Origin of the sequence: Cetobacterium sp. (genome assembly GCF_051658645.1) — a bacterium.
GTDB lineage: Bacteria > Fusobacteriota > Fusobacteriia > Fusobacteriales > Fusobacteriaceae > Cetobacterium_A.
Map to the genome: position 1 here is coordinate 1 of NZ_JBOFMZ010000063.1, position 57,671 is coordinate 57,671.

The 57,671-nt window shown below is 26.7% G+C and carries 59 protein-coding genes, 5 tRNA genes and 1 riboswitch (1 of these 65 running past the window's edge); of the genes, 33 read left to right on the forward strand and 31 right to left on the reverse strand.

From position 1 onward, the window contains the following. Positions 1-518 precede the first annotated feature (518 nt). From ACRCZX_RS07345 to ACRCZX_RS07480, 28 genes are all read right to left on the reverse strand, one after another. A complete protein-coding gene (locus tag ACRCZX_RS07345; RefSeq protein WP_438582278.1) occupies positions 519-959 on the reverse strand; it encodes a DUF1576 domain-containing protein in 441 nt (146 codons plus the stop codon). A 153-nt stretch (positions 960-1,112) separates the two neighbouring features. Next, positions 1,113-1,187: transfer RNA gene (locus ACRCZX_RS07350), tRNA-Gln, on the reverse strand. Positions 1,188-1,235: 48 nt separating this feature from the next. After that, positions 1,236-1,544, reverse strand: a complete 309-nt coding sequence (gene spoVG / locus ACRCZX_RS07355) for a septation regulator SpoVG (protein WP_438582279.1) — start codon at positions 1,542-1,544, stop codon at positions 1,236-1,238. A gap of 32 nt (positions 1,545-1,576) precedes the next feature. Next, a complete protein-coding gene (gene ispE / locus ACRCZX_RS07360) occupies positions 1,577-2,437 on the reverse strand; it encodes a 4-(cytidine 5'-diphospho)-2-C-methyl-D-erythritol kinase (protein ID WP_438582280.1) in 861 nt (286 codons plus the stop codon). Beyond that, a complete protein-coding gene (locus tag ACRCZX_RS07365) occupies positions 2,437-2,727 on the reverse strand; it encodes an RNA-binding S4 domain-containing protein (protein ID WP_438582281.1) in 291 nt (96 codons plus the stop codon). Before ACRCZX_RS07365 ends, ispE begins: the two co-directional genes overlap by 1 nt. A 63-nt stretch (positions 2,728-2,790) precedes the next feature. Then, positions 2,791-3,552 carry a nucleoside triphosphate pyrophosphohydrolase gene (gene mazG / locus ACRCZX_RS07370; RefSeq protein ID WP_438582282.1) on the reverse strand — a complete coding sequence of 254 codons (762 nt, stop codon included), beginning with the start codon at positions 3,550-3,552 and terminating at the stop codon, positions 2,791-2,793. Further along, positions 3,539-6,307 carry a DEAD/DEAH box helicase gene (locus ACRCZX_RS07375; protein ID WP_438582283.1) on the reverse strand — a complete coding sequence of 923 codons (2,769 nt, stop codon included), beginning with the start codon at positions 6,305-6,307 and terminating at the stop codon, positions 3,539-3,541. The genes mazG and ACRCZX_RS07375 overlap by 14 nt, the downstream gene beginning before the upstream one ends. A gap of 105 nt (positions 6,308-6,412) precedes the next feature. Next, positions 6,413-7,765 carry a 2-hydroxycarboxylate transporter family protein gene (locus tag ACRCZX_RS07380; RefSeq protein ID WP_438582284.1) on the reverse strand — a complete coding sequence of 451 codons (1,353 nt, stop codon included), beginning with the start codon at positions 7,763-7,765 and terminating at the stop codon, positions 6,413-6,415. Between the two features lie 18 nt (positions 7,766-7,783). Further along, positions 7,784-9,334 (reverse strand): citrate lyase subunit alpha, encoded by a 1,551-nt coding sequence (citF, locus tag ACRCZX_RS07385; protein WP_438582285.1) that lies wholly within the window; start codon positions 9,332-9,334, stop codon positions 7,784-7,786. Position 9,335: 1 nt separating this feature from the next. After that, a complete protein-coding gene (locus tag ACRCZX_RS07390; RefSeq protein ID WP_438582286.1) occupies positions 9,336-10,235 on the reverse strand; it encodes an aldolase/citrate lyase family protein in 900 nt (299 codons plus the stop codon). 9 nt (positions 10,236-10,244) lie between these two features. Beyond that, positions 10,245-10,526: a citrate lyase acyl carrier protein gene (gene citD / locus ACRCZX_RS07395; protein WP_438582287.1), complete on the reverse strand. Its 282-nt coding sequence runs from the start codon at positions 10,524-10,526 to the stop codon at positions 10,245-10,247. 21 nt (positions 10,527-10,547) lie between these two features. Next, the gene (locus ACRCZX_RS07400; protein ID WP_438582288.1) at positions 10,548-11,666 is read right to left on the reverse strand and encodes a sodium ion-translocating decarboxylase subunit beta; all 1,119 of its coding nucleotides are present in this window, start codon (positions 11,664-11,666) and stop codon (positions 10,548-10,550) included. A gap of 34 nt (positions 11,667-11,700) precedes the next feature. Continuing rightward, positions 11,701-12,036, reverse strand: a complete 336-nt coding sequence (locus ACRCZX_RS07405) for a biotin/lipoyl-containing protein (protein WP_438582289.1) — start codon at positions 12,034-12,036, stop codon at positions 11,701-11,703. A gap of 17 nt (positions 12,037-12,053) precedes the next feature. Further along, positions 12,054-12,365, reverse strand: coding sequence for an OadG family protein (locus ACRCZX_RS07410; RefSeq protein WP_438582290.1), 312 nt, complete (start codon positions 12,363-12,365; stop codon positions 12,054-12,056). Positions 12,366-12,389: 24 nt separating this feature from the next. Continuing rightward, the gene (locus tag ACRCZX_RS07415; protein WP_438582291.1) at positions 12,390-13,775 is read right to left on the reverse strand and encodes an oxaloacetate decarboxylase subunit alpha; all 1,386 of its coding nucleotides are present in this window, start codon (positions 13,773-13,775) and stop codon (positions 12,390-12,392) included. 175 nt (positions 13,776-13,950) lie between these two features. Beyond that, the gene (locus ACRCZX_RS07420) at positions 13,951-14,604 is read right to left on the reverse strand and encodes a GntR family transcriptional regulator (RefSeq protein WP_438582292.1); all 654 of its coding nucleotides are present in this window, start codon (positions 14,602-14,604) and stop codon (positions 13,951-13,953) included. Between the two features lie 109 nt (positions 14,605-14,713). Then, the gene (locus ACRCZX_RS07425) at positions 14,714-15,922 is read right to left on the reverse strand and encodes an RNA polymerase factor sigma-54 (protein WP_438582293.1); all 1,209 of its coding nucleotides are present in this window, start codon (positions 15,920-15,922) and stop codon (positions 14,714-14,716) included. 82 nt (positions 15,923-16,004) lie between these two features. After that, on the reverse strand, positions 16,005-17,081 hold the full coding sequence (locus ACRCZX_RS07430) for a peptidoglycan DD-metalloendopeptidase family protein (RefSeq protein WP_438582294.1): 1,077 nt from the start codon (positions 17,079-17,081) through the stop codon (positions 16,005-16,007). A gap of 113 nt (positions 17,082-17,194) precedes the next feature. Then, positions 17,195-18,037 carry a sirohydrochlorin cobaltochelatase gene (locus ACRCZX_RS07435; RefSeq protein WP_438582295.1) on the reverse strand — a complete coding sequence of 281 codons (843 nt, stop codon included), beginning with the start codon at positions 18,035-18,037 and terminating at the stop codon, positions 17,195-17,197. Positions 18,038-18,510: 473 nt separating this feature from the next. After that, positions 18,511-19,941 (reverse strand): cation:dicarboxylate symporter family transporter, encoded by a 1,431-nt coding sequence (locus ACRCZX_RS07440; protein WP_438582296.1) that lies wholly within the window; start codon positions 19,939-19,941, stop codon positions 18,511-18,513. 42 nt (positions 19,942-19,983) lie between these two features. Beyond that, the gene (locus ACRCZX_RS07445; protein WP_438582297.1) at positions 19,984-21,327 is read right to left on the reverse strand and encodes a CoA-disulfide reductase; all 1,344 of its coding nucleotides are present in this window, start codon (positions 21,325-21,327) and stop codon (positions 19,984-19,986) included. A 19-nt stretch (positions 21,328-21,346) separates the two neighbouring features. Further along, positions 21,347-22,645, reverse strand: coding sequence for an L-cysteine desulfidase family protein (locus ACRCZX_RS07450; RefSeq protein ID WP_438582335.1), 1,299 nt, complete (start codon positions 22,643-22,645; stop codon positions 21,347-21,349). A 184-nt stretch (positions 22,646-22,829) separates the two neighbouring features. Beyond that, on the reverse strand, positions 22,830-24,581 hold the full coding sequence (locus ACRCZX_RS07455; protein WP_438582298.1) for a sigma-54 interaction domain-containing protein: 1,752 nt from the start codon (positions 24,579-24,581) through the stop codon (positions 22,830-22,832). A 274-nt stretch (positions 24,582-24,855) separates the two neighbouring features. Next, entirely contained in the window at positions 24,856-25,440 is a 585-nt protein-coding gene (locus tag ACRCZX_RS07460; protein WP_438582299.1) for a methionine ABC transporter permease, read from the reverse strand. A gap of 283 nt (positions 25,441-25,723) precedes the next feature. Continuing rightward, positions 25,724-25,828, reverse strand: a riboswitch (SAM riboswitch). Between the two features lie 70 nt (positions 25,829-25,898). Further along, entirely contained in the window at positions 25,899-26,948 is a 1,050-nt protein-coding gene (gene alr, locus ACRCZX_RS07465; RefSeq protein ID WP_438582300.1) for an alanine racemase, read from the reverse strand. 82 nt (positions 26,949-27,030) lie between these two features. Beyond that, positions 27,031-28,773: a phosphoenolpyruvate--protein phosphotransferase gene (gene ptsP, locus ACRCZX_RS07470; RefSeq protein ID WP_438582301.1), complete on the reverse strand. Its 1,743-nt coding sequence runs from the start codon at positions 28,771-28,773 to the stop codon at positions 27,031-27,033. Positions 28,774-28,864: 91 nt separating this feature from the next. Beyond that, positions 28,865-29,128: an HPr family phosphocarrier protein gene (locus tag ACRCZX_RS07475; protein ID WP_438582302.1), complete on the reverse strand. Its 264-nt coding sequence runs from the start codon at positions 29,126-29,128 to the stop codon at positions 28,865-28,867. 213 nt (positions 29,129-29,341) lie between these two features. Beyond that, a complete protein-coding gene (locus tag ACRCZX_RS07480) occupies positions 29,342-31,162 on the reverse strand; it encodes a replication initiator protein A (RefSeq protein WP_438582303.1) in 1,821 nt (606 codons plus the stop codon). A 745-nt stretch (positions 31,163-31,907) separates the two neighbouring features. Between ACRCZX_RS07480 and rpmH the strand changes: the two genes are divergently transcribed. From rpmH to ACRCZX_RS07620, 28 genes are all read left to right on the forward strand, one after another. Beyond that, positions 31,908-32,042, forward strand: coding sequence for a 50S ribosomal protein L34 (gene rpmH, locus ACRCZX_RS07485; protein ID WP_438582304.1), 135 nt, complete (start codon positions 31,908-31,910; stop codon positions 32,040-32,042). 64 nt (positions 32,043-32,106) lie between these two features. Continuing rightward, positions 32,107-32,448 (forward strand): ribonuclease P protein component, encoded by a 342-nt coding sequence (gene rnpA, locus ACRCZX_RS07490; protein ID WP_438582305.1) that lies wholly within the window; start codon positions 32,107-32,109, stop codon positions 32,446-32,448. A 10-nt stretch (positions 32,449-32,458) separates the two neighbouring features. After that, positions 32,459-32,698, forward strand: coding sequence for a membrane protein insertion efficiency factor YidD (gene yidD / locus ACRCZX_RS07495; RefSeq protein ID WP_438582336.1), 240 nt, complete (start codon positions 32,459-32,461; stop codon positions 32,696-32,698). Next, positions 32,699-33,307, forward strand: coding sequence for a YidC/Oxa1 family membrane protein insertase (locus tag ACRCZX_RS07500; protein WP_438582306.1), 609 nt, complete (start codon positions 32,699-32,701; stop codon positions 33,305-33,307). A gap of 10 nt (positions 33,308-33,317) precedes the next feature. After that, on the forward strand, positions 33,318-34,022 hold the full coding sequence (gene jag, locus ACRCZX_RS07505; RefSeq protein WP_438582307.1) for an RNA-binding cell elongation regulator Jag/EloR: 705 nt from the start codon (positions 33,318-33,320) through the stop codon (positions 34,020-34,022). Positions 34,023-34,033: 11 nt separating this feature from the next. Further along, positions 34,034-35,401 (forward strand): tRNA uridine-5-carboxymethylaminomethyl(34) synthesis GTPase MnmE, encoded by a 1,368-nt coding sequence (gene mnmE / locus ACRCZX_RS07510; RefSeq protein WP_438582308.1) that lies wholly within the window; start codon positions 34,034-34,036, stop codon positions 35,399-35,401. 89 nt (positions 35,402-35,490) lie between these two features. After that, the gene (gene mnmG, locus ACRCZX_RS07515; protein WP_438582309.1) at positions 35,491-37,344 is read left to right on the forward strand and encodes a tRNA uridine-5-carboxymethylaminomethyl(34) synthesis enzyme MnmG; all 1,854 of its coding nucleotides are present in this window, start codon (positions 35,491-35,493) and stop codon (positions 37,342-37,344) included. Positions 37,345-37,446: 102 nt separating this feature from the next. Continuing rightward, positions 37,447-38,262, forward strand: coding sequence for a histidinol-phosphatase HisJ family protein (locus ACRCZX_RS07520; protein ID WP_438582310.1), 816 nt, complete (start codon positions 37,447-37,449; stop codon positions 38,260-38,262). 22 nt (positions 38,263-38,284) lie between these two features. Further along, positions 38,285-38,854 (forward strand): hypothetical protein, encoded by a 570-nt coding sequence (locus ACRCZX_RS07525; protein ID WP_438582311.1) that lies wholly within the window; start codon positions 38,285-38,287, stop codon positions 38,852-38,854. Beyond that, positions 38,851-38,997, forward strand: coding sequence for a hypothetical protein (locus tag ACRCZX_RS07530; protein WP_438582312.1), 147 nt, complete (start codon positions 38,851-38,853; stop codon positions 38,995-38,997). Before ACRCZX_RS07525 ends, ACRCZX_RS07530 begins: the two co-directional genes overlap by 4 nt. A 3-nt stretch (positions 38,998-39,000) precedes the next feature. Further along, a complete protein-coding gene (locus ACRCZX_RS07535; protein WP_438582313.1) occupies positions 39,001-40,146 on the forward strand; it encodes a GspE/PulE family protein in 1,146 nt (381 codons plus the stop codon). Further along, on the forward strand, positions 40,143-41,165 hold the full coding sequence (locus ACRCZX_RS07540) for a type II secretion system F family protein (protein ID WP_438582314.1): 1,023 nt from the start codon (positions 40,143-40,145) through the stop codon (positions 41,163-41,165). Before ACRCZX_RS07535 ends, ACRCZX_RS07540 begins: the two co-directional genes overlap by 4 nt. 8 nt (positions 41,166-41,173) lie before the next feature. Beyond that, positions 41,174-41,620, forward strand: a complete 447-nt coding sequence (locus ACRCZX_RS07545) for a type II secretion system protein (protein ID WP_438582315.1) — start codon at positions 41,174-41,176, stop codon at positions 41,618-41,620. Beyond that, positions 41,605-42,066 carry a prepilin peptidase gene (locus ACRCZX_RS07550; protein WP_438582316.1) on the forward strand — a complete coding sequence of 154 codons (462 nt, stop codon included), beginning with the start codon at positions 41,605-41,607 and terminating at the stop codon, positions 42,064-42,066. Before ACRCZX_RS07545 ends, ACRCZX_RS07550 begins: the two co-directional genes overlap by 16 nt. Then, positions 42,053-42,382, forward strand: coding sequence for a hypothetical protein (locus ACRCZX_RS07555; protein ID WP_438582317.1), 330 nt, complete (start codon positions 42,053-42,055; stop codon positions 42,380-42,382). Before ACRCZX_RS07550 ends, ACRCZX_RS07555 begins: the two co-directional genes overlap by 14 nt. Further along, positions 42,363-42,887 (forward strand): prepilin-type N-terminal cleavage/methylation domain-containing protein, encoded by a 525-nt coding sequence (locus ACRCZX_RS07560; protein WP_438582318.1) that lies wholly within the window; start codon positions 42,363-42,365, stop codon positions 42,885-42,887. Before ACRCZX_RS07555 ends, ACRCZX_RS07560 begins: the two co-directional genes overlap by 20 nt. Further along, positions 42,856-43,410 carry a hypothetical protein gene (locus ACRCZX_RS07565; protein WP_438582319.1) on the forward strand — a complete coding sequence of 185 codons (555 nt, stop codon included), beginning with the start codon at positions 42,856-42,858 and terminating at the stop codon, positions 43,408-43,410. Before ACRCZX_RS07560 ends, ACRCZX_RS07565 begins: the two co-directional genes overlap by 32 nt. Continuing rightward, a complete protein-coding gene (locus ACRCZX_RS07570; RefSeq protein ID WP_438582320.1) occupies positions 43,391-44,083 on the forward strand; it encodes a hypothetical protein in 693 nt (230 codons plus the stop codon). Before ACRCZX_RS07565 ends, ACRCZX_RS07570 begins: the two co-directional genes overlap by 20 nt. 74 nt (positions 44,084-44,157) lie before the next feature. Further along, positions 44,158-44,700, forward strand: a complete 543-nt coding sequence (locus ACRCZX_RS07575) for a hypothetical protein (RefSeq protein ID WP_438582321.1) — start codon at positions 44,158-44,160, stop codon at positions 44,698-44,700. Further along, complete coding sequence (locus ACRCZX_RS07580) at positions 44,701-46,257, forward strand: type II secretion system protein GspD (RefSeq protein WP_438582322.1); 1,557 nt, start codon at positions 44,701-44,703, stop codon at positions 46,255-46,257. Between the two features lies 1 nt (position 46,258). Beyond that, positions 46,259-47,245, forward strand: coding sequence for a D-glycero-beta-D-manno-heptose-7-phosphate kinase (gene rfaE1 / locus ACRCZX_RS07585; RefSeq protein ID WP_438582323.1), 987 nt, complete (start codon positions 46,259-46,261; stop codon positions 47,243-47,245). A gap of 9 nt (positions 47,246-47,254) precedes the next feature. Further along, positions 47,255-47,731, forward strand: coding sequence for a 2-C-methyl-D-erythritol 2,4-cyclodiphosphate synthase (gene ispF, locus ACRCZX_RS07590; protein ID WP_438582324.1), 477 nt, complete (start codon positions 47,255-47,257; stop codon positions 47,729-47,731). Between the two features lie 51 nt (positions 47,732-47,782). Then, positions 47,783-47,858 (forward strand) — tRNA-Val (locus ACRCZX_RS07595). Between the two features lie 4 nt (positions 47,859-47,862). Then, positions 47,863-47,939: transfer RNA gene (locus ACRCZX_RS07600), tRNA-Asp, on the forward strand. Positions 47,940-47,944: 5 nt separating this feature from the next. Further along, positions 47,945-48,020, forward strand: a tRNA-Phe gene (locus ACRCZX_RS07605). Positions 48,021-48,034: 14 nt separating this feature from the next. Further along, a tRNA-Cys gene (locus ACRCZX_RS07610) sits at positions 48,035-48,109 on the forward strand. Between the two features lie 86 nt (positions 48,110-48,195). Continuing rightward, positions 48,196-48,648, forward strand: a complete 453-nt coding sequence (locus tag ACRCZX_RS07615) for an S-layer homology domain-containing protein (protein WP_438582325.1) — start codon at positions 48,196-48,198, stop codon at positions 48,646-48,648. Between the two features lie 20 nt (positions 48,649-48,668). Beyond that, the gene (locus tag ACRCZX_RS07620) at positions 48,669-50,018 is read left to right on the forward strand and encodes a glucose-6-phosphate isomerase (protein ID WP_438582326.1); all 1,350 of its coding nucleotides are present in this window, start codon (positions 48,669-48,671) and stop codon (positions 50,016-50,018) included. Between the two features lie 40 nt (positions 50,019-50,058). On the opposite strand, the gene ACRCZX_RS07625 is transcribed toward ACRCZX_RS07620, so the two are convergent. Further along, positions 50,059-50,874 (reverse strand): carboxypeptidase-like regulatory domain-containing protein, encoded by an 816-nt coding sequence (locus tag ACRCZX_RS07625; RefSeq protein WP_438582327.1) that lies wholly within the window; start codon positions 50,872-50,874, stop codon positions 50,059-50,061. A gap of 104 nt (positions 50,875-50,978) precedes the next feature. On the opposite strand from ACRCZX_RS07625, the gene ACRCZX_RS07630 reads away from it, so the two are divergent. From ACRCZX_RS07630 to leuS, 4 genes are all read left to right on the forward strand, one after another. Then, a complete protein-coding gene (locus ACRCZX_RS07630; RefSeq protein ID WP_438582328.1) occupies positions 50,979-51,542 on the forward strand; it encodes a DUF1694 domain-containing protein in 564 nt (187 codons plus the stop codon). A 4-nt stretch (positions 51,543-51,546) separates the two neighbouring features. Next, a complete protein-coding gene (murA, locus tag ACRCZX_RS07635; RefSeq protein WP_438582329.1) occupies positions 51,547-52,818 on the forward strand; it encodes a UDP-N-acetylglucosamine 1-carboxyvinyltransferase in 1,272 nt (423 codons plus the stop codon). 15 nt (positions 52,819-52,833) lie between these two features. After that, complete coding sequence (gene rlmB, locus ACRCZX_RS07640) at positions 52,834-53,544, forward strand: 23S rRNA (guanosine(2251)-2'-O)-methyltransferase RlmB (RefSeq protein ID WP_438582330.1); 711 nt, start codon at positions 52,834-52,836, stop codon at positions 53,542-53,544. 74 nt (positions 53,545-53,618) lie between these two features. Next, a complete protein-coding gene (gene leuS, locus ACRCZX_RS07645; RefSeq protein WP_438582331.1) occupies positions 53,619-56,231 on the forward strand; it encodes a leucine--tRNA ligase in 2,613 nt (870 codons plus the stop codon). Positions 56,232-56,269: 38 nt separating this feature from the next. On the opposite strand, the gene ACRCZX_RS07650 is transcribed toward leuS, so the two are convergent. Together ACRCZX_RS07650 and aroE are read right to left on the reverse strand one after the other, a co-directional pair. Further along, positions 56,270-56,623, reverse strand: coding sequence for a zf-TFIIB domain-containing protein (locus tag ACRCZX_RS07650; protein ID WP_438582332.1), 354 nt, complete (start codon positions 56,621-56,623; stop codon positions 56,270-56,272). Between the two features lie 17 nt (positions 56,624-56,640). Next, positions 56,641-57,444 (reverse strand): shikimate dehydrogenase, encoded by an 804-nt coding sequence (gene aroE, locus ACRCZX_RS07655; RefSeq protein ID WP_438582333.1) that lies wholly within the window; start codon positions 57,442-57,444, stop codon positions 56,641-56,643. A gap of 89 nt (positions 57,445-57,533) precedes the next feature. Here aroE and ACRCZX_RS07660 point away from each other — a divergent pair, with 89 nt between their 5' ends. Further along, positions 57,534-57,671, forward strand: partial view of a Crp/Fnr family transcriptional regulator gene (locus tag ACRCZX_RS07660; protein WP_438582334.1) — the 5' end (the start) only. Its footprint extends 507 nt past the window's final position; 138 of the gene's 645 nt are visible here — the first part of the coding sequence; the start codon lies at positions 57,534-57,536; the stop codon falls past the right edge of the window.

The window sequence follows — 57,671 nt, forward strand, 5'->3', positions numbered from 1 at the left end:
CTCTCACAAGACTAGAGAAATTTCGTTAAATCTTTAACTTATATTCACCAACCCTCTAACTAGGTTTTTTGTTGTGTCTTGCTTTCCACGTTCCATATTTTCTATCATTAAATCTACTTAGGTAGTTTCTATAGCCCTGTAAGCTGGATACTGCCTTTAACAGTATAGCGAGTTTCATATCAAAGATTTTTACTAATCGCCACTTACCCCACAATTTTGCGGTTACAACATTTCTGTTGTATTGATTTTTAGAGCCGTACATTCGAAACTTTGTCAGCACCTTCGTGCATTCTTACCATATGAATTTGACTCCCGACCTATCATTATCTCGACCACCTCTGGTTCGCATTTCCTCATCATTACACGTTAGGGATAACTCTCAACCGACTTCACCGAGCTTTACACGGTTAGATTTAGTTAGAACCTAATCGCATATCGGAGTATCAGAGGAAGCATTTCAGGGCGTTACTCCTTCATTCTACTTCTCGAAAATATAGTTCTCTGTTATTTCGCTTCTACTAAGCTACTTTTAACATGTCATAACTTTTCATTATGAAACGTGTCGCACCTTTAAAATCAATATGCTCATACTTAGAATAAAGAATGCCACCTACATAAAACGGAAGAATATTTAATATATTTTTTCCAAAAAAAGAAAATCCAAATACCGTAAAAAAAGATGCTATTGCTAATCCATTGAGCGGTGTTCCTAAAAGTCTCATTAAAGTATAATTAAAAATAAAAATTAGAAATGCATTTAAAAAAGTAGCTCCCATTCCTCCAATAACTAAAAAATCTGTTATCAAAACTGTTGGGGATGTTAATATTTTTACAAAACCTGTTAAAATATTTACTTTCTCTTTTAAAATAAAATAAACAAATATACTAAAAACGACTAATGCTATAATTTCTGTAAGCAACCAAATCTTTTCATTTCTCTTACCTTTAAAGTTATCCAAAACATCACCTCTTTAAAATATAGTTACTACTTAAAATTTTAATATTTTTTCCAACAAAAATCAATTTTTTTATATTAACTTATATTCGACTAGTAATAATCCAAAAAATAAAAAAAGGGAACATATTTAGTTCCCTATAAATATTATATTAAATGGCTGGGGTAGCTGGATTCGAACCAACGCATGACAGAGTCAAAGTCTGTTGCCTTACCGCTTGGCGACACCCCAACATCTTTAAAAGAATATCATTTTTTTTTAATTTTGTCAAATTTTTTTTTAATTTTCTACAATTTCAATTTCTGCTGATGCAATTGTTGGTTCTTCTAACATAACCTCTTTGTACTTAGCTATAACAGAATCTGTTATATCTTTTCTAAGTTCTGGTGTTATTGGATGAGCAATGTCTTTATATTCTCCATCTGGCATTTTTCTTGAAGGCATAGCTACAAACATTCCTTTTTGTCCATCAATTACTTTTAATCCATGAATAACAAAGCACTCTTCAAAAGTAACATCTGCGTAAGCTTTTAATTTAAGTTCATTATCATTTTTTACTGTTCTTAATCTTACATCTGTAATTCTCATTCTAAATGCACCTTCCTTACGTTTTAGTAGTTTTATTTAAAATTGCAAATTTTAATTTCACAATCATTAAATCTGTATTTTAAATTACTGATTTGTTTATCAATATCCTTTTTTAAAAATGCATAATATGCACTTCCACTTCCCGACATAAAAAACTTTATATTTTCTACTTCTTGTAATCTATGTTTAAATTTTTTTAAATTTCGATCGGATTTTAAAAGTGCTTCTTCTAAATTATTTTCAATTGAACTTTGAATTTGAATTAAATCATTATTCTTTAATCCATCTATAATTAATTCTATATTTGCCATCTTTGGTTTTATAATATTTTCAACTTGTTTATAGGCTAATTCTGTAGAAACTCCAAAAGGAGGTTTTATAACAACTAAAGAAACTTCTAAATTATTTTCAATTTCTAAAAGTTTTTCTCCTATTCCATTCACTCTACAAGGTTTATTAATTAAAAAAAATGGAATATCTGCTCCTATACTTTTCCCTAAATCAATTAATTCTTGAAGACATAGTAAATCTCCATGATATTTATTCAAAAAAATTAAAAATATTGCGCCGTTTGAACTTCCACCACCAAGTCCTGCTTGATGCGGAATATTTTTTTCTAAATAAACTTGCATACTTAAAGGTTGTTTGTTTATTTTAGTATAGAATTTTTTATATATTTTATAAAGAATATTACTAGTATCTGTAGGAATATCCTTTTTATTTGTTTTTATTTCTAAATCTCCAACTTCATCAACTACTTTAATAGTTAAATTATCAACTAAAGTAATTGGTAACATAGTCATATCTAATAGATGATATCCATTTTCCAAAACATCAACTATATTTAAACCTATATTTATTTTAGCATTTGATTGAAGTATATATTCTTTCATTAAAATATATCCTCCTCACCATCTAGATCTATTATAATACCTTTACTATCTATTAATTCAACTAATTCAGATGTTTTACTTTTAGATACATTTCCTTCTGGAACCTCTATTATTCTAAATTTAAAATATCTGCTATAGTATTCAAGTTCAAGTTCCATGCCAACTTTCACTTCCGCACTTGCTTTTACAACTTTTCCATTTAGCTTAGCTTTTCCTCCATCTACAACTATTTTCGCTACAGTTCTTCTCTTGATTATTCTACTAACTTTCAAATATTTATCTAATCTCATTTTCTCCACCCTTTTATGTAGTATTATATATACCTTATTTTTTCAATATGTCAATAGTTTAAATTATTCTTCATTTTTTTTAACTTCTTCCCAAATTCTATTCATCTCTTCCAAATTAGAATTTTCTAAATCACATTTCATCTCAACACTTCTAAATCTTTTTTCGAATTTGTTTGAAGCGTTATTTAAACAAACTTCAGGATTCACTCCCATATGCCTAGATAAATTTACTAATGCAAAAAATAAATCTCCTAATTCTTCTTCAGCTTTATTTTTTTTTATTGCGATTATTTCAACTTTTAACTCTTGAATTTCTTCTAATACTTTATCTATTACTCCATTTATATTAGACCAATCAAATCCTACTTTAGAAGCTTTTTTTTGAATTTTCTCTGCTCTTAATAATGCTGGCATACCTTTTGGAATTCCATCTAAATTAGATTTTCTATCTTTATGTTCTTTTTCGTTCTTTTTTATCTCTTCCCACTTAATTAAAACTTCTTCAGAAGATTTTAATTCTCCTATTTTTTCAAACACATGAGGATGTCTTCTAATCATTTTTTGTGAAATACTATCAATTACATCTTCAATTGAAAACTCTCCTTTTTCTTCTGAAATATTAGCTTGAAAAACAATTTGAAGAAGCAAATCTCCAAGTTCTCCTTTCAATTCATTTCCACCAATATCCATGGCCTCTAAAACTTCATAAGTTTCTTCTAACAAATGAGGTTTTAAAGTATCTAATGTCTGTTCTCTATCCCAAGGACATCCCTCAGGAGATCTTAATTTTTTTATAATTTTAATTAATTCATCAAATTCTTTCATCTGAAACTCCTTTTCCTTTATACCAATATAAAAAATCTAACACATCTTTTTCTGAATAAAGACCTCCATCTTTCTGTGAATATCTCGCTTCTTTTATATCTATAAGTTCTACTAATTTTTTAAAATTTACATAATCATTATCAAACTTATAAAAATATTCTTCTCCTTTTTTTTCTATTTCTTTTATTTTTAACTCTTTAGATAATAATTTTACTTTTAAAGACTTAAATAAACTGAATACTTCTTTTGGTAAAATTCCAAATCGATCTACTAATTCTTCTTCTATATCTTTTAAAATATCTAACTTTTCAATATTTACAAGTCTTCTATAAATAAGAAGCCTCTCATCACCTTCAATATAATTTTTTGGAATAAAAGCTGATTCTTTTAACAATATTTTATTTTTAAATTCCATTTTAAAATTGCCTTTTACTTTTGATATCTCTTCTTGTAAAAGTTTTGTATAAAGATTATAACCAAAAGTTTCTAAAGCTCCATGCTGTTTATCTCCTAATATTTCACCAGCACCTCTTATTTTCATATCTTCTAAAGAAAGCTTAAATCCAACTCCAAAATCTCCTATCTCTTTTAAACTTTTTTTTCTGTCCATTGCTGCTTTTCCGATTTTTTTTTCTTTATCTACTATCAAATAACAATAACCTTTTCTTTTTCCTCTTCCAACTCTACCCCGTAGTTGATAAATCTGTGAAAGTCCTAGTTTATCCAAACCTTCAATTATAATAGTATTTGCATTTTCTATATCAATTCCATTCTCTATAATTGTTGTACTTAAAAGTATATCTGTATCACCTTCTTCAAATTTTTTTAATTTTTGTTTTATCTCATTAGGTAGCATTTTTCCGTGTATATAATCCATAGTTACAAATTTAGGCAGATTTCTTTTTAATTCCAATAACTTATCTTCTATATTTTTAACACTATTAAAAATATAGAAGACCTGCCCCTCTCTGCTTATCTCTTTCATAATACTTTCTCTAATTTCTTTTTTATCATCTAATAAAAATATAGTTTCCACAGGTACTCTTCCAGTCGGAGGTGTTTCAATCACTGATATATCCCGGATTCCTAAAAGTGCATAATTTAAAGTTCTTGGAATCGGAGTTGCAGTTAGTGTCAACATATCTACATTATGCTTCATCTTTTTTAATTTTTCTTTATCTTTAACACCAAACTTTTGTTCTTCATCAACAATTATAAGACCTAAGTCTTTAAATTTTAAATCTCCTGATAAAACTCTATGAGTACCTATAACTAAATCAACAATTCCATTTTTTACTTTTTTTATTGTTTCTTTTTGATCTTTTTCAGCATTTGCTCTGCTTAATAGCTCTATTGTTATTGGATAATCTTTATATCTTATAGTAAACGTATCAAAATGTTGTTGAGCTAAAACTGTTGTAGGAGCAATTATTAAAACTTGTTTTTTATCCATAATACATTTAAATGTAGATCGAATTGCTACTTCTGTTTTTCCATATCCTACATCGCCACAAACTATTCTATCCATAACTTTTGATGATTCCATGTCTCTTTTAACATCTACTATTGCATTTTTTTGATCTTTCGTTTCAACATAAGAAAATTTTTCTTCAAATTCTTCTTGCCAAACAGTATCAACTGAAAATTTATAGCCTATATTTAATTCTCTCTTCGCTTGAATTTCTACAATCTCTTTTGCAAATTTTATAATATCTTCTTCTAGTTTTTCTCTTCTTTTTTTGAACCCAGTTCTTCCAAGATTATATAAATCTGGAGTTTTTCCTGAACCAACTAAAAATCTTTCTATTTTATCCAATCCTTCAATAGGTACAAATAATTTATCTTCATCAGCATATTTAACAGCCAAATAATCACTTCCATTGATTTCTTGAATTCCTAAAAAAATTCCTACTCCATAATTTTCATGTATTATGTAATCTCCCTCTTTTATTTCTGAAATATTTTCATACTTAATTCTATTCTTTTTATTAGAAGATTTTACACTTCTTATATCTGATTCATTTTTTAAAACTTCTAATTTTATAGATAAAGCATTTATATTTTTATATATTTTTCTTATTTCATCTTCTCTAACTTTTTCTCTAATAATATTTTCTTCTAGCTTATATTTTAACATTTCATTATTTTCTAAAAAAACTTCACACTCTTTTTCTTTCTTTATAATATCTAAAAGTTTTACAAAACTTATCTTTTCTTCTTTTTCTTTCTTTACAAAAATATTAGCTTGAACTACTCTTTCTATACTCTTTTGACTTAAAATTGAAAAATAAGTAATTCTATTAATTTCATCTCCAGAATACTCAATTCTTATTGGATCTTCACCATTTAATGGAAATATATCAACAATATCTCCTCTTACTGAAAACTCCATTCTTTTTTCTACTAAATATTTTTTATTAAAATTCTTTTTTTCTAAAATTTCTATCAAACATTTCTTTTTTAAGTCCATATGCAACTGAAGAGTTAAACTTTCATTATTTAAATAATATTTTTCTAATAATCCCTCCAAAGATGTTAAGATTATAATCTTTCCATCACATTTTAACATTTCGGTAAGTTCATAGTTTATCTTGTAATATTCATCTTCCTCTTGTAAATCTGATAATTTTATAACATTTAAATTCTTTTCTTTTATATCGTCAAAATATATATCTATATTTTTATTAGAGGATCCTATATAAACAATACTTTTTTTCTTATCTATTAAAAATTGAGAAATATCTTTTCTAAACATAAATTCCTCCTAATTTCTTTACTACAGTTATTATACATTATTTATTTCAAATTAAAAGAAAAAGAGATTAGATAAATCTAACCTCTTTTAAGTATATAAATTAAATTATGCAAAGAATCCAAATACCATTGATCCTATTATAAGCATCATCGCTCCTCCAACTCTTGATGAAATTTGAGCGAAAGATATAAGTTCCATTCTATCAGCTGCGCCTAATACCGCAATATCCCCAGACCCACCTCTGTTTGCCATACAAAGACCTGCTGTTATAGCTGCTTCTACTGGATAGAATTTCATTTTTTTTGAAGTTAACATTATAAATAGTACTGCTCCCAATACAATTGCTCCAGCAATTGCTACGTTTGCAAATGAAAGTGAATTTATAATTTCCTGTACATCTGTACCAAATCCTACTGCTCCCATCAATATCCAAATTGTATATTTAGAGAAGAATGTTTGCATATTTTTTGCACCTTCTTTCAATGGTGCTGGAACTACATTTAAAATATTTAATACAATTGCATAAATTACTAAAAATGCTAATCTGTGCATTTCAAATGGTAAATTTAATGATGACCATATAACTGCTGATAAATGAGACAACATAAATAGAATTCCAGTAAACACAACTGCCGCCGCAAATTCTTTTTGTCCAACTTTTATCTTTTCACTAGCATCTTCTTTTATAGCCTCTTTTGAATTATCTATTATTAAAGTTCCAAAACCTGTTAATGTAGGATATCTTTTTCCAATTTCTTTTAATAGTGCTCCAGTAAATATAGCTATAACATTTGCTATTGTTAGTATTGAAATCGCAAAAGCAAACCACTCTTTTGGATTTCCACCAGTTTTTTGAGCCCACATTTCTGACATTGGAATAGCTCCTGCTCCAGTTCCACCTCCCATTATAGGTAAAACATAATTCATAAAAATATCTAAAGGCTCTTTTCCAAATAAAAGACCAACTAATACTCCACCTGTTGTTGCACCTAAAACTCCAATCAATATAAGTGGAATATATCCTGCTATAGATTGTAATAATGTTTTTCTATTTACAGTTAATACAGAACCAACTATTAAAGCTGGTATAAATAACTCTAAGAAATTTACAGGTTGTTCTCCATAGAAAATATCAATAGATTTTAAAGCTTTTGTAGGTATTAAATTGTAGGTACCTATAATTGCTGATGTGAAAAATACTAAAACTGTTCCTCCGCCAATATATTCATTCCAAATTGGTATTCTATCTCCTATTTCACCAAATAAAATACCAAAAACTGCTAATAATGTAAATATTGTTAAAAAATTCCCTCTCATAAACGCTGATTCTTTTCCACCAAAAGGAACATACACTACAATTGCAGCTATTGCTAACAATGATAAAAACATTTGGATAGATAACCCGCTCCATTTTGTTTCTCTTGGATCAAAAAGTTCTTTAAAATTCTTTTTTGCCATTTCTTTCTCCTTGATTTATTATCTTTTTATTTTTTTTACTACATCAATTATACTTCCATCTCTGTATTCAACTACAGCAACAACTTGATCTTCGAATTCTATTTCTTTAGGCTCTCCAACAATATAATTTGCTAATTCTCTTAACTTTTCCATTGTTACTAACTCTATTCCTGAATTTTGGAATCTTTCTAACAAATCTATTCTCGATGGATTTACAACAACTCCATAATCTGTTACAACTACATCAACAGTACTACCTGGTGTTACAACAGTTGTTACTTTTTCTATTATTGTAGGAATTCTTCCTCTTGTTAACGGCGCTACTATTATAGATAAGTTTGCTGCTGCTGCTGTATCAGAATGTCCTCCAGAAGCTTCTCTTATTATTCCATCTGAACCCGAAATAACGTTGGCATTGAAATCTTTATCCACTTCCAAGGCACTTAAAATTACGAAATCTAATTTATTTACTGCTGGAGATGCATTAAATGGATTTGCATAAAAATCTGCACTTACTTCTACATGCTTTTCATTTCTTCCAATTGATTCTACTGCTGCTAAATCAAAACATTGAGTATCATAAAGTTGTCCCATTAATCCTTCTTCTAATAAATCTACGAACGCTTTTGTTATTCCACCTAATCCAAAGCTACACTTAATATTTCTTTTTATTAACTCTTCTCTTATAAATCTTGTAACAGCTAACGAAGCTCCTCCAGAACCTGTTTGCATTGAAAATCCATCATTAAAATATCCAGATGCTAACATAACATCTAAAACTTTTTTAGCCATTAATAATTCTTTTGGATTTGATGTAAATCTTGTTGCCCCAGACATTATTCCATTAGGATCTCCAATCTCATCAACTACAACTACATAATCAACTTGTATTTGTGGAATACTCATAGGACTATTCGGATAATCCACTAAGCTATCTGTTATTATTACTACTTTTTCTGCATGAGCTGCATCTACTTTAGCATAACCTAAAGATCCACAAAGCGATTTTCCTTTAACCCCATTTGCATTACCCATACAATCAGATGATGAAGCTCCTAAGAAAGCAACATCTATTTTTAAATCTCCTTCAACAATAGCTCTTGCTCTTCCTCCATGTGATCTTATAACTGCAGGATAATCTCCTAATATTCCATTAGATATCTCCTTAGCTAAATCTCCTCTTAATCCACTAGAACCTAATCTATTTACTACTCCTGTTTTTATATGCTTAACAATACCTTCGTGAGCTTTAGTAAAAGAACTTGCTTCTACTCTAAGATTCTTAAATCCCATTTCAGCTAATTTATCTAAAACCATAGGTAATACTTTATCACCATTTCTAAAATGATGATGAAAAGATATTGTCATTCCATCTTTTAATCCTGATTTTTTTATAGCTTCTTCTAAAGAATTTAAGACTTTGTTTCTTCTTATAGCACCTTTTAAGCTATCTGTGTTTTCATTAACTGTTCCTTCTGGTTGATAAGTAAATGGAGAGTTATATGCTTTTCTTTCTTCGTAACCTTTTATTGTTTTTAAAAGGCTTTCATCAATTCTTTTATTTATCATATTACTCGTCTCCTCCTAATCTTACCCCAGCTGCTTTTGCTAGTCTTAAAACATGTTGGGCTCTTTCAATTATTGGTTTATCTACCATTTTCCCATCTACAGTAAATACTCCTTTATTTTGCTCTAAAGCTTCTTTCGTAGCATCTACTATTTTTTTAGCTTTTTTTATATCTATTTCTGAAGGTGTGTAAACTTTATGTAATAACTCTATTTGTCTTGGATGAATTAATGATTTTCCAGAGAATCCCATTTGCTTTATCATAGTAGCTTCTTTTATAAATCCTTCATCATTATTTACATCTGAATAAACTGAATCTAATGGATCTATTCCAGCTGCTCTAGCTGCCATTACAATCATTCCTCTTCCTGTAAATAATTCTACTCCTTCTTGTGATCTATTTGTTTTTAGATTAGTTACATAATCTTCTCCACCGATAGCCATTCCTACTAATCTTTTTGAAGAAATTGCTATTTGATATGCATTTAAAGCTCCTAAAGGACTTTCTATTGCCACCATTAATTTTGTAGTTCCAATAGGAATTCCTGCTTCTTTTTCAATTCTTTCTACATGATTTTCTACATCTAAAACATCTTTTGGTGTATCCGTTTTAGGAATTCTTATAATATCAGGTTGAGCTCTAACAATAAATTCTAAGTCCTCTACTCCATATTCAGTATCTAAGGCATTTATTCTTACAACTGTTTCTATATTTAAGCTTTTATATATTGGTCTCATTTTTTGCAACATATTATAAACTAAAAATCTAGCTGAATCTTTTTCAGTTACTGCAATTGCATCCTCTAGGTCGAACATTATTGAATCTGGTCTATAAATATGTACATCTTTTATTACTCCTGGGTTATTTCCCGGAATAAAAAGCATTGAACGTCTTAATTTCATTTTTTCCTCCTACTTCCAAGTGAATTTTTGTTGAGCTGCTCTTGTTACAACTGTTTGAATTCTGCTTTTAATTACAGGTTCTATAGCGCCTTTATCATTTATTAAAACTTTAGCTGAAGTAACTCCTAATTCAGTTAAAGTTTCTAATACTACTCTTCTCACATCATCTCCATATTGACCCATTACAACACTTTCAATCTCTAATTCAATTCCTGTAGAGTTTGGTTCAATTATAATATACATGTCGCTTGACTCAAGAGTTCCTGCTACTGCTTTTATTTTGATCTCCATTTACTGACCTCCATTTTCTAATTATTTAAACATTGCAAGTAAAACTCCTGCTGCTACTGCTGAACCTATAACTCCTGCTACATTTGGTCCCATTGCATGCATCAATAAGAAATTACTTGGATTTTCTTCTTGTCCTACTTTTTGAACTACTCTTGCTGCCATTGGTACAGCACTTACTCCTGCCGCTCCAATCATTGGATTGATTGTACCTTTACTTAGTTTGCACATAACTTTTCCAAACAAAACTCCACCTGCTGTTCCAAATGAAAATGCAAAAAGTCCTAAAACTATTATTTTTATTGTTGCTAAATTTAAAAATGCCTCTGCATTTGTTGTTGCTCCAACTGTTAATCCGATAAATATTGTAATTACATACATTAAAGAGCCTTTTATATGTTCAACTAAATTTGGAACTAATCCACTTTCTTTAGCTAAATTTCCAAACATTAACATTCCTACTAAAGGTATTGCTGATGGAATTATCAAAGTTACTACTATTGTTACAATTATTGGAAATAAGATTTTTTCTCTCTTACTTACACTTCTAAGTTGAGTCATTTTTATCTGTCTTTCAGCTTTAGTTGTAAATAATTTAATAATTGGGGGTTGAATTACTGGAACTAGTGCCATATATGAATAAGCTGCCACTGCTATTGGCCCTAACATATGAGGTGCTAATTTAGATGTTAAATAAATTGCTGTTGGACCATCTGCTCCACCAATAATTCCAATAGAAGCTGCTTCACTTCCTGTCATTCCCATTGCTACTGCTCCTATAAAAGCTGCAAATATACCTAATTGAGCTGCTGCTCCAAGAAGTAAACTCTTAGGATTTGCAATTAAAGGCCCAAAATCTGTACTTGCTCCAATTGCTAAGAAGATTAGTGGAGGATATACTCCATACTTAACTCCTGCATATAAAATATTTAAAAGACCATTTTTATCCATTATTCCTTCGCTTACTGGTGCTGGTAAATTTACTAACAGCATTCCAAAAGCTATTGGAAGTAAAAGATATGGCTCATACTGTTTTTTTATTGCTAAGAACAATAGAAAAAGTGCAACTAAAATCATGATACCTTCATTAATAGTCATCATTGCAATTCCTGTTGTTGCAAATAAATTACTTAAAAACTCCATTTTAACTCCTTTCAACTTTATTGTTTATTATTATTTAAGCTATTACTACTAATACTGTTCCACCATCTACTGTGTCACCTTTATTTATAGCTATTGATTGAATCACTCCGTTTACTGGTGAAACAATTGGATTTTCCATCTTCATAGCTTCTAATACTAATAATGTGTCTCCAACTTTAACACTAGCTCCTAAAGTTACATCTATAGACACTACTAGCCCTTGCATTGGTGCCTCAACTTTTGTTCCGTTTCCTGTTGGTGCTGATACTGGTATTGATGGTGTTGATATTGTTCCGTTAACCTCTTTTACTGATTCTACTTCTACCTCGTATACTTTTTCTCCAATTTTAATTTTATACACTTTTATCATTTCAATTACACTCCTATTTAGTTTAGTTCTTTTATTCCTACAACTTTTATCTTAGCATCTTTATCTTCTTCAGCTGCCTCTATACACGCCACCATCATAGCTACTTGCATCTCTTCACTTTTTATTTTTGATGGATCAAACTTTTCTTTTTCTACTTTTTTAGGTGTTATTGTTGGTGTAGCCTTTTTTATCTTTATTACTTTTTCTGCAGGAATATATTTAAACAGAGAAAGAACAAAAGCTAATATAGCTAATATTAAAAATACAACAACCATACTTATTAAAGTTATTTGAAGAGATGTCATAAATGATATAGTTCCTTTAAACATTATTATAAATCATTCTCCTTTCAATTAAAAAATTATATTTATATTTCTATATTCTTTTTCTATTTTTGGTTTATCTCTATTTTCTAAATAAGTTCTAGCTATTTGTGGAAACATAGCATACATTAAAATATCTTCAGGAGTTTTAGCTAAACTACCAATATCTTTTTTTATTTCTTCATATTCTGGTTTTAAAAGATCTGCAGGTCTTCCTGTAAATACATTTTCATCTCCAATAATCTTCTTTTTTACCTCTTCTGACATTGGTGCTGGTGATTTTCCATAAAGGCCTTTTACATAATCTTTTATCTCTTTAGGAACCATCTTATATCTTTCACCAGTCAAGACATTAAATACCGCTTGAGTTCCAACCATTTGACTTAATGGCGTAACTAGAGGTGGGAATCCTAAATCTTCTCTAACTCTCGGAATTTCTTTTAATACATCTTCATATTTATCTGCTGCTTTCTGTGCTGTAAGCTGAGAAACTAAATTTGATAACATTCCTCCAGGAAGTTGATACTCTAAGATACTTGGTTCAACAAAATAAGCTTGCATATTTAAAACTTTTTCATCTACATATTTCTTTCTAATTGGTTTGAAATATTCTGCAATTTCTTTTAGAAGGTCTAAATTTAATTCTGGATCTCTTTCTCCACCTTCAAATGTTCTAACCATAGATTCTGTTGCAGGTTGAGCTGTTCCTCCAGCAAACGTTGAAATTGCTGTATCAATGATATCTATTCCTGCATCTACAGCTCTAAGATATAACATGCTTGCTATTCCACTTGTTGCATGAGTGTGTAATTCTAATGGCACATTTATTACAGATTTAATTTCTTTTATTAAATTATATCCTGTTTCAGGAAGAAGTATTCCAGCCATATCCTTTATTACTATTGAATCTGCTCCCATATTTTCCATTTCTTTTGCTAAATTTTTGTAATATTCTGTTGTATGAACAGGGCTAATTGTGTAAGCTATTGTCAATTGACAATGACCACCATATTTTTTAGTCGCTGCTGCAGAAACCTTTAAGTTTCTTGTATCATTAAGTGCATCAAATATTCTGATTATATCGATACCATTTTCTATAGATTTTTTTACAAATTCTTCTACTATATCGTCCGCATAGTGTCTATATCCTAAAAGATTTTGACCTCTTAAAAGCATTTGTAATTTTGTTTTTTTAGCTCTTTTTTTTATTTCTCTAAGCCTTTCCCAAGGGTCTTCATTTAAGAATCTTATACAAGCATCAAAAGTTGCTCCTCCCCAAACTTCTAAAGCATGGTATCCAACTTTATCCATTTTTTCAACAATTGGAAGAATTTCTGCAGTTGTTAATCTTGTTGCTATTAATGACTGATGTCCATCTCTTAAACAAGTTTCCATTATTTTAACTTTATTATTCAAAATATCCTCCTTAATTTTTAAGTTTTCTGTATTCTGTATACAGTTTTATTATTTACACTACAGTATACAATATTTTTTATAATTGTCAAATTATTTTTTAGCATGTATTTAAAATATATTTTATTGCCCGCAAACAAAAAATATGCTCAAAAAAAAAACAGAATTTCTTCTGATTTTAATTTTCTACTTGTTTTATTAAAAACTCTTTAGCTTCTAATAAATGTTTTTTATTTACTTCAATTGCTTCCATTTTTTTCCCTTCTTTTATTAATTTTACAATCATAATATGATCTTGATGTGCATTTAATCTTCTTTCAGTATTTTCTGCTGATATTTTTCTGAATTTTTTTAAATATAAATTTAAATTATTTATTAAATTTACAACTCTTGGTAGATCTGATATATTATAAAGTATTTTATTAAATTCTGAAAAATATTTAAATACTTCTAAAGATTTCAAATTATCATTTATTATTTTATTTACTTTATTTATATTTTTTTCTAATTTAATTATATCTTCTAAAGTAACTTTCAGAAATAAGTCTTCAAATATAACTTTTTCTAAAGCTATTCTTATTTTTACAACTTCTTCTACATCTTTTTTAGTAGTTTTAGGAACTGTCACTCCTCCTTTTTCTCTTGCTTCAACAAGCCCTTCAAATTCCAACATTCTTAAAGCTTCTCTCAATGGCGTTCTGCTTACATTAAGTTTCTCTGCAAACTCTTCTTCTACAATTCTACTTCCTTCTTGTATTTTTCCATTTACTATTTCTTCTTTTAAATAATCATATACTTGTTCTCGAATTGATTTTCTTTTTTTTATAACCATATTTCCTTCTCCTTATTTATCTCTTTCTATTATTATTTTAAATAATAATATTCATATATTTAACTTGAAATTAATCTTTAGTGATTATTATAACACAAATATTTTTCTCTTACATTTCTTTTCTTTTTTGGCTAGAAAAAATTCCTAATTCATTTCTATATTTAGTTATTGTTCTTCTATTTATTATAATCTTATTTTTTATAAAAAAACTCAAAATTTCTTCATCAGACAAAGGTTTTTTCTTATTTTCATTTTTTATAAGATTTATAATTTCATTTTTTATAATTTCATTTTTTGCATCTAAAATAATGTACTTTCTTAAAGGTTCTATTTTTGTCCCGTTTTTTATAAATTTATTTTTTATAGCTCTTGATATTGTTGAGTCATGTAATTTTAAATCAAATGCGATATCTTTTATTTTTAAAGTTTTCAAAGGTTTATTATTTATCAAGTTATCTTTTTGATAATTCAAAATATACTGCCCCACTTTAAAGAGTGTATTTTGTCTTTTTTGTATGCATCTTTCTAAAACCAAAGCTGTATTATAGGTATTTTTCATCTCCAACTTTTTTATTTTTATTGTCGGGAAATTGTCTTCATTTAAAATAACTCTCATTTCTTTTCCTGAAATTTCTACTATTAAATCTGGAATTATATATTTTGTTTTTTTATTAACAAAAAATCCTCTTGCTGGTTTGGGATTTAGTGTTTTAATTAATCTTACATAATATTCAACTTTATCCATTTCTATTAATCTATCTAAAGATATTTTAAATAAATTTTTAGAAGCAATATCTTCTAAATTATTTTCTATAATTTTTTCTAAATCATCATCTTTAATTCCTTTGTTTTTAATTTGGATTTTCAAACAATTTATAAGATCAACAGAACCAACTCCTAAAGGTTCCAATTTATTTAAGGTATTTAATGCTTCTTCAAAGTAAAGCAATTTAAAACAACCTGCTTTTCTTAATTCTTCTAAATCTCCATCTATATATCCTTTTTCATCCAAATTATTTATTAAATAATTCAAAATATCTCTAACTTCTTTTTTTACATTTAAAAACATTATTTGTTCTTCTAAATAATGTATTAAACTTTTTTCTCCTTCAGAAATATTTTCTAAACAATTTATATTGTTATCACTTTTTCTATTCATCGATTTCGAATAAACAATTTCGAATGTTGAATTTTTTATTTGTTCTTTTTGTAAAAACTCTCTTAATTCATTTAAACCCATTCTTAATATTTCAATAGACAATTTCATTTCTAAGCTAAGTCCTATTTTCATCTTTTGATCTAATTCTAATTTTAACATTAATTTACCTTCTTTCTATATTTATTTTATAAGTATAGTAAAAAAGAGCAAAGTGAAAACTTTGCTCTTCTAAATACTTATTTTAGAATTTTAAATATGTTAAGGGATTTATAATTTTACCTTTTTTTCTTATTTCAAAATGTAGATGAGGACCACTCACTCTTCCTGTTGCTCCACTTAAAGCTATATACTCACCTTTAGAAACTTTTTGACCTTTTTTTATATCTATTTTACTTAAATGAGCATATCTTGTTTCGTATCCATCTGAATGTTTTATAATAATAAGTTTTCCATAACCACTCGCTCTTCCTGCAAAACTTACAACTCCATCTTTTGTAGAAACAACTTTAGTTCCTACTTTAGCTCTCAAATCAATTCCACCATGATTTAAAAGTTTTTTCAATACTGGATGTTTTCTTGAACCAAAAGAACTTGTTAAAGTCATTAAAACTAATGGATTACTAAAGCTACCTAATTTGTTTTGCTTAGTATACTCTTCTTTAAAAGTATTCAAATATTTAGAAACTTTAGGTTCTCTTAAAAAAACTTTTGTACCCGTTAAAAGTCTATCAATATTATTATCTTCTTTTATTATTTTTATATCAATTTCAAATTTCTTTGATAAAGTTTCAAAAGTATCATCTTTTTTTATAAGGTAAAAAATACCTGATTCTGTAGGAATATTTATCTTCCTTCCAACTTGAAGAACTCTTAAATTTTTGTCAATATTATTTGCATATATATAATCACTTTTAATTTTATATTCTTTTGATAAATCTGAGATTGTATCTCCTTTTTTTATTATGTATTCTAAATTCTCTAAAATAATTTTTTCTTCTAGGCTAATATTTTCATCAATTGATAACGATTTTTTGCTTTCTTGTTCTTCCCATTCTTTTGAAATTTTATCTTGAACTTCTTCTTTTTCTACTTCTAGTACTTTTATTGACTCAACTTTTTCTATCATATTATTAATAGGTAATTCAACATTTTTAGATATTATTATATTTTTTTCTTTAGTTTCTATATTTTTTAATTTAATCTCTCTATAAAAAACTGATACTACTAAAAAGGTTAAAGTACCGATTACTATTATTTTTCCTTTTTTCATAATCCACCATTCTTTTCTTTTATATAATACTACATTTGAATTTTTCATAAAATTTTACCATATTTCTATATTTTAAGTCTAGCTATTCTTTTTACAAAAAAATTTAAATTTTTCTTCAAAATTGTATTTATATATATATTTTCAAAAATTTAAAATCACCATTAATGAGCAGCTTTTCTTCCTTTAGAATATTCTTTCTTTTTCAAAAGTATATCTTCAGATTTTGTATTTTCTAAATTTCTTATTTTTTCAATGAAGATATTTTGTATTTTTTCAATTTCACCTAAACCTTTTAAGTTTAAAGTTACTTTAATACCATTTGCTTCTAGAGTATCTTTCCAATCTACTCCAATATCATTTTTAGCATGATCTCCTGCAAGAAACATAAAAGGTGTAAGTCTTACTTTATTTTTTTTATCTCTTTTTAACTCTTTAATTACTTTTTCTAATCCAGGATAACCTTCAATAGTTCCGATATATATAGGTAATTTTAAATCTTTCACAATATAGTTTAACATTGGATATGCTGACAACGCTGGATGATTTGTCCCATGCCCTACCATAACTAAACCTTCATCATTTTTCAAATCAACTATTTCTTCTTCCAAAACTTTCAGCACATTAAAATAATCTTCAATAGATGATAATAATGCTGTTCCCACTCTTATTTCTTCAAATTTATCAGAGTAATTTTCAGCCTCTCTTTTTAAAGCTTCCATTTCTGTTCCATTAATTATATAGCTTGGTTGCAATATCACATGTTTATAGCCTTCTTCTAATAGTTTTTCTAAAATTTCTGTTGTATTTAAATTCTTTATTCCTCTTTTTAAAAGAATTCTATTTATTATTCTTGATGTGTAAGCATCAAAAAAATCCAATTTAGAAAACTCTTTTTTTACTCTAGAATTTATTACATCTATTGTTTTTTGTTTTGTATCATCATGTGTTGTTCCAAAGTGAACTAATACAATAGCTCCTTTTTTCATATTTTTATAAAAATTCATATTTTCTCCCTATACACATTTATTTTTTATTAACTTAAAATTATACATAAAGCTCGAGTAACAAAAAATTTTAACATTTTAAAGTATAAATTTCAATTAAAGATTCATAATTTTTCTAATAGTTGGGCTACTTCAAAATTTCTATTTAAAATAGACCCTATAGAATGATATATCTATCTTGTAGAGTATTTTATATAATAATATTTAAAAATGGATTTTTATGAGTCAAATAAATTTTACAAAAAGCAATTTTAAATAGTGATATTCTTAAAATATTTCGTGTTATCTGTGCTAGCAAAAGTTATTGAGGCGTGTACTTATTCACTCTGATCACTCATAATCAGCACTGCAATGGAACTTAAAAAAGCTGACTCCTGTACGATACAGAAATCAGCTTTAAATATTTAACATTTATTATACAATAGTTTTTATTTTTGTGTCTATCTAAAAAAGATTAGATTTAATTAAATTAATTACTCATAATCAGATGAGTTTACTTCATTTCCTACTTTCATATCTTGATAGATTTTTTGATTTAAACTTCCCAAGCTTTTATCTACCATTAAAGCATTAGTCACCGAACCAATTACATTTAACATTGTTCTAGGCATATCAATGATTGGGTCAATAGCTAATATTGGGTTTATTAAAGGAAATAAACTTGCTAGTCCTGTTCCAGATAATGCTACTGACGCAGCCATAGTTGCTGTTCCTGGTATTCCTGCTATTCCTAACGAACTTATTGCTACTACAATTATAGACATAACTATTAATGTTATATCAAGTGGTTGCCCACTCATATTTGTAACAAACACTATTGTTAAAGCTGGAAATATTCCTGCACATCCTTGCATCCCTGCGGTAGTACCAAAACTTGCAACAAAACTTGCCGTTGACTCACTAACGCCTAATTTATTAGTTAATGTTGATATTGTTACTGGTAAACATCCCACACTTGATCTAGATGTAAATGCTAGAATCATTAATGAAATACTCTTTTTTACATATATAAATGGATTTAATCCAAAGAATGCTACTGCTATCATTTGAATTACAAACATAATTGCTGTTGCTAAATATAAAACAGCTATAAACTTTCCTACTTCTGCTATAGCTCCAATACCTTTTTGAGCTATTGTATTTGCTAAAAGTGGTACTACTGCTAAAGGCATCCATCTAATTATACTCATTGCCATTGATACTATAATCTTTTGGAAAGCATTTATCAAATCGAAGAATGGTTTTACAATATTCATATATTTTTTTGACATTCTTTTTGCTGCTACTCCAACTATTGCAGAAAATATTACTAATCCTACAATGTTTAGTTTAACCATTGCCTCAACAGGATTTGAAGGAATTAAAGCTTTTAATGTATCAACAATATTGCTCATTTCTCTTATTTTTCCTGTGTTATTAGTTAATGCAATTTCTAATCCATTTGTAGAAACTTTTCCAACTTGAAATATTTCTCCTAAAAATATACCTACACCAACTGAAATTGCAACCATAGCCAATGTTACAATTAAACTTCTTTTTACTAGGCTACCCAAATTAGCATCTTCTTTCATGTTAATAATAACATGTATTATCGATACCATTACTAATGGAATAACTAACATTCTAATTAAAGAAATAAATCCGCCACCTAATAAGCTATACCACAGTGTTGTTTCTTTAACAAATACTAAATCCATTGGATTTTCTGGAAACCCTGCTACATATTGAATTCCTAACCCTAATATTAAACCAATAACCGTTGCAATCATAACTTTTGCAGAAAAGTTAAATTTTTTCTTAGGTAACATATTTATTAGAAATAAAATTACTAATAACGTTACTAAAAATCCCACTGTTTTTAAATCACTAATCATCAAAAATTGTTCAAAAAATACACTATTCATTTTTTCTCCCGTTTTCCTATTATGAATTTTTATTAAAACCTTTTATTTTGCTACATTACCTGCAACATTCATTACATCCCAAGTTCTAGCAAATGGAGGAGCATAACAAAAATCCATCATTCCTATTTCATCTACTGTTAATTTCGAATATATTGCTGTTGCTAATGCATCGACTCTTAAAACTGCCCCTTTTTTTCCTGCTATTTGTCCTCCTAAAAGAACTCTTGTTTCTGTGTCATATATTAACTTTACAAATATATCTTCTCTGCCTGGATAATAACTAGTTTGATTTTTATCTTTTACAAATACTGTTTTATAATTTATCCCCATTTTTATAGCTTCCAGTTCTGTAATTCCTGTTCTTCCAGCTTCTAAATCTATTACTTTTACTGCTGCAGATCCTAGTGTTCCTCCAAACTTTGTTTCTAAACCAGCTAAATTTTCTCCTACAATTCTTCCTATTTTATTTGCTGTTGTTGCAAGAGGAATATATACATCTTCATTTCTAACTAAATGATGAACAGTTGCACAATCTCCAGCAGAATATATTGAATCAATGCTTGTTCTTCCTTGATTATCTATTACTAAAGCTCCGTTTGATAGCATTTTTATTCCTGTTTCTTTTAAAAATGCTGTGTTTGGTTTTACTCCTGTAGAAATAATTACAATATTTGCAGAATATTTTCCTTTATTTGTTTTTACTCCTATAACTTTTCCATTTTCTTCCAAGATTTCTTCTACAATCTCTTCTAAATGTAAATCTATTCCTTCATGTATTCTAATTTCTTCTTCCATTATATCTGTAATCTCTTTATCAAAACTTTCCAATAATACTCTGTCGCCTAATTGTATTATTTTTATATTTCTTTTTCCTAAGTGTTTTGCAGCTTCTGCTACTTCAAGTCCAATATATCCTGCTCCAACTATTATAATCTCTTGATTCTCTTCTTTTAAAATTTCTTCTTTTAAAAGAATCCCATCAGTATAATCTTTTAATGTGTATACACCTTTTGTTGATAATTTTTTAATAGGTGGCATTATAGCATGAGCTCCTGTTGCTACCATCAATTTATCATAATTATCAATAAAGATTTCATTTGTAACTAAATTTTTAACAGTTATTTCTTTTTTTTCAATATCTATTCCGACTACTTCATGTTTTATTTTTATATTCATTCCAGCTTCAATAAATTTCTCTACTGGTCTAGCTATCATATTCTTCGGGTCTTTAAAAAAATCTCCAACATAATATGGTAATCCACATGCTCCCCACGATACTATCTCTGTTTTTTCATAAATTACTATCTCTGCACTTTTGTTTAATCTACTTGCCTTTGCTGCTGCCGACATTCCTGCTGCTACTCCACCGATTATTATTATTTTCATTATTCCTCCTAAAACCAATTTAATTATTTAACATTATTTCTAAAATAACTTCATCCGTTTTTCTTAATCCTTCTTGTGCTAAAACTTTAATATTTGATAAAGTTGATTCTATATTTTTTCCAACAATACCTTCACCATATTCAAACTTTTTATTCTTTTTTGATAAATAATATGAATCAAATGCCATTCCTACTGAACTTGCTATTTTAGTTGCACAAGAACTTTTTGCGCCGTCACAAAGCATTCCTGATAAAGTTGCTAATGTTGTTTCGATTGCCGAATTTATTCTTTCTAATGGCATATCATCTAAAAATGCTAGAGCTCCTGCTACTCCTGCACCACCACAAACAACACCACAATATGCTGATAATCTACCTACATTTGATTTTATATGAATTGTTGTTAAGTGCGAAAAAAATAAACCTCTAATCAATTTTTCTTGAGACAATCCTTTTTCTTTACAATATTTTATAATTGGTAAAGATGCTGACATTCCTTGATTTCCACTACCACTTGTTGTCATTACAGGCATAGAACATCCGTTCATTCTAGCGTCACTTCCTGCACTTGCAAAACTTATCATTTTATTTTTCAAGTCTTTTCCATAAACACCTTCTTGCATTCCTTCATATAAAGTTTTACCCATTCCAATTCCATAATCATTTTTTAATCCTTCATTTGCTATTGCTGAATTATATTTAATAACTCTTTCAAATAATGAAGCTATTAAATCTATCTCAATTTCTTTTGCTAAATTATAAATTAATTCAACAGTTAAAAAATCTTTATCTGTCATTACATTATCTGTAATTTTTTCGTCACAAGAATCACCTTTTATTATAATTCCATTTTTTTCGATTTCTATAATATTTGTATGATAATCTTTAATCTCTATTGTTACTTTATCTTTTCCTAAAAATCCTGTTGCTCTCATATGAAGTTTTGTGTTTCCTTCAATTTTTGTAGCTACTATTTTTTTAGCATCTAAGTACTGTTTCACTTTATCCAATTTTGTTTTATCTATATTTGATATAACCATTAAATCTTTTTTTGAATCTCCTAAAATTGTACCTAAAGCAACAGCAGCTTCAATTCCTACCATTCCTTCAGAATTTGGTATTTTAACACTTTTAACATTTTTTATTAGATTCCCTGATAAAGCTATTTCTATTTTTTCTGGAATACCTTCTAATAATGTTGTTAATTTACTACCTATGTAAGCTAAAGCTATTGGTTCTGTACAACCTTCTGCTGGTACAATTTCTTCATTTAAAATATTTAAAATTTTCTCTATTTTTTCCACAAAAATCCTCCTCATTATTTTCATATTAATTATAACTAATACAATACTATAATAAGCAATTTTTGTGCCAATTAACAATATTACTAATAATTCTTTTAATCTTTTAATTTTATTAATCTTTTTTTTTTAATATCTATATCTTTTTTTACCATTTTGATAATTTTTATCATTTTGAAAACTATTTTTATCATTTTGAAAATTAGATGTTATATTTTTGAAGCTTTCTATATAGAGTAGTTAAGCCTATATTCATTTTACTTGCTACTATTTTTTTTCCTGCTGTATTTTTTCCAAATATTTGAAAAGCTTTTTCTATATACTTTTTTTCCAACTCTTCAAAATCATCTAAGTGAAACTCTTCTGTATTTATGTTATATTCTTTTTCTAGTTTATTGCTTCTATATTCTAATAATTTATCTGGAATTGTTGATAAACTTAAAATATCACTATTATCAGAAATATTAAACATAAATTCTACAACATTTTCTAACTCTCTTATATTTCCTGGCCAAGAGTAATTTAAAAAAAGTCTTTCAACCTCTACATCTATAAAATTTACATATTTTTCTGTTATCTTATTATATTTTTTTATTAGATCCTTTGTTATTGGAAGAATATCCTCTTTTCTTTCTCTAAGTGGTATTACATGAAATGGAATCACTTTTAATCTATAGTACAAATCTTCTCTAAATTCTTTTTCCAATATCTTTTTTTCTAAATTTACATTTGTTGCAGCTATAATTCTAATATCTAAATCTATCTCTCTATTTGAACCTATTCTTGTAACTTTTCTCTCTTGAATAACTCTTAGTATTTTAGCTTGTAAATAAAGTGGCATATCCCCTATTTCATCTAAAAATATAACTCCACCATTGGCTAATTCAAATTTTCCCATTCTACCATTTTTATCTGCTCCTGTAAAAGCTCCTTTTGTATAACCAAAAAGTTCACTTTCTAAAAGAGATTCAGGAATTGCTGCACAATTTATAACTATAAATGGAGCATTTCTTCTTTCGCTATGATAATGTAGAGATCTTGCTACTAGTTCTTTACCTGTTCCACTTTCTCCTGTTATTAATACTGTTGATTTTGATGGAGCAACATGCTTAATTCTTTTTTTTAAAAAAGTTGTAAATTCTGACTCTCCAATTATATTGAGTAACGAAACACTATTAGAGGTTTCAACTAGCTCTCTGATTACATTGTTTACTTTACTCATATCATCAAAAATAAAAATTTTTTCATTTTTTCCAAATGATTCAAAAGGTAGTAGCTTTCCTAAAACATCAAGTTCTTTATTTTTAACTTTTAATTTAAAAACTTCTTCATCCATAATAAAATCATTTTGAGAATTTAAAATTATTAATTCTCCTATAATTCCATTTTCTAAATCTATTTTTTTTAATGCAAAATTATTTGCTGCTGTTATGAAACCAAAATTATTAAATCTCAATACTCCCTTTTGAATTGTGTTTAATATTGTTGAAAGAATATTTTCTCTTTCTGTTTTTTCTAAACTTTCTTTATGTTCTATAAATCTCACACTTATTAGTTCTGCCATTTGTTCTACAAAATCTAAATAATTTTTTAAATTTTCTAAAATTCTTTTTTTTTGATTCTCATCAAAAGATACCAAACTTATTAATCCAATTATTGAACCTTCATACATTATTGGAGTTGATATTTCAAGCACTTCCAAGCATTTTTTTTTCTCTGAGCATCCATTACAAATATCATCTTCTCTCGGATTTAAAATGACTGTTGTTTCTTTCGTTTCTAAAGTCTTTTTATTAGCTCTTCCTTTTATTTTTTCACCTATTTTTTGAGGACCACTTCCAGTTATTCTTATAAGATTTTTATCACAAATACCTACATCCATAGAAAATAGTTTCGATATTGTTTTAGAATATTTCTTTAATTCATCCTTTATTACCAATAAATCGGTTTTCATTTTACTCCCTTTTATAAATTTTTATTACACATATGTACACTAACAAAAATATTCATTTTGATTGTTGACTTTTTTAATAAAAAACATCCCCGATTATAGCATGCTTTATTTATTTTTTAAAGAATTTTTTTTATAATTTATTTGAAGAAAGAGTCAAAAAAAGTATGAATAAAATATTCTCACTTTAATTTAAAAGGCTGATACTACTGAACCTTTATATGTTATTTCAATAGTGGAATTGATAAAGCTCCAACTTTTAATTTTGATGCATAACTTAATAATCGAACCTAATAACCCTAAAATTAAAACTAACTTTTTCATAACTACCTCCTTTTTTTTTCAATCTATTTGATATCAAATTTGGAACTAATTGAATGATTTGAACTAAAAATATAATAACTAAAACTGAATATATCATTATATCTAATTTAAATCTATTATAAGCAAATCGTATTGCTAAATCACCCAAACCACCTATCGCAGCAGATAATCCAATCAAGTTTATAATTAACAATGTAATTCCTTGAACCAAAAAAACTAAAAACTCTGGGATTATAACTTTAGTAATTATTGTATAGTTGTTTACTTCGAGGCTTTCATTAGCCTCTATAACACCTTTGTTTACCTCTAAAACGCAATTCCCAACTATTCTTGCTATAAACGGTGCTGCTGATATTGAAAGCGGTATTGTCGCTACCATACTTCGTATAGTTGTCCCTACTATAACCCTAGATAAAGGCAATAATAGAATCATTAAAATTATATAAGCGAATGATCTCGTTATATTTACAATACTATTTAAAAATTGATTAATCATTTTGTTTTCGTAAATATGACCTTCCGATGTTATTGCTGCCAAAATTCAATATGAAAATCCAATCAATAAAGAAGCAATTGTTGAAAACAAGTCTATAGAACCAGCTAAAACATTAATATCAAATTTTCTAACAGCTTTAGATAAAAGTATATTTGGATTATTCACTAATGCCCTTGCTATAGCTACTTTTTGTTTTTGTCCTCCTGAAAGTTAAGAAGGATAAAATTTTGCTTTATCTTCTAGCTCTACTATTTTTAAAAGATCTTTTACTCTTTTTTTATAAAAAAAACTCTCATCTTAAATTTAATTAAGGTGAGAGTCAATTAAGTCAAATTTAAAATTCTCCCATTTTTCTGGAATTAGCACCACACGTCTAAAGCAGGTTGCTGAAATTTCGATGGACCAGCCCCTCAGTTTCTCTTGATGGTTTTAATATAAAATATTATTTTAAAAATAATTGTCAATATCTTTAAAAAATAAAATATTATTTTTGTTTGTAGTCATGTAGTTTCTCTTTTTATTCTATCGTTTATTAATGATAGAAATTCATAATGTGGAACTTTTAAGAAATTTATAGATTCTTCTAAATCCTGAAATATTTCAACTAAATCACCATTTTTTACCGAATCATCTACTAAAATAAATGTACTATCCATACTTATATGAACTATTTTAAACTTTTTATTATTGATTATAGACATTGTTCCTTCACTTCTTTTTGAAAATCCATCTCCATAGCCTAATCTTATTTTAGCTATTTTTTTACTTTTTTCTAAATTTAAATCCTCTTTTTTTTGATATCCTATATATTTTAAATTAGTTAAATCTTTTATATCTAAAACTCTTCCAATTAATTTAAAAGCTCTTTTTATATTTGGGTCATAATATCCAATTTCTTGAAGACCAAATAAAATTGTTCCACATCTAATATGAGTACAGTTTTCACCTTTAATTGATATAACTCCTGCACTATTTTGCATATGTATAACTTCAAATCTATTTTTATCTAATCTTTTTATAAAATTGTTGAATTTTTTTTCTATATCTATCATATCATTATAATCCGCTGCAAAAATATGTGTACATATACCTTTAAAATTTAAATTTTTCTCTATTATTAATTTTTCTAGCTCCGTAAAATCTTGTTCAATAACTCCGTTTCTTCCAAAACCAAAATCTAGTTTTAAATGTAATTGTGCTGTTCTAACTCCATTATCTAATAAAAATAATAAATCTTTTAAACTATTTACAACCATTTCTATATTTTTATTTTTATTTAAAAATTCTATATCTTCTATTGTTTCAAGTATTAATATATTTATATTATCTAATTTTAAGCAAAGTATTTTTTCAGCTTCACATTCTCTTGCTACAGCAAAATATTTACATCCATTGCTCCATAAAAGTTCTACGATTTGCTCAATTCCATGTCCATAAGCATTTGCTTTAACAACTGCTATTATCTCTTTTTTTTTTAATTTTTTTAGATATTGATAGTTATGTATAATTTTTTTTGAATTAACTTCTACTTTAAAATCTTTTATTCCCATACCATCTTCTCCTTTTCTTAATTTATAAATATTATACTTTAAAAATAAAAAAAGGTGAAACAATGTTTCACCTTTTTGATTATTATCCTAATAACTTTTCGTTGTATTTATCTATTTCAGCTAATACCTCTTCAGTTGTACTCATAGCCATTACTCTTTCTACAAGTGCTTCTGCTGATACTTTATCCATAGCCATTATATTTTTCTTTACTTTTGCAATTGAAATAGCTGACATTGAGAATGCATCTAATCCCATTCCAAATAATAAAGCTGTTGCTCTTGATTCACCAGCAAATTCTCCACACATTGATATAGGAATTCCACCATCATGTGCACCGTCAATAGCAGCTTTTATAGCAGCTAATACACCTGGATTATATGTATCATATAAATGAGATATTCTTTCATTTCCTCTATCTACAGCTAATGTATATTGAGTTAAATCATTTGTTCCTATTGAGAAGAAATCTACTTCTTGTGCAAACCATTTTGCTCTAAATGCTGTTGCTGGAGTTTCAATCATAATTCCTAATTGAATTTCTTCATCAAATTTAATTCCTTCTATTCTTAATTCAGCTTTACATTCTTCTAATAAAGCTTTTGATTTTCTACACTCTTCAATTGATATTACCATTGGTAACATTATTTTAATATATCCAAATGCTGATGCTCTTAAAAGTGCTCTAAATTGATCTTTTAAAATTTCAGGTCTATCTAAACATATTCTTAATGCTCTCCATCCTAAGAAAGGATTTTCTTCATGTGGTAATTCCATATATGGTAATGATTTATCTCCACCAATATCCATTGTTCTTATTGTTACTGGTAATGATTTGCCATTTTTATCTTTCATTGATTCAGCAACAATTTTATATGCTTCAAATTGTTCATCTTCTGTTGGAAATCTATCATTTGCCATAAATAAAAATTCTGTTCTATAAAGACCTACACCATTTCCACCATTTCTCAATACTCCTGCTACATCTTTTGGTGATCCTATATTTGACCAAGCTCCTACAGTAATTCCATCTTTTGATGTAGCTGTTTTATCTTTTAACTGTTTTAATAACTCTTTTTCTTCTAAATAACTTTCTCTTTTTTTAGCATACTTTTCAATATCTTCTGATGTTGGATTAAGTATTATATCACCTGTTAAAGCATCAACTATTATTGATTCTTCATGCTTTACTGAAGATGTTATATTTCCAGTTCCAACTACTGCTGGTATTTCTAATGATCTAGCCATAATTGAAGAATGAGCTGTCTTTCCTCCAATATCTGTTACAAAAGCTACAACATTCTTTAAATCTAATTGAGCTGTATCAGAAGGAGTTAGATCTCTTGCTACTACAACTGAATTTGCTGGAAGAGATGAAAGATCTACAATATTCATTCCAACTATATTGTATAACCATCTTTTTGCGATATCTCTTAAATCTGCTGCTCTTTCTCTTAAATATTCATCTTCTAAGTTTGCTAACATATCACAGTATCCGCTAATACCTTGCTCTAATGCATTTTCTGCTGTTATTTTTTCATCTTCAATTAATTCTATTACTTCATCAAATAAGTCTTCATCTTCTAACAATGTGATATGACCATCAAATATTGCTGCTTTATCCTCACCTAATTGTTTAGCTGTTTTTTCTCTTATTTTCAATAATTGCTCTTTTGTTTTATCTCTTCCTTCAATTAGCTTTTCTTTTTGAATCTCAATGTTTGAGCACTCTGTTTTATCTATGAAAAGTTCTTCCTCTTTATATAAGAATACTTTTCCTACCGCTACCCCTGGAGAAGCGTCTATACCTTTTATAAATTTTCTCATAATTTTATCTCTCCCAAAATTCAAGTTTTTAACAAAAAAAAGGACAGAGTTACCCCCATCCTTCTCACATTTTAAACTATAATGATCTCAATTAGTCCTTTAGGTTTTCTAATAAGTGAACTAACTTTTCAACTGCTTCATTTTCATCTTCCCCTGAAGCATGAACTGTTATTTTTGCACCTTTTTTAATTCCTAAAGAAAGTAATTTTAATAAAGATGTTCCCTTTACTTTTTTCCCCTCTTCGTTTTCTAATTCAACTTGAGATGTAAAAGTTTTTGCTAAACTTACAAATTCGTTACCAGGTCTTGTGTGTAGTCCTGTTTCATTTTTAATTTCAACCGTTTTATTTGCCATAATCCTACTCACCTTTCAACATTTATTGTTTATTAATTAAATAAAAATTTATTATTCTAATATAGAATACTGAATTTTCAAAATTTTGTCAATTTTTATTTTGAATTGTTTTTTTGTCAAAGAGTGTTCATTTTTAAGTCTTTATTTGTATACTTTATGATATTTTAGTTGTTTCATTCACCCTGATTTAACATTTACATACTTTTGTTAACTCTATTCATTGATAACTCTTTGAATATATCTTTTTATTGTATTAAAATAGATTTTTTTTGATTTTCTTTTCATTGTAAGTAAAAAATTTACATCTATATTTTCTTCTAACGAACATAAGTTGATTGCTCTTTCTTCTATTTTTAACTTTTCATATTCGTCATATTCATCAAAAACATTAAGAATATCAACTGAAATTTCTGTTTCATCTATTAATTCTTTCAAGCTGTTTATAACAGGTTTTTTTACTATTTTTCTTTCTTGATTAACTTTATTTTTTGTTATTAATCCTTTTTCTTTTCCTATGTTATTGAATAAAGTTAAGTTTTGTTTTGAAACATCATTTTCTTGACTTAATAAATTTTTTAGAACACCATTTATATATTGCACTAAAGTCGTTTTTATATTGGAATTTAAATTCTTATATATAATTTTTAATACTTCTATTAAAATTATTTCTCCTTCTTCTATAAAAATTTTTTTAATTTTAGTATCTGTTCTTTTATCCCATGATTTTGAAACATATATATTTTTTTTAGATTTTTGAATATATTTATTTATTTCTTCTGGATAATTAAATCCATTAATTTTTTCTATTTGTTTTTTTGTATTACTTTTCTTTTTTTCTTCTTCTTTTGGTACTTCATTTGGTGATTGAATTATTTCTGCTTCTTCAATTTCTTCAATATTAAATTCTTCTTTTTCAATGTATCTTTCTTTTTCTTTAGAATAACTTATCTCTTTTGATTTACTTAATTTATTTGAATCAATAAAAGATGACACATGACATTCACCATCTTTTTCTCTATTAAATTTATAAATTATATAATAAGTTTCTTCTTCTTTAGCTTGATAAGATTTATAATACTCAACATAACCTAATTCAACTAGCACATCATAAGCTTTTTGAACTCTTTTTAAAACTTGTTTCATTCTACAAAGTACATATGTTTTAGTATCTCCACTTTTATTAACTCTTTCTGTTATTTGTTCAGTTTTTAACGGAATAATTGCAGCTATTGTTCTTAAATTCATTTTATCTTCTTGTTTTTCATATCTTATTTTACTAATATATTTATAAATTCTTCCAGCTATTGGATCTTTTGCTAAAATCTCCATTAATGCTTTTGAATTATATTTTATATATCTTTTGTCACTTATTTTTTTTCTTATGTTTTTATTCAAAGTTACTCTATAATATATTTTTTTCCCTTTTTTTAACTTTTGGTAAGTTAATAACTTAAATTCTTCATCTTCAAATTTGTATTTTCCTAACTTTGTATGATTGGATACTACAAACTGATACTCTGTATTTTTTAAATTTTTTAAAGCTTGTTCAACTTTTGAATAATAAGTTCTATTCATTTTATTTCCTAAGAAACGAACAATAAAATCTGAAATTTCAAATTCAATATATTCATCTTCATCATCTAATTCTTTTTTCATTTCGTAAGTTGAAATCAAATATGTATATATTTTTTCTTCGAAAATAGATGGTTGAAATACTTTATCTTTTGAATCTTTAGCTACCAATGTACAATACATTGTCACACCTAAATCTTCAAATGAATATTGAAAATTTACTCTTTTATTTTGTTTTTGTGGAGTAAAAAATGGAAAAACTATCATTTCAACAGGAATGTTTATTATATTATCTTTTAAATTTAAAAAATTTCCAGTCTCTTTTATTATTACTTCCCTAACTTCTATGTCAGGCAATTGATTTAATCTTATATCAATTTTTGTTATATCTGTCAAAAGTGAACCTGTAGAAGTTATATTAAAATTTTCTACTAGATTTTTTTTTTCTTTTTTTTTCTCCATAAAAACCTCTCTATAAATTTATAATACTAAATATGTATATTAACAATAATAAATATATTTAACGTAATATAATATACCATTTTTTCTGTATATTAACAATAATATTTTTTTCTGTATAAATACCAAAATAACCTTGATTTATTTAAGATTTATTAATTTTTTTTATTAAAATATATATATATTATTTATGTATACTAACAATAATATTTTCCTACCTAGATAAAGCATTGATTCTTCTGGGTTCTTTTTTTTTTTTTTTTATAAAACCATATAAATATTGGGTGGGTTAAATGTACATCAACAATAATATTTCACAACTCAGTTTATCCATTGATTTTATTACATCTTTTAAATTAGATCTTTAAAAGTTTCTTATAAATCAATGCTTTATAAAATGTACACGAACAATAATATTTATAAAGTACTCAAAACCATTGATTTTATTAGTAGTTTAATTATATACAAATTAATTAGGTTAACAAAATCAACAGTTTATAATTTGTATACCGACAATAATATTTTTTTTTGTATAAAGCTATATTTTTCAATGGGTTTGAGTATGTTTTTTTTTCAACTTAGTCTGTACATATAACATTATACAAAATATAAAAACAACTATGTATTCTAGTTTGATTTTTTTTAATTTAATAAAACAAATTTTTATTTATTAGAATTTACTTGACAAAAGACAAAATTTCTTCTAAAATATTTATCTGAAATGTAGATGTTTTTAGGAGGTGAAAAAATGAAAAGAACTTATCAGCCAAACAACAGAAAATACAAAAAAGATCACGGATTTAGAGCTAGAATGGCAACTAAAAACGGAAGAAATGTATTAAAAAGAAGAAGAGCAAGAGGAAGACAAGTATTATCAGCATAAAACCCGGTGATCAATAACACCGGGTTTTTAAAGATTTAAGGACTATTTTAGGGAGTTAAAAATTATGACAATTTTAAAAAAAAATAGGGAGTTTCAAAATGTTTATAATTATGGAAAAAAATCATTTGGATATTACTCTCTTATTTTTTTTAAAGCAAACGAAACAAATGAAAATAAATTTGGATTTGTTGTTAGTAAAAAAACAGGAAATGCTGTTTGTCGGAATAGATTAAAAAGATTATTTAGAGAGTATTGTCGTTTAAATGAGGAGAACCTTAACTTAGGTTATGACATAGTTTTTGTTGCTAAAAGAACAGCTGGTGAAAAATTTAAAACACTAAGTTTTGAGGAGATGAACAAAGATCTTAACCGTGTTCTTAAAAATTCTAAATTATATCAAAAATAAATTTATTTTTATTTTAAAAAAAATAATCTTAATTTTAATAATATTTTATCAAAAATATATTTCGATTTTTTTAGGAAAAAACTGTATATTCCAACCAACATGCTCAAAGTATATGTATAATGCTATTGAAATACATGGTTTATTTAAAGGGTTATACTTAGGAATAATACGAATTTTGAGGTGTCATCCATATTCTAAGGGAGGATATGACCCTGTACCACCAGTAAAAAAATACGGAGGAAAAAAATAAATGGAATTTTTATATAAAGTATTCGAACAAATTTTGCTTTTTATAAATGGAATTACAGGAAATTTTGGTTTAGCTATAATTGGGTTAACAATATTAATTAAAATTGTACTGTTACCTCTAACATTAAAACAAGATAAATCTATGAAAAAAATGAAAAAAATCCAACCATTGTTAGAAGAATATAAACAAAAATATGGTCATGATAAAAATTTATTAAACCAAAAAACAATGGAACTTTACAAAGAAAAAAATGTGAATCCGGCTGGAGGATGTTTACCTCTAATTGTTCAATTACCTATCTTATGGGGACTTTTTGGAGTTCTAAAAATAGAAAGAGGAATTGTTCCTGCAGAGTCATTCTTATGGATGAACTTATTACAACCGGATCCTTATTATATATTTCCTATTTTAAATGGAATAGTAGCATTTATTCAACAGAAATTAACAGGAACAGATAGTAATCCACAAATGAAACAAATGATGTATATTTTCCCTGTTATGATGATATTTATATCTTATAAAATGCCAGCAGGTTTACAAATCTATTGGTTAACATCAAGTTTAGTGGGAGTTTTACAACAATATTTCATTATGAAAAAAGGAGACTAGAACTAAAGTTATGGAAAATATAATTGAAATCAAAGCAAGTAATAGAGAAACTGCTATTGCTAGAGCTATAAAGATATTGGAAGTTACTGCTGATCAAGTTATTCAAGTTACTGAATTACAAAAACCTAAATCATTTTTTGGTTTTTTTGCTAAAGATGGATTTTACAAAATTGAAATTAGTAGAGAAGTAGAAACTGAGAAAGTTTTAGTTCCAGATTTAAAAGAAATAGCAGAAGAGAATGTTTTAAAAAAAGAAACTATTATCGAAGTAAAAAAAGATAATAGGGAAAAAGAAATAATAAGAATTTCTCAAGAATTATTAAATAAAATGGGTCTTGATTTAAAAGTCGAAATTTTAAGACTGGAAGGTAAAAATTGTATAGTAAATCTTTATGGAGAAGACAATGGAATTATTATTGGAAAAAAAGGGAAAACATTAAATAGCTATGAATATCTATTAAACACTTTAATTAAAGATGTTAGAATAGATGTTGATGTTGAAGGATTTAAAGAAAAAAGAAATGTTACTCTGAGAGATTTAGCAAGAAAAATGTCTGAAAAAGCCATGAAAACTACTAAACCAATAAAATTAAATCCAATGCCTCCAAGAGAAAGAAAAATAATACATGAAGTTGTAAATAAATATACAGAATTAGATACTTACAGCGAAGGAAAAGACCCTAAAAGATATATTGTAATTAGAAAAAAGAAATAGGGGTGAGCTATATGTTTGATACTATTGCTGCCATTTCAACTCCAAGAGGAGAAGGTGGAATAGGTATTGTTAGAATGTCAGGAAGCGATTCTTTATGTATACTAACAAAAATATTTAAACCTATATCAAATAAAAATGTTAGTGAACTTAGAAATTTCAGCATTAATTATGGTCATTTATATGATGGAGAAGAATTAGTTGATGAAGTTTTAGTTTCAATAATGAAAGGTCCTAACACTTATACAAAAGAAAATATTGTTGAAATTAATTGTCATGGTGGCTTTTTAATAACAGAAAGAGTTTTAGAACTTGTTTTAAAAAGTGGAGCTAGAATAGCAGAAATAGGTGAGTTTACTAGAAGAGCTTTCATGAATGGAAGACTTGATTTAACACAAGCTGAAGCTGTTATAGATTTAATCCATGGAAAAACAGATAAAAGTATATCATTATCTTTAAATCAACTTAGAGGAGATTTGAAAGAACAAATAGATATTTTAAAAAAAGAACTTTTAGATGTTTCAGCTCATGTAAACGTTGTATTGGATTATCCTGAAGAAGGAATAGACGATCCTTTACCAGCTGATTTAGTAGATAATTTACATAACGTTGTAAATACAACAAATACTTTAATCAATTCTTACAACAAAGGTAAGATGATTAAAGAGGGAGTAAAAACAGCTATTGTAGGAAAACCAAATGTAGGAAAATCTAGTTTGCTAAATTCTGTTTTAAGAGAAGAAAGAGCTATAGTAACTCATATTGCTGGAACTACAAGAGATGTAATTGAAGAAGTTGTAAACTTAAATGGAATACCTTTAATTTTAGTTGATACAGCTGGAATTAGAAACACAGACGATTTGGTAGAAAATATTGGTGTGGAAAAATCAAAAGAATTAATTGATAAAGCAGATTTAATTTTATTTGTAGTAGATAACTCAAGAGAACTAGATGAAGAGGATTTAAGAATTCATGAAAGAATAGATGCTGATAAAGTTATTGGTCTTATAAATAAAACAGATGTTGAATCAAAATTAGATATAACACCATTAACAAAAATCAAAAAATGGATTAAAATTTCTGCATTAGAAAAAATAGGAATAGATTTAATGGAAAAGGAAATATATAGCTATATAGTTTCTGGACAAGTTGAAGATAGTTCTGAAAAGTTAGTAATAACTAACATTAGACATAGATCAGCTTTAGAAAAAACTAAGCAAGCAGTAGAAAATATATTCCAAACGATAAATATGGGATTACCAATGGATTTAATAGCTGTTGATTTAAAAGAAGCTTTGGATTCATTATCAGAGGTAACAGGTGAAATTAGTAATGAAGATCTTTTAGATCATATCTTTAGTAATTTCTGTGTAGGAAAATAGGTTATTAGCCACAGACGATAAATCTGTGGCTATAATTTTTTTTACATTTATTTATGTATGTATATGAACAAAAATAAAAGGAGAAATATATGAGCTTTAAATATGATGTAATTGTTGTTGGAGGAGGACACGCAGGAGTTGAAGCTGCTTTAGCAAGTGCTAGATTAAATAGAAAAACATTATTATTTACTTTGTCTTTGGATAATATTGGAATGATGTCTTGTAATCCTTCAATAGGTGGGCCAGGAAAAAGTAATCTAGTTGCTGAAATAGATGTTTTAGGTGGAGAAATGGGAAGACATACAGACCAGTATAATCTTCAATTAAAACATTTAAATACAAGTAAAGGGCCTGCAGCTAGAATAACAAGAGGACAAGCAGATAAATTTTTATATAGAACAAAAATGAAAGCTTTATTAGAAAAAACAGAAAATTTAGAGATAATGCAAGATAGTGTTGATGAATTATTAGTTGAAAATGGAATTTTAAAAGGAGTAAAAACAGCTTTAGGAATAGAATACAGTTCAGAAACTGTTGTATTAGCTACTGGAACGTTTTTAAAAGGTAGAGTTGTAATTGGAGATGTAAAATATCCTGCAGGAAGAATGGGAGAAAATTCTGCTGAAAAATTATCAGAAAGTTTAGAAAAAAATGGAATTATTTTAGAAAGATATCAGACAGCAACTCCACCAAGAATTGATAAAAGAACTGTTGATTTTTCAGTAATGAAGCCATTATATGGAGAAGAACATCCAAGATATTTTTCAATTTATACAGAGAAAAAGAAAAATACTATAGTTCCAACTTGGTTAACTCACACTTCTGAAGAAACATTGAATGTTACAAAAGAACTTTTAAAATATTCTCCAATAGTCTCAGGAATAATAGAAACACATGGTCCAAGACACTGCCCGTCACTAGATAGGAAAGTTTTAAATTTTCCTGATAAATTTGATCATCAGATTTTTTTAGAATTAGAATCAAGTGAGTCAAACGAATTATATGTAAACGGCCTTACAACGGCAATGCCACCTTTTGCTCAAGAAGCTATGATGAAGTCTATAAAAGGATTAGAAAACGCTAAAATCATGAGATATGGCTATGCAGTAGAGTATGATTATGCACCAGCATCACAACTATATCCAAGTTTAGAAAGTAAAAAAATAAAAGGTCTATATTTTGGTGGTCAAATAAATGGAACTTCTGGTTATGAAGAAGCAGCAACTCAAGGATTTATAGCTGGAGTTAATGCCGCAAGAAAAACAATAGGAAAAGAGCCAGTAATATTTGATAGAAGTGAAGGATATATAGGTGTGTTAGTTGATGATATTATTCATAAAAAGACACCAGAACCATATAGAGTTCTTCCGTCTAGATCTGAATATAGATTAACTCTTAGATTTGATAATGGATTTATGAGACTTTTAGATAAAGCAGAAGAAATAGGAATTGTATCTAAAGATAAAATAAACTATTTAAAAGAGTGCAGAGAAAATGTTTATTCTGAAATAAATAGAATAAAAGAAACAAAAGTACCGATGAAAGATGCAAACCAAATTTTAGAATTAAAAAATTCTATTCAAAGATTAACAAAAGGTGTACAAGCAAGTGAATTATTAAAGTTTAAAGAAGTTTCATATGATGATTTAGCTCATTTATTAGAAATTCCTGATTATCCAGAATTTATAAAAAATCAAATAGAAACTATGATAAAATATGAGATATTTATTGAAAGAGAAAGAGAACAAATAGAGAGATTCAAAAAATTAGAAGCTTTAACAATACCTCAAAATTTTAATTTTGATACAATAACAGGAATTTCAAATATAGCTAAAGCAGGAATGAAAGAGATTAGACCTTTATCAATAGGAGAAGCTTCAAGAATAAGTGGAGTCACTGGAAATGATATAGCATTACTATTAGCTACATTAAAAATCAAATAGTAGTACGAACAAAAATAAAGCTGTAAATATAAGGTTAAAAAACTTGTATTTATAGCTTTTTTTGTTATACTTATATTTATAAAAACAAGAGGAGGATAAAAATTGATTATAAGTGATTATCATATACATAGTAATTTTTCAGGAGATAGTGTTGAAAATCTTGATAAAATATGTAAAAGAGCTATAAAGTTAGGAATTAAAGAGATTGCAATAACTGATCATATGGATTTAGATATTAAAGAAAATTATAATAGTACAAATTTTATACTAAACTTAGATGAATATATTCCTGAAATTTTAAAAATAAAGGATATTTATAAAAAAGATGTAGATATAAAAATAGGAATGGAGTTTGGTATTCAAAAACAGCTGGGAAATATAGGAGATGAAATTATAGAAAAAAATCCTTTTGATTTTATAATTGCATCTGTTCATAGTATTGATAGATTACTCCTAGATAAAAAAGAATTTTGGTGTAATAAAAGTAGAGATGATGCACATAATAAATATTTTTTAGAGATGTTGAAGAGTATAAAAAATTTTAATCAATTTTCAGTTGTTGGTCATTTTGATTTTATAACTAGATATGGAGGTTTTAATAAAAATAAAATTATAGATTATATAAAATATGGAGATATTATTGATGAAATTTTAAAAACATTGATATCAAAAGGAAAAGGTATTGAAATAAATACTTCAGGAATAAGATATAATGAAAATAGATTTTATCCATGTGATGATATAGTAAAACGTTATTTTGAATTAGGTGGAGAAATAATAACATTAGGTTCAGATGCTCATAAATCATCAGATATAGGAAAAGATTTTAAAAAAGCTTATGATTTTTTAGAAAATATAGGAGTTAAGTATATTTCGTCATTTGACAAACTAGATGTATCTTTTAAAAAGATTAAATAATTTTCTTTGAAAGAAGGTTGATATGAGCATAAATATAAAGAACAGAGGACTGACTTTTTTAGAAACAATAGTATCGCTTGCTATTATTCTTTTAGTCAGTTCTTTTTTATTTTTAAAAATAACAAAAATTAATGAAAAATTAGATCTTGAAAAAAATAGAAGATTAATACAGACAACATTTCTTAAGTATACGAACAAGTCATTTTATGAAAAGAAAAGATATTTAATAGAAATAAATTTTTTAGAAAATGTTTTAATTATAACTCAAAACAAATTACCAATTGAGAAAATTGTATTATCAAATAAATTAAAATATGAAATTCCATATGAGAAAAAAAGAAACCCCAAATTTAATGTAGAAACAACAAATACAGGTAATCTTAGCAAAGCTTTTACTATATATATTTTTGGATATAAAAATCAAGTTGAGAATAAACTAGCATTTTATATTTTTAAGAGAGAAAAAATTTTAAAAATAAATACATACTTAAATAATGGCTTGAAAGATGTTAATTATAACAATATTTTAGAATATCATTATTCATCAGAAGTTGAAAATAAAGAAGGGTGGAAAAAGGAGGAAGATAATTGAGAAAAATAAGTTTTTTATTTTTTATTTTTACAGTTGTTTTAATAAAATCTACTTATAATACTTTAACATTAACAAAATATGTTCAAGTATCAACAGATGATAAAAAAGTTCAATTTGAAGTTTTAATGGTAAAAAGGAGTTGATAAATGGAAGATAATATTTATTTTAAAAGACATACTTTTGAAATACGGGAAGTTAAGGATTTGAAATACTGCAAAGAAGATATTTTAGAATATTTGAATGAACTTATATTCTTTAGTTTAGAATCAAGAGTTTCCGACATACACATAGAATCTAAAGAAAGCGAAGTAAAAATAAGGGTTAGAATTGATGGACAATTAAAAGATTATAAAGAACTAAATAAAAATTTAGGGATTAGGTTAATAACAAAATTAAAACTAATGAGTGAACTTGATATTGGAGAAAAAAGGTTACCTCAAGATGGTAGGTTTAAAGGACAATTCCAAGATAAAAAAATTGATTTTAGAGTTTCGATAATACCTACAATTTTTGGAGAACGAGTTGTTTTAAGAATCTTGAAAAATGATATTTCAAAATTATCTTTAGATGGTTTGGGATTTTCTTTAGAAAATATAAAGAAGTTAAAAGAAGTTTTAAATAAAAAAAGTGGTCTTCTTTTATTTTGTGGTCCAACAGGAAGCGGAAAAACAACAACTTTATATTCAATAGTAAATTATTTAGAAAATGAAAATTTAAATATAATAACTATAGAAGATCCAATAGAATACCAATTTTCTAATATTAATCAGATTCAATGTAAAACAGAGATTGGACTTGATTTTGCAACAATTTTAAGAAGTGTTTTGAGACAAGATCCAGATGTAATTTTAGTTGGTGAAATTAGAGATAAAGAAACAGCAGAAATAGCTTTAATGGCTGCTTTAACAGGTCATTTAGTTATAACAACTCTTCATACAATAGATTCAATATCAGCAATTGATAGACTTATCAATTTTGGGATTGATAAATTTGTTATAGCAACATCGATAACAGCAATAGAAAGCCAAAGGCTAGTTCGTAAATTATGTTTAATTTGCGGTGGGCAAAAAGAGCAAAAATGCTGTTTTGGTGGTTTTAAAGGAAGAGATGCTGTAGAAGAGATAATATTTTTTAATAAAGAGATTAGAAATATTATCTTGCATAAAACAACAAAAGATTTAGAGGAATATTTAAAAAAAATAGGATTTAAAACACTTTTAGAAAATGGTTTTTCTAAAGTTGAAAGTAGATTAACAACAAAAGTTGAAGTTTTAAGAGAATGTTTAATATGAAAATTTTTAGTGAAATAAAAGAAAAAGATTTGAAAAATTTCTACTTAAAAACAGGTAGATTATTAAATGCAGGAATTTCCTTAAAGAAAGCTATTGAATTTCAAAAAAATAATTCAAAAAATAAAATCTTTAAATGTAAAATTTTAAATGTATATAATAGATTGGAAAAAGGAGAAGATATATATTCTATTTTGAAAGAAGAAAATCTTATAAAAGAAAGAGAATTATTAATTATATATGTTTCTGAAAATAGTGGAAAGATAGGTGATGGTTTTTTAAAAATAGCATATTTGAAAGAGAAAAAAGAAAAATTAAACAATGAAATTAAAATAGCATTATCTTATCCAATTTTTATTTTAGTCGTATCATCATTAATAATAGTTTTAATATTCTATTTTGTTGTTCCAAACTTTGAAGAGCTTTATTCTATCGATGAAAAAAGTCTTCCATTATTAACAAAGATAATATTAAAAACAAAGTATTTAATTTCAGAATATTTATACTTAATATTCCTTATAGTGCCACTTTTTTTATTCAATATAAAATCTAAATTTTTAAAAAGATTAGTTTATAAAGTTTCAGTTATAAAAAATTTTTTAATAGAAAAACATATAATTAGTATATTGGATAATTTAGCAATACTTTTAGAGTCTGGAATATCTATAGATAAGGGAATTGAAATTATATTAGATAATTTAGATAGTGGATTTTTAAAAAATAAAATATATATTCTTAAAAATATAAAAAAAGGAGAATCGTTATCAAATTGTTTTAAAAAATTAAATCTATTTAACTTAGAGGAAATTGATATGATGAAAATAGGAGAAGAAAGTGGAACAGTTGAATTTATTTTAAAAGAGATTGCTTCTATTAGAGAGGAAGAGTTGAATAGAAAGATTAAAATTGTATTAAAATTAATAGAACCAATTTTATTATTGATAGTAGGATTAATGATAAGTATATTTGTGATAGGTTTGTATCTACCTATTTTAAACATGAGTAATTCGTTAGATTTCTAGGAGGCTTTATGAAAAATAAAAAAAGAGCATTTAGTGTTATTGAAATTGTATTAGTTTTAGGAGTTATAGGAATTTTAAGTAGTTTTATAGCTCCAAAAGTAAGAGATTACTTAGCAATGGCAAAAGATTCAAAAGCAATAAATACTTTACAGAGTTTACGAATGGCTTCAGAAACATATTATTTGGAAAATGGAAATTATCCTTGGGGAGAAAATAATAAAATTGAAGAAGAAGTGTTAACAAAATTAGAAAAGTACACAGGAAAAAAAATAGGAATATCTGAATCAGAACCATTTTTAAAAATAGGTGGAAGTAAAAACTCAGAAAAAGATTCAGAGATTAAATATGGAGGAAAAGTAGAAGTTAAAATAAATTCTGAGAGAGGATTTCTTTTAGAACCAACAGAATCAACTTTAAAATTTAATATTAGAGGAGAAGAATGGTCAAGTATATAATTTATTTTATTGTATATATTATTTTAATGGAGATAATAATAAGAGATACTAGAGAGAAAATAGTTTTGAATAAAAGCAACCTAGGTTTATTATTGATTGGAATATATTTGGGATTCTTAGAAAATAATTTAGAAATGAGAGTTATAGGAAGTGCTATTTATACATTACCATTTTTATTTATATATGCTTATGGAAGTGATTTGTTTCAAAAAGAATGTTTGGGAGTAGGAGATATAAAATTGATGAGTTCCTTAGGAATGTTGTTAGGGTTTAAAAATTTTTATACAATTTTAATTTTTCTTAACGTAAGTTTTATGTCAGCTTTATTTTTTATAATATTTAGATATTTAATAACAAAAAAAATTGATAAAGAAATAGCTTTTGGTCCATTTTTAATAATTGCATATATATTTATTCAAATTTTGGAGATTTATGATAAACACTAGAAAAGGTTCAACATATATTGAAACGTTAATTACTTTAGTAATAATTTTATTTTTGTTAAATCCTTTATTCAGCTCTTTAATTTATATTAAAAGAGAATTTAATAAATTTAATAGTTTTGTAGAGGTAGAAAATGAAATGGAAAAAATAAGAGCTTTTTATAGAAAAAATGAAAATGAATACATTTCTTCAAATGAAAAATTAAAAATAAGTATAAATAAAAATAAAGTTTATGAAGAAGTTTATAGTTTGGAAATAATTATTCAAAAAAATGAAATAAAAAGAGAGAGTATTTTATATGTATATAAACAAAAATAAAGGTTTTAGTTTGATTGAAGTAATGAGTACTTTATTAATTATAACTATAATTTTACAAACACTATATTCTTATTTAAAATATGTAAACTCAGAAAATAAAATAATTTTAAAAAAGCTAGAAAAAAAACTTAATGTTGAACCTATTTTTAAAGGAATGGATAAATCCATTTATGAATCAAAAACATATAAAATTTATAATTTATCATCAATAAGCAAACTCATTGATTATTCAAAACCTTCTTTAATGGAGGGAAATACACTTATAATTGAAAAATATTCTCCATTTAACGAAGACAGTGAAATAGAGATATATTATCAAGTGAATCTTACAAACTATGTTGAAGTTTTTTATGCAAAAAAAAATACGAAAGATATTATTCTAAATATAGAGTCAGGAGAAATCATTTTAAAAAGTATAAAAACAACTTTTTATATAGAAGATTTTGGAGTAAAAGTAAAGGGGAATTATAAAAATGAGAGTTATAAATACGAACTTAAGAAATAAAGGAATAATACTTCCTTTAGTGTTGTTTTTAATAACTTTATTAACTTGGTTATTTTCAATAGTACTTTTAATTTATAAAAATGAAATTGACGAAAATCAAAGCTATAGAAAAACTAATAACGATTATTGGAAAATAGAAAATTTTTCTAAAATAGCAGAATATGAGATATTTAAAGGAGAAATTTCTATAAGAAATAATGAGTATAAAGATATTATAGAATATTTTGAAGATAAAGATTTGGTTTGGTTAGATAGTGATAAACTTTCAAAAAGTGGATTCAAAAGATATAAGCTAATTCATAATGGGAAAACAATATCTGATAAAATTCAACTTTCATCATTTGGTGAAAATATATTTGAAATTAAACTTTTAAAAAATATCAATACAACAAATGAATCGTTTCAATTATTTGTTAACTTGTATTATGTGTATTCAATAGGAGAAAAAGATTTTTTTAAAAGCAGTAAGAGAGAAATAAAAGGAGTTGAAATTAATTTAAAAAATGAAAACATTAGAAATTAGTGATAGAGGAATAAAACTTTCTGAAGAAGGAGAAATAATTAATCAAATACTTTTTAATGAGTATGAAGATATTCCTTTTGAAGTTAAAGAATTACTCTCTATTTATGAAGAGTTGGATGAGGTAACTTTAAATATATCTATAGATTTAAATGAAGATATACTTGAAGAAATAAAAAAAAATATAGTGAGTATAGGATGGAGAGTTAAAAGTTCTAAAAAAATAAGCAAAACTTTAAAATATTTATTTATAGGAATATTGTTTACAGTATGTTTAATAGGAATAGTTCTTTTTTTTAAAACTCAAAAATTAGAAGATAAAGTTCTTAAATTAAAAAAAGAAAATTTAGAATATAAAAAAAAAATAGATATCTTAGATAGTTCTATAACTAAGTTAGATGAAGAATTAACAGAACCAATACTTTTTCAAAAAAGCGAAGTTTCAACTTTTTTAATTTTTATTTCAGAGGTTTCAAAAAAAAATGATATTAAATTTGAAAAAATTGAATTTTTAAAAGGTAAAATAATTTTAAATGGACATACAGTAGAAAGTGAAAAAATTTCAACTTTTAAAAAAGATATATCATCACATATAAAAATTAAAAATACAGTATTTGATTTTATAAAAAAAGAGGGTGAGATAATATATTTCTTGATGGAATTAAAAATCGAATAACTAATTTAAATTTAAAATTAGTATTAGTTTTAACAAGCTTTATTCTAGGATATTTATTTATTTTAGCTCCAACTATGAAATTTTTAAAAATTAGTAAAGAAAAATCAATTTTAGAAAAAAATCAATTTATTTTAAAATCAACTTTAGAAAATAAGAGAAAGAATCTTAAAACAATTCAAAATAAAAATAAAGAAATAAAATTAGAAAGAGAAAATAAAGAAAAATTACAAAAAAAATTTATATTTGATGGTTCTTATAAAATTATTCAGCTTTTGAATAAGTTATCTAAAGAAAATAATTTAGTAGAAGATACAATTGGTCGAGAAAGTGCTGAGCAAATTGAAGATAAAATTTTTGGAAGCTTTTATTATTCCAATTTTGGAAGGGAAAAAGATATATTTAATTTTATTTTAGAAATAGAAAAGGAAGAAAAATTTATATCTTTAAAAATGGATTCAATACTTTTAGAAATAAATGGAAGTAATTTAGATTTAAAATTGAATGTTATGTATATAATCAATAATAAAAAACAAGAAATAGATTATTTTTATTATAGAGATGGTATTTTTGAAAAATCAAACAACAGAAATATTGGTACAAAAAGGAGAAAGTTTTAAATGATATATAAAATTTACTTAATATTTATTTTAATAACTTTAAATGCTTTATCAATAGAAACATACCCAAAAGAACTAGATTTAAAAGAAGTTTCAGTAGTTGATTTATTTGCTCATTTATCAAAATATTCTAAATATACCTTTATTGGAGATTCCTACGTAAAAGATATAACAGTAGATGGATTTTTTAAAAAAGGAACATCAATAGATGAAATTCTAAAAACAGTTGAAACAACTTATGGATTAACTCGTGTAAAAAGTGGAAATACTCTGATATTTCGTGGAAGAAAATCAGAAGATAAAGATATGCTAATTGGTAGAGTTTATGATATTAACACAGGTAAAGAAACAAAAGGAGTAAAAATAGTTTTAAAAAGAAGAGAAACTTTGGAAACCTTATCAGGTGAGTATGGCGAATATTTAATAGATAGTGTTGTTAAAGGAAGTTATTTTATATCAATATTATCTGAAGAATACAGATATGATGGTGATTTCATAGAAATAGTTGATGGGGTAAATAAATTTGATTTTTATGTAGAAAGAAAAAATTTTAAAAAGATAAAAAATTTAGAACAAGAAACAGAACAAAAAAGTAAAAAAGATGATATAATAGAAAATATTTTATTAGAAAATTTAAATAATAAAGAGATTGCAGAGATAATAAAAGAAATATTTGGTGAAAATTTAAAAGTTTCTATAAGCTCTGGAAACAATTCAATTATACTTTTTGGAAAAGGTGAAATAGTTTTTTCAGCAAAGAAATTAATAAAACAACTAGATAAAAGAAAAAAACAGGTAAGAGTAACAGCTGAAATTATAGATGTAAAAGAAAATTTATTTGAAAATTTAGGTTTTAATTGGGCTTATGATACTCAAGGTAAACTACCACAGAAAAATAGTGGAATTTATCTTGAGACTTTGGTATCTAGCGGTATAGATGGTCTAGGAGAAATTCTAGGAAGTTCTATAAATTTTGTGAGCAAATTTAATAATGGAAAAGATGTTTTAGATTTAACATTAAATTTGTTAGAAACAACTCAAGATCTTACAATAAATGCATTACCTTCGATTATTTTATTGAATGGTGAAAGTGGATTATTAAAAATGACAGAAGAAGTTATTGTAGGCCAGCAAAAAGAAGAGGATAGCGATAGTGATAAAATAAATTATACACCAATATTTAAAGAAGCTGGTATAATTTTGAAAGTGTTACCATCAATTAAAGAAGATAATAGTGTCTATTTAGATTTGGATTTAGAGGCAAGTGATTTTAAGTTGAAAACTCCTTTAAAAGCAGATGATAAAAATACAGGTACATTCAATTCAGAAGGTGGTTCTAAAATATCTAGAAAATTACAAACTAAAGTAAGAATAAAAAATAATGATATAATTTTAATTGGTGGATTAAAAAGAAAAATAGATCAGAAAATAAATAATAAAGTCCCTTTTTTAAGTGAAATTCCAGCAATTGGATTTTTATTTAAAAGTCAATCGAGTAGATTAGAGCATACGGATTTATATATAAAATTAAAAGCAGAAGTAATAGAGGAGATTTGAAATGGAAAAGAGTAGATTAGAAGAGATACTTAATAGTTTTGAAAATTTGAAAGTGGCAGTGGTTGGAGATATGATGTTAGATGATTATCTAATAGGTTCTGTAGAAAGAATCTCTCCAGAAGCACCAGTACCAGTTGTTTCTATAAAGAAAGAAAGGTTTGTATTAGGAGGAGCAGCTAACGTAGTAAACAATCTATCTACTTTAGGAGCACAAGCAGTTTGTTTTGGTGTTATAGGAGAAGATTTTGATGGAGATAGATTAATAAAAGAATTAGAAAAAAAAGGAATCCAGACTTCAGGAATAGTTCGAAGTGAAGAAAGACCAACAATAGTAAAAAGAAGAATAATAAGTGGAAATCAGCAATTGTTGAGATTAGACTGGGAAGATCCGAGAGCAATTTCTAAAGTATTAGAAGATAATTTATTGAATCATATTGAAAAAAAAATAACTAGTTTAGATGCAATAATACTTTCTGACTATGATAAAGGTGTATTAACTCCAAGAGTTGTAAAAAAAATAATTTCGCTTTGTAAAGAAAATAAAATAATTGTAACTGTAGATCCAAAGCCTAAAAACGTTCTTAATTATATAGGGGCTACATCAATGACCCCAAATAGAAAAGAAGCAGTTGAATGTTTGGGTAAAAATAATTTTAATGATATGATAGAAGTTGGAAAGGAATTAAAAGAAAAATTACAGTTGAATAGTTTACTTTTAACGAGAAGCGAAGAGGGAATGAGCTTATTTCAGGATGAAAATGTAATAAATATACCAACATATGCAAAAGAAGTCTATGATGTAACAGGAGCAGGAGATACTGTAATATCAGTGTTTACTTTAGCTTGTGCAGCAGGTGTTACACCTTATGAAGCAGCTAAAATAGCCAATACAGCAGCAGGAGTTGTTGTTGGAAAAATGGGAACATCAACAGTTACAAAAGAAGAAATTTTAGATTTCTATAATAGAATTTATAACGAGTGGAAATAGGTGGAGTTTATGCTAAGAATTGGAAATGGTTATGATGTTCATAGATTGGTAACTGGAAGAAAATTAATTTTAGGTGGGGTTGAAATTCCTCATCTAAAAGGTGTTTTGGGTCATTCAGATGGAGATGTGTTAATTCATGCAATAATGGACGCTCTTTTGGGTGCTTTAGCTTTAGGTGATATAGGGCAACATTTTCCAGATACATCAACTGAATTTAAAAATATAGATAGTATGATTTTATTGGAAAGAGTATTTTATTTGATAAAAGATAGAAATTACAAAATTATAAATTTAGATTGTATAATAGTTGCTCAAAATCCAAAATTAAAACCATATTTAAATTTAATGAGAGAAAGAGTTGCAAAAGTTTTAGAAACTGAAATTTCAAATATTAGTATAAAAGCAACAACAGAAGAAAAATTAGGTTTTACAGGAAATGAAGATGGAATAAAATCTTATTGTGTGGTTCTTCTACAAAAAATATAAAAATATAGTTGCATTAATGGATAAATTGTGCTATACTAGTTTTGTATTGAAGGAAGCATAGCTCAGTTGGGAGAGCACCTGCCTTACAAGCAGGGGGTCACTGGTTCAAGTCCAGTTGTTTCCACCATTATGGGGGTGTAGCTCAGTTGGTTAGAGCGCATGCCTGTCACGCATGAGGTCGCGAGTTCGACCCTCGTCACTCCCGCCATAATTGCCCAGATAGCTCAGTCGGTAGAGCAGGGGACTGAAAATCCCCGTGTCGGTGGTTCGATTCCGCCTCTGGGCACCATCAATTTAATAGAAGGCGACGTCGCCAAGTGGTAAGGCAGAGGTCTGCAAAATCTCTATTCACCAGTTCAAATCTGGTCGTCGCCTCCAAAATTAAAATTCAAACAGCTTAAGGGCTGTTTTTTTTCATTCTTTGTGCTATAATTGAAAAAAAATTAACCATAAAGAGGTAGTGTATGAAAAAAATAATTGTGCTATACTTCATATTAGCAACATTAGTTTGTGCAGAGTTAAAAGAGTTTGTATTTGAAGATGTTCCTAAAAATCATTGGGCATATAAAGCAATAGAAAATCTTGTAGATGAAGGTATTATATCTGAAGATAGTTTTTTATTTAAAGGAGAATTTCCAGTTTCAAGATATGGTTTTGCAGAAGGTTTAAATCGATCTTTTAATAATTTAGATAAGAAAAAAGCCAATAGAGGTGATTTAATAATCTTAGAAAGTTTAGTATATGAATTTTCAAGAGAACTTACTAAAATAGGTTTTAATGCAGAATTATTTAATGGAAAGATTGAGAATATAAGAATTGATATTGAAGTTATAAAGCAGGAAAATGATGAAAACCAAAAGGAATTGAACGAATTAAGAAAAAGGATAGAAACTCTAGAAAAAAATGTAGGAATTTAATTAATATGGAGGTATAGGTTATGAAAAAATTATCGTTTGATTATTCAAATGCACTAGGATTTTTTAATGAAAATGAATTAGGATTAATGGAAGCTCAATGCAATACTGCAGTTGAAACTTTAATGAATGGAACAGGAGCAGGAAATGATTTTTTAGGTTGGATAGATTTACCAACTAATTATGATAAGGTAGAATTTGATAGAATAAAATTAGCTGCACAAAAAATAAAGAATGATTCAGAAGTTTTAGTAGTAATTGGTATAGGAGGATCATATTTAGGTGCTAGATCAGCTATTGAATTTTTATCACATACTTTTTATAATAATCAACCAAAAGATAAAAGAAAAGGACCTGAAATATATTTTGCAGGGCAAAATATATCAGGGAAATATTTAACAGAGTTATTAGAAATAATTGGGGATAGAGATTATTCGGTTAATGTTATCTCAAAATCAGGAACAACAACAGAACCAGCAATAGCATTTAGAGTATTCAAGAAACATTTAGAAGAAAAGTATGGGTTAGAAGAATCTAGAAAAAGAATCTATGCAACAACAGATTCAAGTAAGGGTGCTTTAAAAACGTTATCAACAAATGAAGGGTATGAAACGTTTACTGTTCCTGATAATGTAGGAGGAAGATTTTCTGTTTTAACAGCTGTAGGATTACTACCAATAGCTGCAGCAGGAATAAATATAGATGAATTAATGTTAGGTGCAAAAGATGCTAGTGCAGCTTATAAAGTACCATTTTCAGAGAATGACTGTTTAAAATATGCAACGATTAGAAATGTTTTAAATAGAAAAGGTAAAGAAGTAGAGATGTTAATTAACTATGAACCAAGATTACATTATTTTGGTGAGTGGTGGAAACAGTTGTTTGGAGAATCAGAAGGAAAAGATGGAAAAGGACTACTTCCAGCAGCAGCAGATTTTTCTACAGATCTACATTCAATGGGTCAATATATTCAAGATGGAAGAAGAATATTAATTGAAACATTAGTGAATATTGATACACCTGAATATGATGTTTTAATAGAAGCTGATGAATTAGATTTAGATGGACTTAATTATTTAGCAGGAAAAGGAATGGACTTTGTTAATAAAAAGGCAGCTGAAGGAACTGTATTAGCTCACGTTGATGGAGGAGTTCCAAACTTAATAATTACAATTCCAGAAGCAACTCCATATCATTTAGGATATTTATTCTATTTCTTTGAAAAAGCAGTTGGAATAAGTTCTTACCTATTAGGTATAAATCCATTTGATCAACCTGGAGTAGAAGCTTACAAGGCAAATATGTTTGCATTATTAGGTAAAAAAGGATTTGAAAAGCAAGCTGAAGAATTAAATAAAAGATTAAAAAAGTAATTATAAAAAAAGAAGCTAGAAAATTAATTCTAGCTTTTTTTTAGTCCATAAATATATTAAATTGCCTTAAATCTTTGTCGATTGTAAATGTTTTACTTTTATAATTATATTTAGGAATTCGAAAATAAACATTATCATAATTTAAGATATCTCTAAATTCAAATAAGCCATCTTTACTTGTTTCAACAGTTGATATAATTTTATTATTTTTCGAATTCATTAACTCAAGAGAAGTATTTTGTAAATAGATATTGTTTTGTGTAAGAGCCCCAGAAATATAAAATGTTTTAGCTTCTAAAACAACAGAAATATCATTGATAAATTTTTCATTTTGTATAAGTAAAGAAGTCCCATTTCTATAAAATCCTTCTTTTTCTATAAGAATTGAAATCAATCCAATTTGTCCTTCGAAAAAGAAATTCCCATCAGAGTCAGTAGTTAAATTAATAAGATCTTCTTTCATCTTTATTTTTACTTCGGCGTCTTTTATAGGTTCACCAAACTTGTTAACAGCACACCCATAAATAGCTATTTTATTGTTAGTCATACTTAGAATTAAAGGTTTTACTTCTTCAAAAATATAATCAACAAAGAAGTTATCACCAATTAAAGAAGTATAATTATTTTTTTCTACAGTGATTCTATATTTGTTTTTAGGTAGTTCTATAAAAAAACTTCCGTTTATATTAGTTTTTATAGATTTAACTTTATTCGAACTATTAAAAAAACTAACGGTTGCATTTCCTAATCTAAATTCTTTATCTGTAACAAATCCAGAAATTTGGATTTTATCATTTTGTGCAAAAACATTAAATGAAAAAACAAAAATAAACCAAAGAAAAGGTTTAAATCTCATGATGCCTCCTGTATATTAATGTTATATTTAATTATAACACTTTTTTGATTTTATATGCTATAATTATTAATAAAAATAAGTTTTTTTATAGAGGGTGATTCTAATTGGTAGATGATTTAATAAACGAGAGAGAAAAAGCAAAACTAAATTTTCTAAAAGCTCAAACAGAAAAGCTAATCTATCTAGGTGAATTTAAAGAAAATGTATTAGCTGCTTTAGAAAAACAAGAGATAGAAAGAAATTTTATTCATGATGAAATAAAAGATATTATGAAAGATGAAAAAGCTATTTTATTGAAAATAAGAAGAGATATTCCATTTGAGTCTATAAAGATTTATATAGATGAAGCAGAAAAACTTGAGCTTAGATATATGTTAGTTGATGATATTAGTTTTAGAGGAAATGTAGGTTTAGTAATAGTTTCTAAAGAACCTTTAGATAATGAGAATATCGAAGTTATAATTGAAAGTGCAACAAAAGTTTATACTGATGCTGGTTTGGACGAAAGTTTTATATACGGTGAAGGACATAAAATTTGTTCAAAACATTACAAAGAGTTAAAAGATAAATTACCAAGCCACTTAGATAAATTTGAAGAGATGAATTTCTTTGATAGATTATTTGGTAAAGTATGCCCAATAGATAGATTTTACAAAAAGGAGCAGTGATAGAATGAACGTAGAGGCGTTTAAAATACTTGGTGGAAAAAAAATAAGTGGAGAACTAAAAGTTGAAGGAGCAAAAAATGCAGCTCTTCCAATTTTTGTAGCAACATTAATAGAAAAAGGAACATATATATTAAATAATGTTCCAAATTTAAGAGATATAAATACTCTTGTTCAACTTCTAGAAAGCTTAGGACTTGAAATAGAAAAAATTGGAGAGCATTCATATAAAATAGTAAACAATGGATTAAAATCTTTAGTTGCATCTTATGATTTAGTAAAAAAAATGAGAGCATCATTTTTAGTTATGGGGCCAATGCTAGCACATGAAAAAAAAGCTAAAGTTTCATTACCAGGAGGGTGTGCAATAGGTTCTAGACCTGTAGATTTACACTTAAAAGGTTTTGAAGCTCTTGGAGTAAAGATAAAAATAGATCATGGATATGTAGAGGGAGAAACGAAAGAATTAATTGGTGGAAATGTAAATTTTGATTTTCCAAGTGTTGGAGCAACTGAAAATGTAATAATGGCTGCAGTAAAAGCAAAAGGAAAAACAATTATTAAAAATGCAGCAAGAGAGCCAGAAATAGATGATTTATGTAATTTTTTAGTAAAAATGGGAGCTAAAATAGAAGGAATAGGAACTGGAACTTTAGAAATAGAGGGAGTAGAAAAACTATCACCTTGTGAGCATTCAATTATACCTGACAGAATTGTTGCTGGAACATTTATTGTAGCGTCGCTTATGTTTGATGGATCAATAACAGTTAAAGGTGTTGTAAGAGATCATATAGAAAGTTTTATTGCAAAACTTGAAGAGATGGGAGCAGTGTTTGAAATTGACGGGGATGTTTTAACAACAAAAACAAAACTAAAAGATTTAAAACCAGTAAATGCAACAACAATGCCACATCCAGGATTTCCAACAGATTTACAATCTCCAATGATGACCTTGATGTGTTTAGTAAATGGAAAAAGTGAAATAAAAGAAACAATTTTTGAAAATAGATTTATGCATGTTCCAGAACTTTCTAGAATGGGAGCAAATATATCAACAGATTCAAATACAGCGATAATAACTGGAATAAATAATTTCTGTTCAGCAGAAGTTATGGCAAGTGACTTAAGAGCAGGCGCTTCTCTTATTTTAGCAGGATTGTTAGCAAATGGAGAAACTATAGTAAATAGAATTTATCATGTGGACAGAGGTTATGAAAACTTAGAGGTTAAATTAACGGCCCTAGGTGCAAACATAGAAAGAATAAAAGTAGAAATATAGAATAAGGGTGAGAAAATGGAAAAAGTAATAGGAATAAATCCTGTAATAGAGTTATTGGAAAATAAGTCTAACAATATTGAAAAGATTGAAATATTCAAAGGAATGAGAGAAGAACAATTAGGAAGATTAAAAGCTTTAGCATCAGCAAGAAATATTAAATTATTTCAAGTTGCTAAAAAAGAGGAGAATTCACAAGGTGTTGTGGCATTTTTAAATGATTATGATTACTATAAAGATTTAGGTGAATTTATAGAAAAGATAGCTAGAGATGAAAAATCAATAGTTTTAATTTTGGATGGAGTTCAAGATCCAAGAAACTTTGGTGCAATAATAAGAAGTGCTGAAATATTTGGTGTTAAAGGAATTATAATTCCTGAAAGAAATTCAGTGAAAATTAATGAAACAGTTATAAAAACTTCAACTGGAGCTATTGAGCATGTAGATATAATAAAAGTTACAAATATATCTGATGCAATAGATAAACTTAAAAAATTAGATTTTTGGGTTTATGGAGCAGAAGGATCTGGAACAAAATTCTATCACGAAGAGAAGTATCCTAATAAGACAGCTTTAGTTTTAGGAAGTGAAGGAGATGGAATTAGAAAAAAAGTAAAAGAAAATTGTGATATCTTAGTTAAAATTCCAATGCATGGAAAGATAAACTCTTTAAATGTATCTGTAGCAGGTGGAATAATCCTTTCTGAGATAGCTAAAAACCTATATTAAATAAATAAACCTGTAGAAATGCAGGTTTTTTTATGCTATATTTATGAGATAATTAAAATTAACGGGGTGAAGAGATGAGAGATTATAGTTTTAATCTAATAGAACAAAAATGGCAACAAAAATGGAAAGAAGAAAATATATTTAAAACAAAAGATAAAGTAGAAGGAAAAGAGAATTATTATGTTTTAGAGATGTTACCATATCCATCAGGAAAGCTTCATGTAGGACATGCTAGAAATTATACAATTGGAGATGTAATTGCTAGATACAAAAGAATGAAAGGTTATAATGTGTTACATCCTATGGGTTGGGATTCTTTTGGATTGCCAGCTGAAAATGCTGCAATTCAAAATGGAGTACATCCTGCAATTTGGACAAAATCAAATATAGAGAATATGAATAGACAACTAAAAATGATCGGATTATCTTATGATTGGGATAGAGAAATAGCTAGCTATACTCCTGAATATTATAAGTGGAATCAATGGATATTTAAAAAAATGTTTGAAATGGGATTAGTTTATAAAAAAAAATCAACTGTAAATTGGTGTCCAGATTGTCAAACAGTTTTAGCAAATGAACAAGTTGAAGATGGAATGTGTTGGAGACATTCAAAAACTTTAGTTATGCAAAAAGATTTAGAGCAGTGGTTCTTTAAAATAACAGATTATGCAGAAGAATTATTAGAAGGACATAAAGAATTAGAAAAAGGTTGGCCAGAAAAAGTTTTAACAATGCAAAGAAACTGGATTGGAAAGTCTATTGGAACAGAAGTTAATTTTAAGATTGTTGAAAGAGAAGAAAATTTAGCTGTATTTACAACTAGAGTTGAAACATTATTTGGAGTTTCATATGCTGTTATAGCACCAGAACATCCGTTAGTAGAAGAAATAATGAAAATTAATCCGACTATAAAAGATGCTATATCAATTATGAAAAATACAGATATGATAGAAAGAACAGCTGAAGGAAAAGAGAAAAATGGAATAAAAACAGGGTGGCATGTAATTAATCCTGTAAATGGTGATAAAGTAGAACTTTGGATAGCTGATTATGTTTTAATGAATTATGGAACTGGAGCTGTAATGGCTGTACCAGCACACGATGAAAGAGATTTTACATTTGCTAAAAAATATAATTTACCAATTAAAGTTGTAATTAATCCAATAGATAAAGAGTCTAAAAAGGAGGTAGTTATAAATTCTTCAGATATGAAAAACGCTTTTGTTGGATCTGGAATAATGACTAACTCTTCTGAATTTAATGGTATAAATTCAAAAACTGCTTTAGAAAAAATAGCTGATTTTGTTGAATTAAAAGAATTTGGAAAAAGAACAACAAAGTATAGATTGAAAGATTGGGGAGTTTCTAGACAAAGATATTGGGGAACGCCAATTCCAGCTTTATATTGTGAAAAATGTGGAGTGGTAATGGAAAAAGAGGAAAATTTACCAATTATATTACCCACAGATGTAGAATTCTCAGGAAATGGAAATCCATTAGAAACATCAGAAAGTTTTAAAAATTCAATATGCCCATGTTGTGGTGGACCAGCTAGAAGAGATACAGATACAATGGATACTTTTGTGGATTCATCTTGGTATTTTTTAAGATACTGTGATCCTAAAAATTTAAACTTACCATTCTCTAAAGAGAAAGCTGATGCTTGGTCACCAGTCGATCAATATATTGGAGGAGTAGAACATGCTGTTATGCATTTATTATATTCAAGATTTTTCTCAAAAGTTTTAAGAGATATGGGTCTTTTATCATCAAATGAACCATTTAAAAGACTATTAACTCAAGGAATGGTATTAGGGCCATCATACTATTCAGCTGATGAGAATAGATTCTTATATCCAGAAGAGGTTGAATTAAAAGGAAGTACAGCTATTTTAAAAACAACTGGTGAAGAAATACAAATAAAAATTGAAAAGATGTCAAAATCAAAAAATAACGGTGTAGATCCAGAAATTATGATTAATAAATATGGAGCAGATACGACTAGATTATTTATTATGTTCGCCGCTCCTCCAGAAAGAGAGTTAGAGTGGAACGAAAATGGATTAGCAGGTGCAGCTAGATTCTTAAATAAAATTTGGAGATTAGTTCTTGAAAATAAAGAGCACTTGACTGATGTAAGTTTAATTGATTATTCTAAATTGACTAAAGAAGATAAAGCACTGGTTAGAAAGTTACACCAAACTATAAAAAAAGTAACAGAATCTATAGAAGCAGATTATCATTTTAATACTTCAATAGCAGCAACTATGGAATTGTTAAATGAGATGCAAGACTATAGAACTCAAATTTTAGGAACAGAAAAAGAGACTGCAGAATCTAAAAAAATATTTAGAGAAGCAATGGTAAATGTTGTTGTAATGTTATCTCCGTTTACTCCTCATTTCTGTGATGAATTATGGGAAGAAATGGGAAATAAAGGGACGTTATTCTCGCAAGCTTGGCCTATGTACAAGGAAGAGTTAACAATAGCAGATGAAATTTCAATAGCTGTACAAGTTAATGGAAAATTAAGAGGAACTTTAGATGTAGAAAGAACGACTCCTAAAGATGAAGTTGAAGCAAAGGCTTTAGAAATAGAAAATGTAAAAAAGTTTATTGAAGGACAAACAGTAGTTAAAGTTATTGTAGTACCTGGAAAAATAGTAAATATAGTTGTTAAATAGTTAAGGAAAGGAGAGTTATTAAAAAGCTCTCCTTTTTTTTATTTTTTAAATTTTTCCCAAAACTTTGGTTTTTGAGCTGTTTTCATTTTTTTTTCTTCTGCTTGTTCTGCATGATAATTAGACCAATTAGGATTATTTTTCATGTTTGTTTTCATTTGCTTCATATAGTTGTATGTAGCTTTTGTATTTTTATATTTTGTAATAAAATTACTTTTTATATCTATAAATGTTTGAACTATTCCTTTGAAAAAATTAATAATTTTTTGAATAACTCTTTTGTAGCTACTAAATTTATAAACTTCTTTGCAGCTAGGACATCTATATTTAGCAACTTTATCCATTATTCTCATTTTTTCTTTACATTTTGGACAAGTGATAATTATTTTTCTCATATTTTAATCCTCCAATACTATTTATAAACTTCAGAAATAAGGTCGTTATAAACTTTTTCATAATTTAGGTCAACTTCATTCCAAATTTCTTGAGATTTAACTCCTTGTGAAACAAGCATATATAATCCATTTTCAATTTTTTTATTTTTAGCTTTAGCAAATTTTAAAAATAAAGTTTCTTTAGGATTATATATCAAATCCAAAACAAAGTCAAAATTTTGAATAGTTTCCTTAAAAATAGGAGATTTGTTGATATTTGGAAAAGTTCCAACAGGAGTTGCATTAATAATTAAGTATCCAGAGACTTCATTTAAGTCTTCATATGAAATTGTAAAAACATTTTCAATTTTTTTTGACGCTTTATTTATATCTCTAGAAACAATGTATACAATAGCTTTTAAATCTAAAAGAGCTTTTACGGCAGCTTTAGCCGCTCCACCACTACCAAGGATAACTACTTTTTTATAAGCTAAATTTAAACCCATTTTTTTGAAAGTTTTTAAAAGTCCAAAATAATCAGTATTATATGCGATTATTTTATCATCTTTAAACTTTATACAATTAGCCGCTCCAATATCTTTTACTTCATCAGAAATTTCATCAACAAATTTTAAAATAGAAGTTTTATAAGGAATAGTAATATTTATTCCTAAAATTCCATCTTTTTTTAGTTGTTTCAAAAAATCGTCTATTAATACTTCATCTTTTAAATCATAAATTTTATATTCACCATCAATATTATATAATTGGAAGATTCTATTATGTAGAGTTGGCGAGAAAGAATAGGAAATGTTTTTTCCAAGTAATCCAAATTTTTTCATATATTTCACCCCTTTAATTAATTATAGTATTATTTTTTCCAATAAACAATGATATATTAATATAATAAAACTAAATAATAGGAGGATTTATGTTAAATTTAAAGGTATTAGAAAAAGTAAAAATATTTAAGGGGTTAAAATCAGAAGAATTAATTATATTACTTCAATCTATAGATTATAAAATAAAGAAATTTGAAAAGAATGATAGTGTTTTATTTAGAGGTGAT

Coding starts and splice junctions, on each gene's coding strand:
- ACRCZX_RS07560 (WP_438582318.1), top strand. CDS start 42,363: ATGTATATAAACAAAAATAAAGGTTTTAGTTTGATTGAAGTAATGAGT.
- ACRCZX_RS07525 (WP_438582311.1), top strand. CDS start 38,285: ATGAGCATAAATATAAAGAACAGAGGACTGACTTTTTTAGAAACAATA.
- citD (WP_438582287.1), bottom strand. CDS start 10,526: ATGGAGATCAAAATAAAAGCAGTAGCAGGAACTCTTGAGTCAAGCGAC.
- ACRCZX_RS07615 (WP_438582325.1), top strand. CDS start 48,196: ATGAAAAAAATAATTGTGCTATACTTCATATTAGCAACATTAGTTTGT.
- mazG (WP_438582282.1), bottom strand. CDS start 3,552: ATGAAAGAATTTGATGAATTAATTAAAATTATAAAAAAATTAAGATCT.
- ACRCZX_RS07455 (WP_438582298.1), bottom strand. CDS start 24,581: ATGAAAACCGATTTATTGGTAATAAAGGATGAATTAAAGAAATATTCT.
- ispE (WP_438582280.1), bottom strand. CDS start 2,437: ATGAAAGAATATATACTTCAATCAAATGCTAAAATAAATATAGGTTTA.
- ptsP (WP_438582301.1), bottom strand. CDS start 28,773: ATGAGAAAATTTATAAAAGGTATAGACGCTTCTCCAGGGGTAGCGGTA.
- ACRCZX_RS07425 (WP_438582293.1), bottom strand. CDS start 15,922: ATGTTAAAATTAGAATTAGATCAAAAGATGAAAATAGGACTTAGCTTA.
- ACRCZX_RS07450 (WP_438582335.1), bottom strand. CDS start 22,645: ATGAGGAGGATTTTTGTGGAAAAAATAGAGAAAATTTTAAATATTTTA.
- ACRCZX_RS07440 (WP_438582296.1), bottom strand. CDS start 19,941: ATGAATAGTGTATTTTTTGAACAATTTTTGATGATTAGTGATTTAAAA.
- ACRCZX_RS07565 (WP_438582319.1), top strand. CDS start 42,856: ATGAGAGTTATAAATACGAACTTAAGAAATAAAGGAATAATACTTCCT.
- ACRCZX_RS07400 (WP_438582288.1), bottom strand. CDS start 11,666: ATGGAGTTTTTAAGTAATTTATTTGCAACAACAGGAATTGCAATGATG.
- ACRCZX_RS07445 (WP_438582297.1), bottom strand. CDS start 21,327: ATGAAAATAATAATAATCGGTGGAGTAGCAGCAGGAATGTCGGCAGCA.
- leuS (WP_438582331.1), top strand. CDS start 53,619: ATGAGAGATTATAGTTTTAATCTAATAGAACAAAAATGGCAACAAAAA.
- ACRCZX_RS07550 (WP_438582316.1), top strand. CDS start 41,605: ATGGTCAAGTATATAATTTATTTTATTGTATATATTATTTTAATGGAG.
- ACRCZX_RS07540 (WP_438582314.1), top strand. CDS start 40,143: ATGAAAATTTTTAGTGAAATAAAAGAAAAAGATTTGAAAAATTTCTAC.
- murA (WP_438582329.1), top strand. CDS start 51,547: ATGAACGTAGAGGCGTTTAAAATACTTGGTGGAAAAAAAATAAGTGGA.
- citF (WP_438582285.1), bottom strand. CDS start 9,334: ATGATAAATAAAAGAATTGATGAAAGCCTTTTAAAAACAATAAAAGGT.
- rfaE1 (WP_438582323.1), top strand. CDS start 46,259: ATGGAAAAGAGTAGATTAGAAGAGATACTTAATAGTTTTGAAAATTTG.
- ACRCZX_RS07405 (WP_438582289.1), bottom strand. CDS start 12,036: ATGATAAAAGTGTATAAAATTAAAATTGGAGAAAAAGTATACGAGGTA.
- ACRCZX_RS07650 (WP_438582332.1), bottom strand. CDS start 56,623: ATGAGAAAAATAATTATCACTTGTCCAAAATGTAAAGAAAAAATGAGA.
- ACRCZX_RS07580 (WP_438582322.1), top strand. CDS start 44,701: ATGATATATAAAATTTACTTAATATTTATTTTAATAACTTTAAATGCT.
- ACRCZX_RS07420 (WP_438582292.1), bottom strand. CDS start 14,604: ATGGTTATAAAAAAAAGAAAATCAATTCGAGAACAAGTATATGATTAT.
- ACRCZX_RS07555 (WP_438582317.1), top strand. CDS start 42,053: ATGATAAACACTAGAAAAGGTTCAACATATATTGAAACGTTAATTACT.
- mnmE (WP_438582308.1), top strand. CDS start 34,034: ATGTTTGATACTATTGCTGCCATTTCAACTCCAAGAGGAGAAGGTGGA.
- alr (WP_438582300.1), bottom strand. CDS start 26,948: ATGGGAATAAAAGATTTTAAAGTAGAAGTTAATTCAAAAAAAATTATA.
- ACRCZX_RS07625 (WP_438582327.1), bottom strand. CDS start 50,874: ATGAGATTTAAACCTTTTCTTTGGTTTATTTTTGTTTTTTCATTTAAT.
- ACRCZX_RS07380 (WP_438582284.1), bottom strand. CDS start 7,765: ATGGCAAAAAAGAATTTTAAAGAACTTTTTGATCCAAGAGAAACAAAA.
- ACRCZX_RS07410 (WP_438582290.1), bottom strand. CDS start 12,365: ATGTTTAAAGGAACTATATCATTTATGACATCTCTTCAAATAACTTTA.
- rlmB (WP_438582330.1), top strand. CDS start 52,834: ATGGAAAAAGTAATAGGAATAAATCCTGTAATAGAGTTATTGGAAAAT.
- ACRCZX_RS07575 (WP_438582321.1), top strand. CDS start 44,158: ATGAAATTTTTAAAAATTAGTAAAGAAAAATCAATTTTAGAAAAAAAT.
- ACRCZX_RS07375 (WP_438582283.1), bottom strand. CDS start 6,307: ATGTTTAGAAAAGATATTTCTCAATTTTTAATAGATAAGAAAAAAAGT.
- mnmG (WP_438582309.1), top strand. CDS start 35,491: ATGAGCTTTAAATATGATGTAATTGTTGTTGGAGGAGGACACGCAGGA.
- ACRCZX_RS07430 (WP_438582294.1), bottom strand. CDS start 17,081: ATGAAAAATTCAAATGTAGTATTATATAAAAGAAAAGAATGGTGGATT.
- aroE (WP_438582333.1), bottom strand. CDS start 57,444: ATGAAAAAATTTGGATTACTTGGAAAAAACATTTCCTATTCTTTCTCG.
- ACRCZX_RS07365 (WP_438582281.1), bottom strand. CDS start 2,727: ATGAGATTAGATAAATATTTGAAAGTTAGTAGAATAATCAAGAGAAGA.
- ACRCZX_RS07570 (WP_438582320.1), top strand. CDS start 43,391: ATGAAAACATTAGAAATTAGTGATAGAGGAATAAAACTTTCTGAAGAA.
- rpmH (WP_438582304.1), top strand. CDS start 31,908: ATGAAAAGAACTTATCAGCCAAACAACAGAAAATACAAAAAAGATCAC.
- rnpA (WP_438582305.1), top strand. CDS start 32,107: ATGACAATTTTAAAAAAAAATAGGGAGTTTCAAAATGTTTATAATTAT.
- ACRCZX_RS07545 (WP_438582315.1), top strand. CDS start 41,174: ATGAAAAATAAAAAAAGAGCATTTAGTGTTATTGAAATTGTATTAGTT.
- ACRCZX_RS07500 (WP_438582306.1), top strand. CDS start 32,699: ATGGAATTTTTATATAAAGTATTCGAACAAATTTTGCTTTTTATAAAT.
- ACRCZX_RS07620 (WP_438582326.1), top strand. CDS start 48,669: ATGAAAAAATTATCGTTTGATTATTCAAATGCACTAGGATTTTTTAAT.
- spoVG (WP_438582279.1), bottom strand. CDS start 1,544: ATGAGAATTACAGATGTAAGATTAAGAACAGTAAAAAATGATAATGAA.
- ACRCZX_RS07480 (WP_438582303.1), bottom strand. CDS start 31,162: ATGGAGAAAAAAAAAGAAAAAAAAAATCTAGTAGAAAATTTTAATATA.
- ACRCZX_RS07535 (WP_438582313.1), top strand. CDS start 39,001: ATGGAAGATAATATTTATTTTAAAAGACATACTTTTGAAATACGGGAA.
- ACRCZX_RS07435 (WP_438582295.1), bottom strand. CDS start 18,037: ATGAATTTTTATAAAAATATGAAAAAAGGAGCTATTGTATTAGTTCAC.
- jag (WP_438582307.1), top strand. CDS start 33,318: ATGGAAAATATAATTGAAATCAAAGCAAGTAATAGAGAAACTGCTATT.
- ACRCZX_RS07475 (WP_438582302.1), bottom strand. CDS start 29,128: ATGGCAAATAAAACGGTTGAAATTAAAAATGAAACAGGACTACACACA.
- ispF (WP_438582324.1), top strand. CDS start 47,255: ATGCTAAGAATTGGAAATGGTTATGATGTTCATAGATTGGTAACTGGA.
- ACRCZX_RS07390 (WP_438582286.1), bottom strand. CDS start 10,235: ATGAAATTAAGACGTTCAATGCTTTTTATTCCGGGAAATAACCCAGGA.